Origin of the sequence: Pseudomonas sp. BE134 (genome assembly GCF_031456105.1) — a bacterium.
In the GTDB taxonomy this organism is placed as follows: domain Bacteria; phylum Pseudomonadota; class Gammaproteobacteria; order Pseudomonadales; family Pseudomonadaceae; genus Aquipseudomonas.
Map to the genome: position 1 here is coordinate 57,672 of NZ_JAVDUA010000024.1, position 53,552 is coordinate 111,223.

52 protein-coding genes and 1 pseudogene (1 of these 53 only partly in view) are annotated in these 53,552 nt (G+C 57.0%); 35 read left to right on the top strand and 18 right to left on the bottom strand.

Annotated features, from left to right (window positions below; genetic code table 11):
* From J2Y56_RS19745 to J2Y56_RS19765, 5 genes are all read right to left on the bottom strand, one after another.
* Positions 1-175, bottom strand: partial view of a hypothetical protein gene (locus J2Y56_RS19745; protein WP_007944468.1) — the 5' portion only. It extends 59 nt beyond the left edge of the window; the window shows 175 of its 234 coding nt (coding positions 1-175); it begins with the start codon at positions 173-175; the stop codon falls past the left edge of the window.
* A 147-nt stretch (positions 176-322) separates the two neighbouring features.
* Positions 323-514 carry a PLDc N-terminal domain-containing protein gene (locus tag J2Y56_RS19750; RefSeq protein WP_007944467.1) on the bottom strand — a complete coding sequence of 64 codons (192 nt, stop codon included), beginning with the start codon at positions 512-514 and terminating at the stop codon, positions 323-325.
* Positions 515-592: 78 nt separating this feature from the next.
* A complete protein-coding gene (locus J2Y56_RS19755) occupies positions 593-1,123 on the bottom strand; it encodes a hypothetical protein (RefSeq protein WP_007944466.1) in 531 nt (176 codons plus the stop codon).
* A 116-nt stretch (positions 1,124-1,239) separates the two neighbouring features.
* On the bottom strand, positions 1,240-1,758 hold the full coding sequence (locus tag J2Y56_RS19760; RefSeq protein ID WP_007944465.1) for an ankyrin repeat domain-containing protein: 519 nt from the start codon (positions 1,756-1,758) through the stop codon (positions 1,240-1,242).
* Between the two features lie 96 nt (positions 1,759-1,854).
* Positions 1,855-3,693 carry a long-chain-acyl-CoA synthetase gene (locus J2Y56_RS19765; RefSeq protein WP_007944464.1) on the bottom strand — a complete coding sequence of 613 codons (1,839 nt, stop codon included), beginning with the start codon at positions 3,691-3,693 and terminating at the stop codon, positions 1,855-1,857.
* A gap of 339 nt (positions 3,694-4,032) precedes the next feature.
* Between J2Y56_RS19765 and J2Y56_RS19770 the strand changes: the two genes are divergently transcribed.
* Positions 4,033-4,311, top strand: a complete 279-nt coding sequence (locus J2Y56_RS19770; RefSeq protein ID WP_007944463.1) for a DUF3509 domain-containing protein — start codon at positions 4,033-4,035, stop codon at positions 4,309-4,311.
* 85 nt (positions 4,312-4,396) lie between these two features.
* Here the strand turns inward: J2Y56_RS19770 and J2Y56_RS19775 are convergent, their stop codons facing one another.
* The 3 genes from J2Y56_RS19775 to aroC all read right to left on the bottom strand — a co-directional run bounded on the left by J2Y56_RS19775 (position 4,397) and on the right by aroC (position 7,313).
* Entirely contained in the window at positions 4,397-4,942 is a 546-nt protein-coding gene (locus J2Y56_RS19775) for an acireductone dioxygenase (protein ID WP_310352143.1), read from the bottom strand.
* Positions 4,943-5,041: 99 nt separating this feature from the next.
* A complete protein-coding gene (locus J2Y56_RS19780; RefSeq protein WP_007944461.1) occupies positions 5,042-6,187 on the bottom strand; it encodes an MFS transporter in 1,146 nt (381 codons plus the stop codon).
* 34 nt (positions 6,188-6,221) lie between these two features.
* A complete protein-coding gene (gene aroC / locus J2Y56_RS19785; RefSeq protein ID WP_007944460.1) occupies positions 6,222-7,313 on the bottom strand; it encodes a chorismate synthase in 1,092 nt (363 codons plus the stop codon).
* An 84-nt stretch (positions 7,314-7,397) separates the two neighbouring features.
* Here aroC and J2Y56_RS19790 point away from each other — a divergent pair.
* Both J2Y56_RS19790 and J2Y56_RS19795 read left to right on the top strand, forming a co-directional pair.
* Positions 7,398-8,397, top strand: a pseudogene (locus J2Y56_RS19790) (alpha/beta hydrolase).
* Between the two features lie 95 nt (positions 8,398-8,492).
* Complete coding sequence (locus tag J2Y56_RS19795; protein ID WP_007944457.1) at positions 8,493-9,284, top strand: hypothetical protein; 792 nt, start codon at positions 8,493-8,495, stop codon at positions 9,282-9,284.
* A gap of 138 nt (positions 9,285-9,422) precedes the next feature.
* Here J2Y56_RS19795 and prmB read toward each other — a convergent pair whose 3' ends face one another.
* Entirely contained in the window at positions 9,423-10,331 is a 909-nt protein-coding gene (prmB, locus tag J2Y56_RS19800) for a 50S ribosomal protein L3 N(5)-glutamine methyltransferase (RefSeq protein ID WP_007944456.1), read from the bottom strand.
* A gap of 239 nt (positions 10,332-10,570) precedes the next feature.
* Here prmB and J2Y56_RS19805 point away from each other — a divergent pair, with 239 nt between their 5' ends.
* From J2Y56_RS19805 to J2Y56_RS19845, 9 genes are all read left to right on the top strand, one after another.
* On the top strand, positions 10,571-11,161 hold the full coding sequence (locus tag J2Y56_RS19805) for a cysteine hydrolase family protein (RefSeq protein ID WP_007944455.1): 591 nt from the start codon (positions 10,571-10,573) through the stop codon (positions 11,159-11,161).
* Between the two features lie 131 nt (positions 11,162-11,292).
* Positions 11,293-11,613 carry a hypothetical protein gene (locus tag J2Y56_RS19810; protein ID WP_310352147.1) on the top strand — a complete coding sequence of 107 codons (321 nt, stop codon included), beginning with the start codon at positions 11,293-11,295 and terminating at the stop codon, positions 11,611-11,613.
* Between the two features lie 86 nt (positions 11,614-11,699).
* The gene (locus J2Y56_RS19815) at positions 11,700-12,257 is read left to right on the top strand and encodes a Smr/MutS family protein (RefSeq protein WP_007944452.1); all 558 of its coding nucleotides are present in this window, start codon (positions 11,700-11,702) and stop codon (positions 12,255-12,257) included.
* A 77-nt stretch (positions 12,258-12,334) separates the two neighbouring features.
* On the top strand, positions 12,335-12,880 hold the full coding sequence (folE, locus tag J2Y56_RS19820; RefSeq protein WP_003204506.1) for a GTP cyclohydrolase I FolE: 546 nt from the start codon (positions 12,335-12,337) through the stop codon (positions 12,878-12,880).
* 104 nt (positions 12,881-12,984) lie between these two features.
* A complete protein-coding gene (locus tag J2Y56_RS19825) occupies positions 12,985-13,356 on the top strand; it encodes a glutathione S-transferase N-terminal domain-containing protein (protein ID WP_310337447.1) in 372 nt (123 codons plus the stop codon).
* Between the two features lie 357 nt (positions 13,357-13,713).
* Positions 13,714-15,063, top strand: coding sequence for an NCS2 family permease (locus tag J2Y56_RS19830; protein ID WP_007944450.1), 1,350 nt, complete (start codon positions 13,714-13,716; stop codon positions 15,061-15,063).
* Between the two features lie 79 nt (positions 15,064-15,142).
* Positions 15,143-15,772, top strand: a complete 630-nt coding sequence (locus J2Y56_RS19835) for a LysE family translocator (protein WP_007944449.1) — start codon at positions 15,143-15,145, stop codon at positions 15,770-15,772.
* A gap of 205 nt (positions 15,773-15,977) precedes the next feature.
* Positions 15,978-19,574: a calcium-binding protein gene (locus tag J2Y56_RS19840; RefSeq protein WP_310352153.1), complete on the top strand. Its 3,597-nt coding sequence runs from the start codon at positions 15,978-15,980 to the stop codon at positions 19,572-19,574.
* A 241-nt stretch (positions 19,575-19,815) separates the two neighbouring features.
* Positions 19,816-21,675, top strand: coding sequence for a hypothetical protein (locus tag J2Y56_RS19845; protein WP_310352156.1), 1,860 nt, complete (start codon positions 19,816-19,818; stop codon positions 21,673-21,675).
* 64 nt (positions 21,676-21,739) lie between these two features.
* On the opposite strand, the gene J2Y56_RS19850 is transcribed toward J2Y56_RS19845, so the two are convergent.
* Positions 21,740-21,889 (bottom strand): hypothetical protein, encoded by a 150-nt coding sequence (locus J2Y56_RS19850; RefSeq protein ID WP_157214415.1) that lies wholly within the window; start codon positions 21,887-21,889, stop codon positions 21,740-21,742.
* A gap of 24 nt (positions 21,890-21,913) precedes the next feature.
* Between J2Y56_RS19850 and J2Y56_RS19855 the strand changes: the two genes are divergently transcribed.
* Positions 21,914-23,776, top strand: a complete 1,863-nt coding sequence (locus J2Y56_RS19855; RefSeq protein WP_310352159.1) for a hypothetical protein — start codon at positions 21,914-21,916, stop codon at positions 23,774-23,776.
* A gap of 149 nt (positions 23,777-23,925) precedes the next feature.
* Here J2Y56_RS19855 and uraH read toward each other — a convergent pair whose 3' ends face one another.
* Positions 23,926-24,279 carry a hydroxyisourate hydrolase gene (uraH, locus tag J2Y56_RS19860; protein WP_007944445.1) on the bottom strand — a complete coding sequence of 118 codons (354 nt, stop codon included), beginning with the start codon at positions 24,277-24,279 and terminating at the stop codon, positions 23,926-23,928.
* A gap of 427 nt (positions 24,280-24,706) precedes the next feature.
* Between uraH and puuE the strand changes: the two genes are divergently transcribed.
* The 8 genes from puuE to J2Y56_RS19900 all read left to right on the top strand — a co-directional run bounded on the left by puuE (position 24,707) and on the right by J2Y56_RS19900 (position 32,774).
* A complete protein-coding gene (puuE, locus tag J2Y56_RS19865) occupies positions 24,707-25,633 on the top strand; it encodes an allantoinase PuuE (RefSeq protein WP_310352162.1) in 927 nt (308 codons plus the stop codon).
* A complete protein-coding gene (gene uraD / locus J2Y56_RS19870; protein ID WP_310352164.1) occupies positions 25,630-26,145 on the top strand; it encodes a 2-oxo-4-hydroxy-4-carboxy-5-ureidoimidazoline decarboxylase in 516 nt (171 codons plus the stop codon). The genes puuE and uraD overlap by 4 nt, the downstream gene beginning before the upstream one ends.
* A gap of 99 nt (positions 26,146-26,244) precedes the next feature.
* Positions 26,245-27,240, top strand: coding sequence for an allantoicase (gene alc, locus J2Y56_RS19875; protein ID WP_007944441.1), 996 nt, complete (start codon positions 26,245-26,247; stop codon positions 27,238-27,240).
* Between the two features lie 117 nt (positions 27,241-27,357).
* The gene (locus J2Y56_RS19880) at positions 27,358-27,861 is read left to right on the top strand and encodes an ureidoglycolate lyase (RefSeq protein ID WP_007944440.1); all 504 of its coding nucleotides are present in this window, start codon (positions 27,358-27,360) and stop codon (positions 27,859-27,861) included.
* A 50-nt stretch (positions 27,862-27,911) separates the two neighbouring features.
* The gene (locus J2Y56_RS19885) at positions 27,912-29,213 is read left to right on the top strand and encodes a urate hydroxylase PuuD (RefSeq protein ID WP_007944439.1); all 1,302 of its coding nucleotides are present in this window, start codon (positions 27,912-27,914) and stop codon (positions 29,211-29,213) included.
* A 166-nt stretch (positions 29,214-29,379) separates the two neighbouring features.
* Positions 29,380-30,732 (top strand): nucleobase:cation symporter-2 family protein, encoded by a 1,353-nt coding sequence (locus tag J2Y56_RS19890; RefSeq protein WP_150778641.1) that lies wholly within the window; start codon positions 29,380-29,382, stop codon positions 30,730-30,732.
* A 94-nt stretch (positions 30,733-30,826) separates the two neighbouring features.
* The gene (locus J2Y56_RS19895; protein WP_007944437.1) at positions 30,827-31,612 is read left to right on the top strand and encodes an outer membrane protein OmpK; all 786 of its coding nucleotides are present in this window, start codon (positions 30,827-30,829) and stop codon (positions 31,610-31,612) included.
* 376 nt (positions 31,613-31,988) lie between these two features.
* Positions 31,989-32,774, top strand: coding sequence for an outer membrane protein OmpK (locus J2Y56_RS19900; RefSeq protein WP_007944436.1), 786 nt, complete (start codon positions 31,989-31,991; stop codon positions 32,772-32,774).
* 109 nt (positions 32,775-32,883) lie between these two features.
* Here J2Y56_RS19900 and J2Y56_RS19905 read toward each other — a convergent pair whose 3' ends face one another.
* Together J2Y56_RS19905 and J2Y56_RS19910 are read right to left on the bottom strand one after the other, a co-directional pair.
* Positions 32,884-34,053 carry a patatin-like phospholipase family protein gene (locus J2Y56_RS19905; RefSeq protein ID WP_310352167.1) on the bottom strand — a complete coding sequence of 390 codons (1,170 nt, stop codon included), beginning with the start codon at positions 34,051-34,053 and terminating at the stop codon, positions 32,884-32,886.
* Positions 34,054-34,088: 35 nt separating this feature from the next.
* Positions 34,089-35,021: a lipid A biosynthesis lauroyl acyltransferase gene (locus J2Y56_RS19910; RefSeq protein WP_310352170.1), complete on the bottom strand. Its 933-nt coding sequence runs from the start codon at positions 35,019-35,021 to the stop codon at positions 34,089-34,091.
* A 118-nt stretch (positions 35,022-35,139) separates the two neighbouring features.
* Between J2Y56_RS19910 and minC the strand changes: the two genes are divergently transcribed.
* The 7 genes from minC to J2Y56_RS19945 all read left to right on the top strand — a co-directional run bounded on the left by minC (position 35,140) and on the right by J2Y56_RS19945 (position 41,803).
* Positions 35,140-35,877 carry a septum site-determining protein MinC gene (minC, locus tag J2Y56_RS19915; RefSeq protein ID WP_310337433.1) on the top strand — a complete coding sequence of 246 codons (738 nt, stop codon included), beginning with the start codon at positions 35,140-35,142 and terminating at the stop codon, positions 35,875-35,877.
* A gap of 201 nt (positions 35,878-36,078) precedes the next feature.
* Entirely contained in the window at positions 36,079-36,891 is an 813-nt protein-coding gene (gene minD, locus J2Y56_RS19920) for a septum site-determining protein MinD (protein WP_007944432.1), read from the top strand.
* On the top strand, positions 36,891-37,145 hold the full coding sequence (gene minE / locus J2Y56_RS19925; protein WP_007944431.1) for a cell division topological specificity factor MinE: 255 nt from the start codon (positions 36,891-36,893) through the stop codon (positions 37,143-37,145). Before minD ends, minE begins: the two co-directional genes overlap by 1 nt.
* A 90-nt stretch (positions 37,146-37,235) precedes the next feature.
* Complete coding sequence (locus J2Y56_RS19930; RefSeq protein WP_007944430.1) at positions 37,236-37,871, top strand: RluA family pseudouridine synthase; 636 nt, start codon at positions 37,236-37,238, stop codon at positions 37,869-37,871.
* Positions 37,872-37,926: 55 nt separating this feature from the next.
* Entirely contained in the window at positions 37,927-39,216 is a 1,290-nt protein-coding gene (locus J2Y56_RS19935) for a M18 family aminopeptidase (RefSeq protein ID WP_310352172.1), read from the top strand.
* 176 nt (positions 39,217-39,392) lie between these two features.
* The gene (locus J2Y56_RS19940) at positions 39,393-39,569 is read left to right on the top strand and encodes a hypothetical protein (RefSeq protein WP_007944427.1); all 177 of its coding nucleotides are present in this window, start codon (positions 39,393-39,395) and stop codon (positions 39,567-39,569) included.
* Positions 39,570-39,646: 77 nt separating this feature from the next.
* Entirely contained in the window at positions 39,647-41,803 is a 2,157-nt protein-coding gene (locus tag J2Y56_RS19945) for a mechanosensitive ion channel family protein (RefSeq protein WP_310352174.1), read from the top strand.
* Positions 41,804-41,831: 28 nt separating this feature from the next.
* On the opposite strand, the gene J2Y56_RS19950 is transcribed toward J2Y56_RS19945, so the two are convergent.
* Entirely contained in the window at positions 41,832-42,545 is a 714-nt protein-coding gene (locus J2Y56_RS19950; RefSeq protein ID WP_007944425.1) for a UTRA domain-containing protein, read from the bottom strand.
* Between the two features lie 361 nt (positions 42,546-42,906).
* On the opposite strand from J2Y56_RS19950, the gene J2Y56_RS19955 reads away from it, so the two are divergent.
* The 6 genes from J2Y56_RS19955 (at position 42,907) to J2Y56_RS19980 (ending at position 48,329) form a co-directional block, all read left to right on the top strand.
* Positions 42,907-43,971, top strand: a complete 1,065-nt coding sequence (locus J2Y56_RS19955) for an ABC transporter substrate-binding protein (RefSeq protein WP_007944424.1) — start codon at positions 42,907-42,909, stop codon at positions 43,969-43,971.
* Positions 43,972-44,143: 172 nt separating this feature from the next.
* Positions 44,144-44,950 carry an alkaline phosphatase family protein gene (locus J2Y56_RS19960; RefSeq protein ID WP_007944423.1) on the top strand — a complete coding sequence of 269 codons (807 nt, stop codon included), beginning with the start codon at positions 44,144-44,146 and terminating at the stop codon, positions 44,948-44,950.
* Positions 44,947-45,792, top strand: coding sequence for an ABC transporter permease subunit (locus tag J2Y56_RS19965; protein ID WP_007944422.1), 846 nt, complete (start codon positions 44,947-44,949; stop codon positions 45,790-45,792). Before J2Y56_RS19960 ends, J2Y56_RS19965 begins: the two co-directional genes overlap by 4 nt.
* Positions 45,779-46,579, top strand: a complete 801-nt coding sequence (locus J2Y56_RS19970) for an ABC transporter permease (RefSeq protein WP_310352177.1) — start codon at positions 45,779-45,781, stop codon at positions 46,577-46,579. The genes J2Y56_RS19965 and J2Y56_RS19970 overlap by 14 nt, the downstream gene beginning before the upstream one ends.
* Entirely contained in the window at positions 46,576-47,565 is a 990-nt protein-coding gene (locus J2Y56_RS19975) for an ABC transporter ATP-binding protein (protein ID WP_310352179.1), read from the top strand. The genes J2Y56_RS19970 and J2Y56_RS19975 overlap by 4 nt, the downstream gene beginning before the upstream one ends.
* 110 nt (positions 47,566-47,675) lie before the next feature.
* Complete coding sequence (locus tag J2Y56_RS19980; protein WP_007944419.1) at positions 47,676-48,329, top strand: HAD family phosphatase; 654 nt, start codon at positions 47,676-47,678, stop codon at positions 48,327-48,329.
* A gap of 112 nt (positions 48,330-48,441) precedes the next feature.
* Here J2Y56_RS19980 and J2Y56_RS19985 read toward each other — a convergent pair whose 3' ends face one another.
* Positions 48,442-49,404, bottom strand: a complete 963-nt coding sequence (locus J2Y56_RS19985) for a zinc-binding dehydrogenase (RefSeq protein ID WP_310352180.1) — start codon at positions 49,402-49,404, stop codon at positions 48,442-48,444.
* Positions 49,405-49,543: 139 nt separating this feature from the next.
* Between J2Y56_RS19985 and J2Y56_RS19990 the strand changes: the two genes are divergently transcribed.
* Positions 49,544-51,625 carry a carboxy terminal-processing peptidase gene (locus tag J2Y56_RS19990; RefSeq protein ID WP_310352189.1) on the top strand — a complete coding sequence of 694 codons (2,082 nt, stop codon included), beginning with the start codon at positions 49,544-49,546 and terminating at the stop codon, positions 51,623-51,625.
* Between the two features lie 268 nt (positions 51,626-51,893).
* On the opposite strand, the gene J2Y56_RS19995 is transcribed toward J2Y56_RS19990, so the two are convergent.
* From J2Y56_RS19995 to J2Y56_RS20005, 3 genes are all read right to left on the bottom strand, one after another.
* A complete protein-coding gene (locus tag J2Y56_RS19995; protein WP_310352181.1) occupies positions 51,894-52,217 on the bottom strand; it encodes a hypothetical protein in 324 nt (107 codons plus the stop codon).
* Between the two features lie 339 nt (positions 52,218-52,556).
* Positions 52,557-52,865: a contact-dependent growth inhibition system immunity protein gene (locus tag J2Y56_RS20000; RefSeq protein ID WP_310337421.1), complete on the bottom strand. Its 309-nt coding sequence runs from the start codon at positions 52,863-52,865 to the stop codon at positions 52,557-52,559.
* On the bottom strand, positions 52,862-53,470 hold the full coding sequence (locus J2Y56_RS20005; protein WP_310352185.1) for an RNase A-like domain-containing protein: 609 nt from the start codon (positions 53,468-53,470) through the stop codon (positions 52,862-52,864). Before J2Y56_RS20005 ends, J2Y56_RS20000 begins: the two co-directional genes overlap by 4 nt.
* Between the last annotated feature and the right edge of the window lie 82 nt (positions 53,471-53,552).

Below are 53,552 nucleotides of genomic sequence, written 5' to 3' on the forward strand. Positions count from 1 at the left end.
TCGCATCAGCGGTTCGCCCTTCCAGATCATTCAGATCCAGTTCGGCGGCGACAGGAAGAAGCCGGGCCTTGATGAGTTTGGCTGCTTGCTCGTTGTCCGGGCACTCGTCGCACTCAAAGACTTCATCGATTGTTTCACCGTGATCATCCACGAAAGTGATCTTCCACTTTTGCATCAGTGCCTCCTCGATAAAACCCGTTGATGGGCTTACAAGCATCTGGACTTTTTCGCGGACTGATCGTTCAACGGCATACTGCGTGCGAGTATGAAAAACACGGTCCTTGTGGGAGCGAGCCGGCCAGCTCCCACAGGGAGTTTCGAGTCAGATCCGCGCGTTCCCCCGTGGCCCGGCAATGGCCCAGATGATCAGCCCCAGCACCGGCAAGCACGCGATCAACAGCACCCAGAGGATTTTCATCCCGGTAGTGGCGCTACTTTTAACCACGTTGATGATGGCCCAGATATCCAGAACGAAAATGATCAAGGCAATCAGGCTGTTGAACGTAGAACCCATGGTGACGCTCCCTAAGAGTAATTTGCACTCTTAGGATAGCCGCCTAATGCGAGGGTTCCGATTTTTATAGGATTAACGTCAGATATGGATCGCCACTTTCAAGGCTTCCAGAGATGGCGCAGCGGCGATGCCGACCTCGGCGCACAATTCGAGCACCCGCGGCACGTCGTTGCCGTAGACCAGCACCACTTGCAGTTCGTCGTCGAGCAACTGGCTGAAGTTCATCAGCGTGTAGCCGCCGTTTTCCTTGTTCATGCTGCCCATTTGCACCTGAATGCGATTGAGCGCAGTCAGGGCTTCGGTTTTGGCCAGCTGCTTGGGCTTGATATTGAAATCAACACCCGGGCCGAACGAGGCGACGATCTGGGCGAACAGGTCCATGTAAGTGTCGGCCTGGAACAGCACCGTCTCCGGCAGACTGCCGACAACCACCCATTCGCCCAAGGAGATCGGGAACGTGTCGTCGTAATTGATATCCGGGTTGGCCGTCAGAAAAGTCTCAGGATCGGCGTAGGCCTGAGCCGCTTCGTCAGCGACTTTCAGGATTTCGTCATCGCTCATGCACCCGGAGCTGATTTTGCTGATGAGTTCGACGAGTGCGGCTTTCATGAGGTGGATCCTGTAGCGAATGATTTTTGAGGGCGCGAAGGATAGCGCATTCGGGGGAAGTTACCGAGCAGGGTGAGACCTGTGGTGAGGGAGCTTTTCCCCCTCACCACAAAGGATCAGCCGAGCAGTTTTTCCAGCTGCGCGGTGGTGTCGACGGCGCCCATGGTTTTCGCGGCATCGAGTGCGGACACGCCATTGGCGTCCTTGGCTTTCGGATCGGCACCTTTGCTGATCAGGTAGTCGACGATTTCGACGCGGTTGAACATCGCTGCCATCATCAGCGCGGTACGGCCATCGAACGATGAACCTTCCACTTGCGCCCCGCCATCTACCAGTGCCTTGACCACCGCCAGGTCACCCTTGAACGCGGCACCGGCAATCGGGCTTTGGCCGTTGTCGTTGCGAATTTCCGGGTCGGCTTTGTGTTCGAGCAGCACTTTTACGGTTTCCACATGGCCATGATAGGCGGCCAGCATCAGCAAGGTGTCACCTTTGTGGTTGCGCAGATTAGGCGGCAGGCCTTTGGTCAGCAGGGCAGCCATCATGGCCGCATCGCCCTCGCGCGCTTTGTTGAAGACCTGTTCGGCAAATTCAGCGGCTTCTTCAGGGGTCATCTGGCGGCTTTGGTCTGACATCGGGGGCTCCACGTTGGGTTATTCGCAAAGCCGACAGTTTCCCGAGCAGCCCGCCGGCTGTCACTTGTTTTTTCTCAAGGGCCGTCATAGCCACATTCAATAGCGGTACTTGCCGCCGTGAATATCCGCCAGCACTTGCTCGGTCACTTGCACGTATGTCTGAGTGCCGGGTAGCCAGGCGTAGATCGGGTCATCGCTGGTTTTTCCGGGGTCGAATGCTTCCTCCTTGAGCCGGGTCTTCTGGTATTTGAACGTCCCGGTGGTTTCCATTTTGACTTTTACCCGCAGGAACAGCGGCACCGCATAGGCCGGCATTTGCTGGCGAGCGAAATTCAGCAGCTCGCTGAAATCCAGAGTAGCGAGGGATTCTGCCGGGGTAATCGCAGCCATGCCGGCGCGCCCGTTGGTGTTTCGGACCTCCACACCATACGCCACGGCTTCCGCGATCTGCGGATATTGCAGCAGGATGTTTTCGACTTCCGTTGTCGAGACGTTTTCGCCTTTCCAGCGATAGGTGTCACCCAAACGGTCGACGAATTGCGCATGACCGAATCCAATGTTGCGCAGCAGGTCACCGGTATTGAAGTAACGGTCACCCTTCTTGAACACGTCATGCAGCACGACTTTTGCGGTCTTTTGCGGATCGGTGTAGCCGTCTAGCGGCGCCTTGTCGTCGATTCTCGCCAACAACAGCCCCTGCGCACCTTTCTCCACTTTATTCATGAAACCCTTGGCATTGCGAATCGGCTGACCACTGTCATGGTCGTAGGGCACCAATTCCCAGGCCATCAGCGAAAAACCGATGGTGTGGTCGAAATTCAGAATGTTGCTGAACCCGATGTTGCCGTCGCTGGCCGCATACAGCTCGCAAATGTGCCTGACACCAAAACGGGTCTTGAAGGCGTTCCATGCTCCGGGACGCAAACCGTTGCCGATCATCTTGGTCACGCCGTGCTGGCTGTCCTCGGTACTGGGAGGTTGATCTACCAGATAGCGGCACAGCTCGCCCACGTAGCCGATAGTGGTCGCGTGGTATTTGCGTACGTCACTCCAGAACTGGCTGGCGCTGAACTTGCGGCGGATGGCAAACCCCGAGGCGCCGCTGATGGCCGAGCCCCAGCACACGCAGAGTCCGGTTCCATGATAGAGCGGCAAGGTGCAATAGACGATGTCGTGCGGCTGCATGTCCAGGGCGATCAGGCCAAAACTGGTGGCGCTGCGCATCCAGCGCCCGTGCTTGAAGACGCCGGCCTTGGGCAGTCCGGTGGTGCCCGAGGTGTAGATATAGAAACAAGGATCGTCGAAAAAAACCTGCTGGCTGCTGGCAGGGTTGTCGTCGACCGCATCGGCACTGGCCGCCATCAGGTTGACGAAACCGTCGGGGGCAATGCCCGGATGATTGCAGGCCGCTTGATCGGCGACGAACCAGGTTCGCGCCGAAGCGATGGACACCCGTTCGCGGACCTGCGAAAACGCCGGGACCAACTCGCCTCCGACAACAATCGCCACCGGTGCCACCAGGTTCAGGCTGTGCACAAGGGTATCGCGGGTCTGCGAGGTATTGAGCAACGCGCTGATCGCGCCGACCTTGGCTACCGCCAGAATCGTCACCAGCAGTTCCGGGCGGTTCTCGATGAAGACCGCGACCACGTCACCCTTGCCGATGCCTTGGGCCATCAGATGATGAGCGATGCGGTTGGCCCATTGATTGACCTGCACATAAGTTAGTGCCACGTCGCCCTGCAGTAACGCGGGGCCATCAGGATTGCGCAACGTCGCCTGTTCGAAACACCAGCCCAGGCCACACGGTTGGGTCGGATCCTTGACGTTGGCGACTTTCAGGCCCTTCACCACGCGAGGGATGACCTTGGCGATCGTCGGCAGTTTGCGGAGCATCATGCCCCAGGTAATCGTGTCGTTCGGCGTGCGTTTCATGGGTGTTCCCGCTGATTTTTTTATTGTCGGGCGGTGTTCATTGACCTCGAAAATACGTCAGCGGTTCTTGAACTGTACACGCGGTTTTTGCAATGTTTTGTATCCGCAACCCGGACAAACGAACGATGAACCTCGACCTGGCGTTTGGTTCCATCGAAACAGCGACGATCTTTCAAAATGCAGGATGCACGATGGCCATTCATGCAGATTGCACGAAAGCCAAAATACGCAAAAACATAACTGATTGATTTATAAGGATTTTAAAAACATAAAATACTGGCACAATCGCTGCAACTACCTCTCCATGCTTGCCAATCACTGTGCACGGAGCTGATAGACATGAACCTGATCCAAGAAAAATTTTCCTCCCTGTTCTCCAACTTCGATGTGACCACTCAACCGCGTCCTGACGGCGGCATTCTGCTGACTCTGCGCAGCACCGAAGGCCGGGTGTTCAAGCGTTCGATTTCCTATCAGCAATTACATGCTGGCGATCAGTTGTCGTGGGTAATCAGCGCGATTCGCCGTGACCTGGCCGAACAGGCCAGTGAACTGCCGCAGATCTCGATGCTGCAAAGCCAGCAACGGTTTGCGTTGCCGACTTATCACACGGCGTAGATCGTCCCGTGTTTAAACAAACAGGCCGTGAGAGCTTTCGCTTCACGGCCTGAATTGTTTCCAGCATCGCCCAAACTATCCAGGTTTAGTCCTCAAGACGCGGGAAGCGGCCGGCGATGTCGTCGCCGGTGAGGTTGGCCACCCTGCCGTCAGGATTCTTGAACAGACGGATCGCCACAAAATGTGGATGTTCGCCCATGTCGAACCAGTGTGGCGTACCGGCCGGCACCGAGATCAGGTCGTTCTTTCCGCAGAGCACCGCGTAGACGTAATCGCCGATGTGCAGGGAAAACAAGCCACGGCCAGCAACGAAAAATCTGACGAGGTCTTCGCCAAGACGATGTTCGTCGAGGTACTCGGCGCGCAGTTGGGCTTTTTGCGGATGATCACTGGTCAGGCTGATAACGTCGACGGTGATGTAACCGCGTTCGGTCATCAGCTTGTCGATTTGTTCCTGATACGCGGCAATCACTTCTTCCTGACTGGCGCCGGGCTGGATTTTCGCTGCCGCTTGCCAGCGGTCGAAGCGCACGCCTTGCTCGGCCAGGGTCGAGGCGATGTCTTCGAAATGGGTCAGCACCTTGTTCGGCAGGTCAGGGCTTGAGACGTGGTAAACGGACAGGCTGCTCATCAGGGCAACTCCTTAACGGTTCATGCTTTACGGTTAAAGAGCGCACGCGTCTTCAACTCGCACTCAAAAAATTCTTAGGCCTCGATCTGCCGAAACAGCTCATGGCCTGTCCTCTTTCAGTCGTGTGGCAATGATAACGGCTGCTGCCAGGGCTGCGAGGCTTGCAATACTAAAGGTCAATGGGGCGCCGAGGGCATTCCAGCTATAACCGGCATACAAAGCGCCCAGCGCGCCGCCGGTACCTGCCAATGTGGCGTATAGCGCCTGGCCTTGCCCTTGCTGACGCGCTCCGAAACTACGTTGCACGAACTGGATGGCCGCCGCGTGAAAGCTACCGAACGTAGCCGCGTGCAGCACCTGGGCGAATAGCAATACCCAAAGAAATTCGGCAAACGAGCCGAGCAGCACCCAGCGCAGGGCGGCCAGCAGGAAACTCGCCAGCAGCACCCGGCGCACCGAGAACCGTGCGAGGATTCGGGTCATGGCCAGAAACATCAACACTTCAGCGACCACGCCGACCGCCCAGAGCAGACCGATCACCCCTCGGCTGTAACCGAGCCGTTCCAGGTGCAAAGTCAAAAACGTGTAATAAGGCCCGTGGCTCATCTGCATCAACGCCACGCAGCCATAAAACGCCAGGACGCCGGGGCTGCGCAATTGCCTGAGAAAACCGTCCCCCGACTCTCGAATACCCTGAGCCGGTTGTGCATTGGGCACCCACAGGCTGCTGAGGACGATACCGGCCATGATCAACACCAACGCCATCGGGTAGATGTCGAGGCTCAGCCATTCGAATATTCGGCCAAGCAACACCACGGTGATGATGAAACCGATGGAGCCCCAGAGTCGAATTTGGCTGTAGCGCGAGGTCTGCCCTTTCAGGTGCGCCAGGGTGATGACTTCGAACTGGGGCAATACCGCGTGCCAGAAGAACGCGTGCAGCGCCATGACCATCGCCAGCCAGGCGTAGGTCTTGCTGACGAAAATCAGCGAGAACGTCAGTAACGTACAGAATGCACCGAAGCGCACGATGGCCAGGCGCCGGCCAGTGTAGTCACCCAACCAGCCCCAGATGTTCGGCGCGACGCAGCGCATCAGCATCGGGATCGCCACCAGTTCGCCGATCCGCGCGCTGGAAAACCCCAGGTAATCGAAGTACAGCGCCAGAAACGGCGCCGTCGAACCGAGCAAGGCGAAATAGAACAGATAGAAACTGGAAAGCCGCCAGTACGGGAGCGCCGCCACCGTCGTCAGACTGCAGCGGCGTTGAGATCAGCCATTAAAGCTGACCCAGCACCGGCGTGCTCACACGCACATCGGCGTTCTGCCCACGGTGGCGCAGCAGGTGATCCATCAACACAATGGCCATCATCGCCTCAGCAATCGGCGTGGCACGAATACCGACGCACGGATCGTGACGGCCCTTGGTGATGACTTCCACCGGGTTGCCATGAATGTCGATGGAGCGCCCCGGCGTGGTGATGCTCGACGTCGGCTTCAGCGCCAGGTGCGCAACGATCGGCTGTCCGGACGAGATGCCGCCGAGAATGCCGCCAGCGTTGTTGCTGAGGAAACCTTCGGGGGTCATTTCATCGCGGTGTTCGGTGCCGCGCTGGGCGACGCTGGCGAAGCCGGCGCCGATTTCCACGCCTTTCACTGCGTTGATGCTCATCAGCGCATGGGCCAGTTCGGCATCGAGGCGGTCGAAAATCGGCTCGCCCAAGCCTGGCATCACACCTTCGGCAACAACCGTAATCTTGGCTCCGACCGAATCCTGATCGCGACGCAGCTGATCCATATAGGCTTCGAGCTGCGGGACTTTGTCGGGGTCAGGGCTGAAGAACGCGTTTTCTTCCACCGAATCCCAGGTCTTGAACGGGATTTCAATCGGGCCAAGTTGGCTCATGTAACCGCGAATGATGATGCCTTGCGTCGCCAGGTACTTTTTCGCAATTGCCCCGGCGGCCACGCGCATGGCGGTTTCCCGGGCCGAGCTGCGACCGCCGCCACGGTAATCGCGCTCACCGTATTTATGATGGTAGGTGTAGTCGGCGTGGGCTGGACGGAACAGATCCTTGATCGCCGAGTAGTCCTTGGACTTCTGGTCGGTGTTGCGGATCAGCAGGCCAATGGAGCAGCCGGTAGTGCGACCTTCGAATATGCCGGAAAGGATTTCGACTTCGTCGGCTTCCTGGCGTTGTGTGGTGTGGCGGCTGGTGCCGGGCTTGCGGCGGTCCAGATCACGCTGCAGATCCTCCAGAGAAATCTCCAGCCCCGGCGGGCAGCCGTCGACAATGGCGACCAACGCCGGGCCATGGCTTTCGCCCGCGGTGGTGACAGTGAACAGCTTGCCGTAGGTATTGCCGGACATGCAGGACGCTCCGTGAAATAGAACCTGAATACGTAATGCGCGCCAGTATACGCAGGCTACCCGAGTAGTTCATCCTCGAACCTTATGGGTACCGGCGAGTCCAAACGGCACCTTTGTGAATGATGGCGTGATGATGCTGCGAGTTTTAGCCTTGAGCCTGACCCTGTTTACCGGCTTTGTGCAGGCCACCGTCCTGCAACGACCTATCACCCTGGATACCGGCAGCGGTGAGCTTTTCGGCTCGTTGTTACTGCCCAAGTCCGACACGCCTGTGCCGGTTGTCCTGATCATTTCCGGCTCAGGTCCTACGGATCGTGACGGAAACAACACCGATGGCGGACGCAACGACAGCCTGAAACGGCTGGCCTGGGTGCTGGCCAAACACAACATCGCCAGCGTGCGTTATGACAAACGCGGGGTGGCAGCGAGCCTTGCCGCCACCCCGAATGAACGCAATTTGTCCGTTGAAGCCTATGTAGCCGACGCCGAAGCCTGGGCCAGGAAGCTCAAAAATGATCCGCGTTTTAGCCAGTTGATTTTGCTCGGCCACAGCGAAGGAGCCCTGATTGCCACCCTGGCGGCACCGAGCGTCGATGCCGCGGGGATCATTTCCCTGTCCGGCAGCGCGCGACCGGTCGATCAAGTGTTGCGTCAGCAGTTGAGCAATAACCTGCCACCTGCGCTGATGCAGCGCAGTAATGAACTGCTCGACAGCCTCAAGGCCGGCCACACCGACGACAACGTGCCACCGCCATTGCAGGGGATATTCCGCCCGAGTGTGCAGCCGTACCTGATTTCGCTGTTCCGCCAGGATCCGGCAGCAGCGTTTGCCCGGTTGAAAATGCCGGCGCTGATCATTCAGGGCAGCAACGACATCCAGGTCGGGGTCGGTGACGCCAGGCTGCTCAAAGCTGCTAAACCGGACGCCGAACTGGCGCTGATCGAAGGCATGAACCACGTCCTGCGCATCGTACCCAACGATGTAAAACGGCAATTGGCCTCTTATAAAGATCCACAATTGCCGCTGGCGGCCGAACTTGGCACACGAATCCTCGGGTTTATTGACGGACTTCACAGCCGTTAAGCGCTATTGGCCCTCCAGTCCTGTCAAAAACGGCCGATAAACCTTTGTCGCCAGCGCACTGGCTGGCGGCAGGGCTTGGACAGGATCTCGCCGTTATGACTGAAACCCAGATTTCACCCGACACCACCGCGGAACAAGACGCACCGCCAGCGGTTGAGCTGCCGTGGGCGGACGTCCACGTCGAGCACCACAAGATGCTTCGTCTGGCGCCGCTGAAAACCGACCGCAACACCGGCGGGCGGCCACTGCGCTTTGTCGAATTCGGCTATGCCGAACGCAACGGCAAGGAACAGAGCCTGATGCGCATGAGCATCACCCTGCCCGGCCAGCGTGTGCGCAAAGAACAGAATCATCTGGATGTGTGGGTCGACCACACCACCAGGAGCGTGCATTTCGGACCCGACAGCGGCCTGCAGATTGAACCGATGAACCGTGGCATCGGCCGCTTCATGGCCGCTCAAGGGATCACTTGGGCGAAGAAGCGCTGGTCCGGTTACACCGTCGATGGCATGGACCTGAACAACAAAGACGCACTGAACGAAGACACCCGCCTACGCCGCGATCAATTTCTCAAGGCCCATGGTTTTGAGGTGGTGTATGCCGATGCCCAGCACTTGAAGGGCCGCGTCAAAGACGTCCAGGTCGGCGACTTGTCGGGCGAGTGGAATACTGAAAAGCTGCAACTGGTGGAAATTCTCGAAGCCGCGCAGATGCTTCAGCAGGCCGAACAGAACCTGGCCGAGCAGGAAGTGAAGCTGAAGACGCACGAAGAAAAAGTCAGCAAGTACAGGCGTGAAGACGCCGGGCTGCGCTTTACCATTACCTGCCTGGTGGCGTTTGCGGTGTTTCAGGCGGGGTTGTTGATCTGGATTGCTACGCATCGGTAAAAGGTTGATACCGAGGCGCGGCCATCTCGAGCAGGCTCGCTCCCACAGGTTCTATGTCGTGCTCAAATTATGTGGCACACACAAAACCTGTGGGAGCGGGCTTGGTCCGGGCGGCGATCCGACGATGGCATCCTCAGGTCAGACGCGGGACGCGAACAGCGCCTGATGATCGCGGCACTGCTCAGCCGACAACATGAACACCCCATGCCCGCCGCGCTCGAAATCGAGCCAGGCGAAATCGACTTCCGGGTACAGCGCCTCGACGTGAACCTGGCTGTTGCCCACTTCGACAATCAGCAAACCCTTCTCGGTCAGATGATCCGCGGCTTCAGCGAGCATGCGACGCACCAGGTTCAAGCCATCATCGCCACAGGCCAGTCCCAGCTCCGGCTCGTGCTGATACTCATCCGGCATATCGGCGAAATCTTCCGCATCGACGTAGGGCGGGTTCGACACGATCAGGTCGAAACGTTGACCCGGCAAGCCATCAAACCCATCACCCTGAACGGTGTACACCCGCTCATCGACACCGTGACGCTCTATGTTCTGATTGGCCACTTCCAGCGCTTCGAACGACAGATCGGCCAGCACCACTTCGGCGTTCTGGAACTCGTAGGCGCAGGCGATGCCGATGCAGCCGGAACCGGTGCAAAGGTCGAGAATGCGCGCAGGCTCGGTGCCCAGCCATGGCGTAAAGCGGTTTTCAATCAACTCGCCAATGGGTGAGCGCGGGATCAGCACGCGCTCGTCGACGATGAACGACATGCCGCAAAACCACGCTTCGCCCAGCAAGTAGGCGGTAGGAATACGTTCTTCGATGCGGCGCTTGAGCAGGCGTTGCAGATTGACCAACTCGTCTTCTTCCAGAGCACAGTCGAGGTAGCTGTCAGCGATTTCCCACGGCAAGTGCAAGGCTCCCAACACCAGTTGACGGGCTTCATCCCAGGCGTTGTCGGTCCCATGGCCGAAAAACAGATCCTCCCCATGGAAGCGGCTGACGGCCCAACGGATATGGTCACGCAGGGTACGAAGTCGGGAAGTGATCACGGCGGCAAGCTCCAGAAAAAACGACTGGCGATTCTAACAGCCAAAACGCGCCACGACGACGCAGGAAAAACACCCGATCAAATGTAGGACCTATCCCTTTTTACCGCTCGCTATTGAACAAAACGAGCAAACTGACAAGGCTGCAAGCCAGTAAAGACGACGTCTACAATAGTAGCGATTCACAGAACCGCTCAGCCAGAGGACAATGGCGCAAAAGCCCCACTCCAAGGAGCCCCAGAATGTCCGTTCCAAAAACGATGTTTCAACTCAGCGGCCGCGGTTACGCAGCAGCCAATCTGAGCCATGCGACCCTTGTCATCATCGATGCACAGAAAGAGTACCTCAGCGGTCCGCTGGCCCTGAGCGGCATGGACGCTGCCGTCGCGAACATCAAGCAATTGCTGGCGGCTGCCCGCGCGGCCGGCCGCACGATCGTGCATGTGCGTCACCTCGGCACAGTCGGCGGGCTGTTCGACCCACAAGGCGAGCGCGGTGAGTTCATCCCCGGCCTTGAGCCACTGGCCGACGAAACCATCATCGGCAAATTGCTACCGAGTGCGTTCCATGGCACCGAACTGGCGCAGCGCCTGGAAGACCTCGGTGCCCTTGACCTGATTGTCTGCGGCTTCATGAGTCACTCCAGCGTCAGCACCACGGTGCGCGCCGCGAAGAACCTGGGTTTCCGTTGCACGCTGGTGGAAGACGCCTGCGCCACGCGCGATCTGCCCTACAAGGGCGGCGTGTTGAGTGCCGAGCACGTTCAGCAGACCGAAATGGCGATCATGGCGGACAACTTCGCCACGCTCGCGCTCACTCACGATCTGATTTGATCGACCCTTGATGAGCGGCCTAGACTGCCGCTCATCCGCAAAAGTCTCGCATTTGCCGCAATTGTCTTAGCCTCAGGAACAACCCGGTCAACTCCCGGTCGAAGGGCCGATACCCATTGAGGAAGGTCGGAATGAAGTTATCCGATGGTTTTGACGCTCGCCGTTTGCGGTCCAAAGGCCAACGCAACTGGCGTTTTCGAATTGGCGCCGCGTTTTCCGCGTTGCTGGCAACTTGCGGTGTGTTGCTCGCCATGGCCGCTGCCGCGAGTCTGTTTGGCCACGTACCCGCGCTGGGCGAATTGAACACCAGCCGGATCGGTGCCGCGGTGATTCTGGCGGTTGGCCTGTTCATGCTGTACCTCGGCGTGTGGCTATGGCGTCGCTGCCGGCGCCGTTCGCGCCAGGCGCGCGGGCTGAACATGTCTCCGCACCTGATGAAAAAACACGACTGAACAGAAGGCCTGGTACTGGCCGGGCCTCAATTGTTATGGATCGCGCCTCGACTTGGGTAAACTGGCCGCCCTTCGCGGAGGCTGACATGCAAGACGACGATTTTTCCCTGTTCAAAAGTGCGATCCAAGGCGTCAAGCCGATCAAGCACGATCGCGCCGAAACCGGCAGACCCAAGGCCGACCGCGCGCACATCGCCAAGCTGCGTCAAGCCGCAACCATTCGCACCGATGCCACCACCGTTGACGGGTTGTCCGATCAGTTCGTCATCGATGTCGGCCCGGAAGACGAATTGATGTGGGCCCGTGACGGTGTCCAGGAAAGCCAGATGCGTAAGCTCAAGATCGGTCAGATTCCGTTCGAGGGCAGCCTCGACTTGCACGGCATGAGCGTGGAAAAAGCGCGAGAAACGCTCTGGGCCTTTCTGGCCGAAGCGACAAAATTCGAAATTCGCTGCGTGCGCGTCACTCACGGCAAAGCCGTGCGTCTGGACGGCAAGCGGCCTATGATCAAAAGTCACGTCAACACTTGGCTGCGCCAGCATTCACAGGTACTCGGCTTCACCTCGTGCCAGGCCCGACATGGCGGTGCCGGAGCCGTTTATGTGATGCTCAAACGCACCATGATGGAAGGCCGCGACGAGTAAAGCTGACGCGTCACGCTTGCAGCGCCGTGTTTGCCACCGTACCCTTGCCCTTTGCGAAAATCCCCACAGGTAGTTTCATGTCCCTGGAACAGAATTACACCGCGATTCTCGGCCAACTGGGCGAGGACGTCTCCCGCGAGGGCCTGCTCGACACGCCAAAACGTGCCGCCAAAGCCATGCAGTACCTCTGCCGCGGTTATGAACAGACGCTGGAAGAGGTCACCAATGGTGCCTTGTTCAGCTCCGACAACAGCGAAATGGTGCTGGTCAAGGACATCGAGTTGTACTCGTTGTGCGAACACCACCTGCTGCCGTTCATCGGCAAGGCGCATGTTGCCTACATCCCGAGCGGCAAAGTGCTGGGTCTGTCGAAAGTGGCGCGAATCGTCGACATGTACGCCCGCCGCCTGCAGATCCAGGAAAACCTCAGCCGCCAGATCGCGGATGCGGTCCAGCAGGTCACCGGCGCCCTGGGTGTTGCGGTAGTGATCGAGGCCAAGCACATGTGCATGATGATGCGCGGTGTGGAGAAACAGAATTCGTCGATGATCACCTCGGTGATGCTCGGTGAGTTCCGCGAAAACGCGGCCACCCGCAGCGAGTTTCTCAGCCTGATCAAGTAAATGGCAGTACGAAGAAAACCGGCATTCATCGCCGGTTTTTTTTCGCCTGCGAAAAATCAGGTAAGCTGCGCGCCCTTCTCAATTCGCACCGTGAGGCTTTCAACGTGTTCGTAAAAGCGCTTCGTGTCGGCCTTGGCCAACTCATCATCTTCATCGACTTCCTGACTCGTCCGGGCAAGAAGCAGCGCCCCGCCGAGGCTCAGGCCAAGGTCAACTCCGCTGCCAAGGACCTGTCGTTGTATCAATTCCACGCCTGCCCGTTCTGCGTGAAGACCCGCCGCAGCCTGCGTCGCCTGAATGTACCGGTGGCCCTGCGCGATGCGAAGAACAACGAACAGGATCGCCAGACCCTGCTGGAGCAAGGTGGCAAGATCAAGGTGCCGTGCCTGCGCATCGAAGAGAACGGCCAGACAACCTGGATGTATGAGTCCAAGGTGATCATTGATTATCTGGATAAGCGTTTCGCGGCGGCCTGATGGTTTTGCGGGCTTGCCCGCGATGGCGCCGGTCGAGGCACCACAAACTCCAGTCAAAAATAAACCGGCCCAATGGCCGGTTTATTAGTCTCTGCCCCTCCTTTCAAGGGTGGCCCGGTGGGAGTGAGCCTGCTCGTGATGGCGTCCTTCCTCGCGATATATCCCTATCGACAAATATTCACCCCACAAAATCGAAAACATTATTTGCTTTTTTTGTATACAAAAGCATAATCCACTTCGCGCGAGTTCTTGACCGTACGGTCAATAAATTCGCAAGTGCCTTGCCTCAAAGGGCCGCTGCCACCCTCATGGGTCCGGTCCGGGAAATAACAATAAAACTCTTGAGGAGTACTCGCTGTGGAAAGCCGCAAATCCGAAGCATCGACGCTGGATCTCTCGCCGCCATTACGCAATGGCTTGCTTGAGCGCATCTTCAAACTCAGCTTGCATGGCACCACGGTGAAGACCGAGCTGATTGCCGGTCTGACAACCTTCATCACGATGGCTTACATCATCTTCGTTAACCCCAACATCATGGCCGACGCCGGGATCGATCACGGCGCCGCCTTTGTCGCGACGTGCATCGCGGCCGCGCTGGGCTGCCTGTTGATGGGTCTCTACGCCAACTGGCCGGTCGGCCTGGCGCCGGGCATGGGCTTGAACGCTTTCTTCACCTACACCGTGGTTGGCACCATGGGCTACAACTGGGAAACCGCCCTCGGTGCGGTATTTGTGTCCGGTGTGTTGTTCATGTTCCTGACCTTTTCGCGGATCCGCGAATGGCTACTTAACAGCATTCCAGTGAGCCTGCGCTTCGCCATGGGTGCTGGCGTCGGTTTGTTCCTGGGACTGATCGGTTTGAAAACCGCGGGCATTGTCGTCGATAGCCCGGCGACCCTGATCAAGCTCGGCTCTCTGCGCGAACCCGGCCCGCTGCTCGCCGCCGTTTGCTTCCTGATGATCGCCATCCTCAGCTACCACAAAGTATTCGGCGCAATCCTCATCAGCATCATCACCGTCACCCTGGCCGGCTGGGGCCTGGGTCTGGTGCACTACGAGGGCATCATGTCGGCCCCGCCGAGTCTGGCCCCGACCTGGATGGCGATGAACGTTGCTGGCGTATTCAACGTCAGCATGATCAGCGTGGTCCTGGCCTTCCTCTTCGTGCATATGTTCGACACCGCCGGCACCCTGATGGGCGTGGCCCAGCGCGCCAACCTGGTCGGCGCGGACGGCCGGATCGAAAACCTCTCCCGCGCCATGAAAGCCGACAGTGCCTCCAGCGTCTTTGGTGCGGTGGTGGGTGTTCCACCGGTCACCAGTTACGTTGAAAGTGCCGCAGGCGTTGCCGCGGGTGGTCGGACCGGGCTTACCGCCGTGACCGTGGGCGTGCTATTTATTGCCGCGATGTTTTTCGCGCCATTGGCGGGCATGATCCCCGCGTATGCAACGGCCGGTGCGCTGATTTATGTGGCGATGCTGATGATGGGCGGTATGAAGCACATCGAATGGGACGAAGCGACCGACAGCATTCCGGCAATCGTCACCGCAATCATGATGCCGCTGACCTTCTCGGTCGCCGACGGCATCGCGCTGGGCTTCATCACCTACGTGGCGATGAAGGCCGGTACGGGTAAGTACAAGGAAATCTCCGTCAGCCTGTGGGTGCTTTGCACGATTTTCATCGCCAAGTTCATTTTCTTGTAAGGCGCCTACGTTTCAAAAACAGTGTTTCAAAACAGCCTCACCCCGCCGGGTGGGGCTTTTGCACAAATGGAGGAAAGTGATGAGTCTGGAAACCTGGCTGCTGTTCAGCGGCGCTGCGCTGGTGGTGATCCTGATCCCGGGGCCCCTGTCTTTGCTGATGATCAGCAACAGTCTGAATTACGGTTTGCGCCGATCTTACCCGGCGTTTCTCGGTGGCGTGATCGCTTCGATCTGCTTGCTCAGTGCCTCGGCGCTGGGTTTGGGCGCCTTGCTGCTGGCATCGGAGCAACTGTTCAGTGCGCTGAAAATCGTCGGTGCGTTGTACTTGTTCTATCTCGCCTGGCAGAGCTGGCAGCAATCGCGCCAGCCATCAGTCGGCGCTGAAGTGCCTCAGGCGTCGCCAGTACCGCGTTTTCGTGCGCTGTTCGGTCGTGCGTTTGTACTGGGTGCGAGCAACCCGAAAGACATTCTGTTCTTTGCAGCCTTCCTGCCGCAGTTTCTCAGCGCCCAACAGCCGTTCCTGCCACAGTTGCTAGTGATGATAGCGACATGGACGGTGTTGGATCTGCTGTGCAAATTGGCTTATGGGCTGGGTGCGCATGGCGCGGCTGGATATCTGCGCAGTGGCAAGGGACAGAGCTGGTTTAATCGGATCAGTGCGGGATTGTTCAGCGGCGCCGGGGTTGCCTCTTTATTGAGCAATCATTAACACTATCAACTCATGTCATTATTATTTAGTCGTTAATAATCCATCTGAAATCCTGCCTAACACGTTGTGTCGCCAAGGACGGCATCACAACCAACATGAAATATAACGCAATAGGCGAAGCCAATATTTACTTTCGGGCAACTGCGAAGGTCTACTAATATGGCGCTGCAATTTCGCACACCATTCCAAGACAAGGATGTCTCCTATGGCTATTCCCCCGCAACCATCCGACTCAGATAATTTCAATACCGTCGAGATTACAGATATCGGGTTAAACACAAACGAACGTTCAACTTCGACTATCGATTTTGAAAGTGATGACACACACAAAACTAAAAACCCAAAAAACTACCAAGCTCAGCTAAAAGTGGCAGATGAGCTGTTGGGCCCCATTAAAATAGGTTCGTTCATGATAACGCGACGTGCACTGGATGCACTCGGCGCGACAACAAATGGAGAACTATTGAATGGACACAATACTTTCTTTCGCCACCCTAAACGATCGTTTATCAATTCATTACAGCTAGACCCATTCCTTATTGAAGCGCGCATGCAGTCTACTCATACAGCGGATGACTATATATTACCTTCATTGTTATTCGAGATTGCAACCCAGCGCCCATTAACTGCCCTCCCCCTGTTAAAGAATGTTCCTGTCACGCTGTCCGAACAAAATCACTACCAACACAAATTGGACAAGTTGCTGAAATCGGCACAAACGCTGGATGTACGCCACGCGAACCTTCCTGACAGCACCCCTCAATGGGTAAATCGTATAAAAAGCAGCAGCATGGTGAGTATGGGAGCCGGGCTTCAGGCCTTTGGAATCTACAGCGGCCTTCGTGGATTGCAAGATGCCATTAGCCGAAAAGACGAGGGTGAGGTTGTATTTAACAGCCTCAGTATTACCGGAGAGTTTTCATCGTTAGCTGTCGAACTGGCTGTCACCAAACAAGCAAAATACATGATCGAAGCGGGTCAAAACGCCTACAAGGATTTTGCCAAAACCCGTTTTGGAGTTCGATTGGGTCGGGGGGCAGGCCTGATAGCGAGTGCATTGACTTTGCCCTTCGATATCATCTCTGCGGTTAAATCCTTTAACAGTGCAGCAGGCGCCAGCGGCAAAGAGGCCCTGGACCACTATGTCGCTGCGGGCTTGAGCGTGACCAGTGCAGCTATGACATTGATATTGGGTGCCGCCGCCTTGGCAGGCTTTTCGTTCGCGGGGCCGGTAGGTCTGGCGGCAGGGTTGCTTCTGGTCGCGGGTTCACAGATTTATGCGGCAGTACGCGTGGTGGATGACATTGACGATTATATCGAGCTCACTGCCCACGAGCGCCTCCGCACAGGCTGGTTCGCCTTCTGGGGAGTCAGTCCTGACCAAAGCATTCAAGATCGCCACGCAATCACCAAATCGTCGGTTGAACACGCGAAAATATTACAAAAAACTGCCAGAAAACTACTGAATGGAAAATTAAAGGACAGTACCGAGGTCATCGTAAACGGTAAGTTCAAGGTAGAACTTAAGCCGACACAGGTAAGGCAGTACGATTGGGAAGCACAACAATATATCTATAAGACTGAAACAAAACCCCAGGTTATCGACGGGAATGACATGATTGATGCTCGAGCCGGCGTTACAGTTGACATGCCTGGTGCGGAGTTTGGGACACCCGGAGAGAAAAAAGGGGCGTTGTGGTTTATCGGCGGTGGACAAGATACTGTCCGTGGCGTAGAAAAAAAGCCCAACCGATTCTATTACAGCGCTGGAATCAAAAACCTGACGGGGGGTGAAAAAGACGATGAGTTCATCTTCGAAGGCGCCACTGAACTGCTAAAAAATGGTTCAAAGGATGCCTTGCCGACTACATTGAAGGGCGGCGCGGGCAACGACACGTTAATACTGGACGGATATTATCCAGAGCGTAACAACCTAAGACTTGGCTATCTCATCGACTTGAATGATGGCCGACTGTCCATCATCAGCTACGACAGCGCCAACCAGAACCGCTGGAATTACCGGCACGCTCTGCTAGAGAGCATTGAGAACGTTGAAACCCTGGCGGGCGCGGAAAGTGAAGTCATTGGCACCGACGGCCCGAACGTTATCAAGTCTCGAGGCTTCGATAGCATTCAGGCGGGTAATGGCGATGACCAGATTTACTTGTTCAACAATCACGGCTCGGTTTCCGGAGGAGCCGGCAAGGATCACTACGCTATCGCCCACAAATCCGGTGGTGTTTATATTACCGAGGATGGCATCGATGAAAGTATCATTGCCCTGGATTGGAGAATGGACCTGATAAAAAGCTGGAAAATAGAAAACCAGCAACTGGTCATTACATCGGGGTTCGACCTCGATGACAACAGACAGAGAGATGTTTATATAAAAGATGTTTATAAAAAATCTGGCAACCTGCTACAACTACAAAACAACAAGCTAACGTTCATTACTAAAGACGGATCCCATCTAACCCCTGAATTGCCTGAGACACTAGAGGCTGATCACTCAACGGACATTCAGGCAGTCATCTCCCGACAAGGAGCCCCGCACAACCCAATCATACTCACCCAACCTGAATGCACGATCCCCCACGACAGAAATACGAGCTATTGTGTTTCGCAATTCAATGCGCAAACAACACTGCACGTAAAGCAGTCCAGTCACAATATTCTTACCACCCTCTACCTGGATTACACCAGTGATGAGCTGAGCCGTGTCGAAGCGTATTATTACGCGGACCTCAATAAAGAGCAGAATTTCGACCGCATTATGTTTACGGAGTGTGGGCTGACGTTTCACTTCGGCAGCAAGCGAATAATCATCAAAAATCTGGCTAAATCTTATGCCGGCGGACACGACAGAATCACGAGTCGAATTACTCGCCCCGTCAACTCTTTGAACCACCCTTTTGTATTGACAATGAAGGATGGGGTTTCCTATCGTCTCTCGCAACCCCCATTGCCCGACACTGTATTTAAAAACGAAGCTTTCGAAATAACCGGGCCCATGAAGTGGACAAGCGAGGTTCCGCTGCCTCTAAAAGCCAGGAATGGAACGCATATTTATCGTCAGCCTTTCAACAATGAAGCGCATGAACTGGGCTCAAGGGACAAATGTGTACACATACAAGCTTCCCCAGAGCAGACAGCTATCGAAAATCTGACAGGTGAAGGCTCAAAGTACCTTGTCCACCTCAGCCCCGGCCTTTCATTGCGCATTGCGACCCCCGGTGCACTGGCCGAAGCAGTTCACCGACTACCCTTCGCCTCCAGCTGGGAACTTGACGCAACACAACTAGGCGAAATTACGATCCACTTGGCCAATAACCAATTGGTCCTTGGACATACTGTGATTCACCTCCCAGATTATAGAGACCCCGCAGACCTCATAGACGAAATAAGTGTCATCACTGCGTCTGGCATTATTTACAACGTCGACCTTGTTTTTGAAACCGTTCAAATGGATTCGTTAGATGGTCGGTATTGCAATGATTACTCCGACCTCAGCATATCAATACCCGAAGACTTTAAATCATCCGAAACCAATGAGATTCCCGTTCGAAACATAGCGTTAAAAGACGGCACCGCGGGCACTCTTACTTTCAGCCTGCCGACAAGGAGCTGGACGTTGGATACCGATACATCTCGAACTATCCACTACACAGACCTGATAAAACTCAACCGGTGCCAGCACCAGCTAGAACATTGCCATGCGTTGATGGAGTTCGGCGCCAACCAATCTCCCCCCGTCAGCGCGGCGAACTTAAGAATACTGATGGACGCCTGCAAGGCCTTATAACTTATATGAATTCTCCTTGGCCTCGCAACTCGACCTCGCAGTGAAGTCTTTTGAAGCAAAAACCTCGCCCCCTATAAATATATAGTGCACATCAAACGCTGAATCACCCGAAACTAAGCGCTGTAACAATCAGACGCCACACATTTTTACGCGTGCTGTTACGCCAGTGACACTCTGGTCTTCATTCAGGTGAACTTCCTGAATCAGGCATCCACTTGATAATTTATTGGAACATATAGACATGGCTAAACCCCCCAAGAAAGTGACCAGCACTCATGCGGCCGACTCGTCGTCGACACCGCCAAGAACATCGTCAAGGGAGGACGTACTCAGAGGCGATCAACCTGTCCAGCCTGGCGTGCGCCTGCCGACGGGAGAACCAGAGCCCGACTCGCGCATCTCAACTAACCCGACAAGAGATACTCCTCATCATCATCAGCCAGTGGTCGTCACCGAGATGCCCGGCGGGGAAACAATCACACGTCTTGCCAACCTGGTTTCCTGGCCCCGGGACCAGATCGATCAACTTATTCGGATCGGCGACTCAGGGCTCTTTATGAGTAAAGCGCAAAAGATGTATGCCGATGTTGAAAACGCGGGGCTCGGCCGAGTAGAACTGAATTCGAAAGGAGACTATCAGGTTCATTTTCCGTTTGCGCCGGACTATCCAGGCCCGGTTCTGAAAAAAATCGCAGGCAAGGCACAGTGGCAATTTATAGAGCCCTGGGCTGCTCCCCAAGCCGGCGGCTCGAACACTAACATTCCCGCTACCGATGCTCCTGTCATCTTCATTAATCCGGCTGCGGTGAAGAAACTACCAGCAGCCAATGAACTTGGAATACGCTGGCACAACCTCAGAAGCTATGTCGATCTGATCAACGAGGGCACTGTGCTGGTTGGCAAGGGCGCCAATGGAGACTATCAGGCGACCATTCCGCAGGAATGGACGCCGTCCGGTCCGGCAGTGGAAAGAATCGGAGTGACACGATTCTGGAGACGCAAGTCGACAAGTTCCAGCTCTGTGGAAAAACTAAACATCTCTGAACATTCCTCCTCTTCTGAAGATTCCGGGCCAGGCCCTGCCAAGCGTTATCGAACTGACGAAAGCCGTGATAAATCTGCCAATATCTCCATCACATCAGATTTCAATCCGTACCTATGGGCGTCATGGGGAACAATAGCGAAACCCGAGACCGTTGAATCCGTTCAGATAGGCCAGCTTCATTATCAAATTGTGCCCCATGGACAACTTCCCTATCCACTCGTGACCTACCTACAGCACCCCGATTTCCCTCCCTCGCGCTTCGAAGTTTTCGAAAAAATGCTCGCTGAGTCCCCAGGATTACAACCCGTTGCAGCCATCCGCAATAGCACGAGCAGCCCATGGAACGTACAAGGCAACGCTCGACAATTCGATAGACCTATAACACAGACCGTCATGGATTCATTCCAGGACTTTTCGGTTTATACCGCGCGAGCCATCGCCAAGCGCCTGTTTGAACATTCGAGTCGCTCCGAGATCATCCTCCAGGATGGATTGTCAGTTACAGCGGTGACCCTTCGTCACTGGAAGGACAAATCTCCGTTGTTTGTTCCTGAATTCGAAAACCCGGTGGATTTGTTGCCTGTTGCTTCACGCACCGGACCTTCGAAGACCTTCATTTCCACACGACCACCCACACCGCGTGACCCGCTGCAACGGCTGGACTTCACTCTTCAGCGCTATCAAGTTGAGTGGACTCGCTACATGGAGCAGCAATCTTACTACAACCTGAAACATCTAATGAATACCCTGCTCAGCAACAACGGGTATGAAGTGTTTCCCTTTATAGATACACCATGGAACCCTGCATTGATATTCAGGCGTGCAAACCATGACAAGATTTACTTTCTCAAGTTGGGTCTTGCCGAGGGGGATTATATAGAGCTAAAGGCAACCCCCCCGGAGTTATCCGATCCAACACTGGCCAATAATATCGGCAACAACGCTTATCAGGCTCTGATGACCGCTAACGAGCAAAATAATATCGTATGGCTCGCGGGTGGCGCTCAAACAACTGCTTCTGGATGGCAATCAGCTTTTATTATGAGAGAGCGCTAACAGTCACCTATCGATCTAACATCATCATGCCTAGGTAGTGACATCCAGGTACTCAGTTTTGATATCAGTTTTTAGGGTATACATTCGCTTTACCGGATTCAAAGCACACACCCATTAAACCGGCATACGATTTTATAAGCTCAACACAGGCTTTATTTTCGCGCGCCATTAATTTTTGCTTGTTTAAAGCGATATCGATTTGATCAAGCGGCACTTATATATCAATTGGAGTATGACCATGGCCAAACGACCAAAAACCAGAAACTCAAAAACAGAAGATTCCTCCACACATCTAGAATCAACACGTCAAACCAGCTCGGTCACGGGTGATCATTCCGGCCTGTCTGGCAGATCTGCCCTGGACCTGGATCAAATGCCGGACACTGGCGCCTCGACTGTTTTGTCGGATACTGCCTCTCGCCAGACGATTGTCGTGACTGACATACCTGTAAGCGGGGCCAGCGCAATTGAAGTGACCTCCAACGTTATTTCCTGGCCTCGTCACCAGATCGATCAATTATTTCCAATCGACGATACGGGGCTCTTCATGAGTGCCGAGCAAAAACTCTACGCTGATACTGGAGAAGAAAGACTATTAAGAATCGAACCCAATGCGAAAGGCAAGTACCAGGTTCCCTCGCGCTCTACCCCTGATCAGCCCGGCCCGATCCTGTCAAAAATTCCTGGCGAGCCGCGGTGGCGTATCGAACGACAGGGATTGGATACATCGGCAAATGGCAAGACTGTATTCATGCAGCCTTCGGATGCATCTGCGAAGCAAACGCTACAGGTCATTCTACCGGTACTTGCCGAAAAGCTGACCAAGGCCGACGCGAAGGGTCTGCGTTACGACAAGCTGAAGAGAACTTATGTTGATGTCGTGGAAGAAGGCACCGTACTGGTCCGTAAAAATGTGGAGGGTGAGTATCAGGCGAGCACCGCTAGCGAGTTGACTCCGTCGGGGCCCGTGCTTGAAAGCATCGCAGAGATGACCCTTTGGCAGCGAAAGCCGCAGCGTACAGCGTCACCTAAACGTCCTCCAGTTACACAAGACGCAAGGCCAGGCCCAAGCAAACGTCCTCGTCTCGACGACGAAATCGAAACTGGCGGTACAGAAGCGAACATTGCCCCTGTTACCGCCACAACAACACCGAACCCTTATCTTTGGGCATCTTGGGGGAAAATAACAAAACCCGATGCCGTGGAATCCATTCAGATAGGCCAACTCCACTACCCTATCGTGCCCCAAGGTCCGATGGCCGATAAACTCCCGCTCGCTTTCATTCAGCACCCTCAATTTGCACCCTCGCGCTTTGAAGCATTCGAACGCATGTTGCACGAAGCACCGGAATTGCAGCCGGTACTCGCTTATCGAAGTGGCCAGGCTCCGCAGAAAGTGCTCGGGACGAGGCACGTCTTTGAAAAACCGTTGACACAGTATGTGGCCGATTCATTCAAAGGTTTTACGGATCAAACATCGCGGGTCGTCGCCAAGCGATTATTCGAACTTTCCAGTGACGCTGAGGAGATCAATGGCAGCGGGCTCGCGCGCATGATGCAGACCTTTCGCCACTGGGAGGGCAAATCGATGCGGGGATTGCCTGGAGCTGGAGACCCGTTGGATATGTTGCCCGTCACTCCAAGCAGTGACGTTTCCCGGCGCATCGTCTCTTTGCTCCCTGCAGAATCGGTGAAGATATTGCAGCAACTGAACTTCAACCCCTCTTATCACGGGATGATTTATGCAAACGACCAGACGGCGACGAACCTGAAGAAGCTGTTCGTCAACATCCTCAACGACAGCGGTTACGACACACTGACTCCCGAGGCTGTCACCCATCGCAACACGGTGGTGTTCAAGCGCCCCAACCACCCCAAGGTTTACTTTATGAAACTGGGACGAACGGTCACTGATGACATCGAAATCAGGACGCCGTTAATACCAGAACTTGAAGACCCTCTTTTGATAAAGCAGATGAGTGCCAATACGCACCAGACGCTGGTGGCCGCCAATGCCCGAAACGACGTGGTCTGGCTGATAGGGGGTATTCAACATTTGCCGGAAAGGAGTCCTTCCATTTTTATCATTAGAGACCGCTGATTTCAGGCTGCCGCACCTCGCCAGAGCGCTGGCGGGGTGCAGCAATCACACTTTTCCGTCTGGTAAAAAAAGCCCGCAGTGTGAGCGGGCGAAAGACCAAAGAAGCTATATGCGCAGTCGCTTCCAGGTTGCGGCAGCTGCTTGGGGGATCAGCTGCCGCGGTAGGTGGAATAGCTATACGGCGAAATCAGCAGCGGCACATGGTAGTGATCCTGTTCCGCAGAGATGCCGAAACGCAGCACCACCACATCCAGAAATGCAGGTTCCGGCAGTTGAACGCCACGGGCGCGGTAGTAGTCGCCCGCATGAAACTGAACCTGATAGACCCCGGTACGGTAGTCATCGCCTTGCAGCAGCGGTGCATCGACACGGCCATCGCTATTGGTTGTCGCGCTGGCGACCAATTCCAGGTGCGATCCTTCAACGCGGTATAGCTCGACCTTGATCGAGCTGCCCGGGCAACCGTGTGCAGCGTCTAAAACGTGTGTAGTCAAACGTCCCATTGATTCTGCGCGCCTGCCTGCGTACAGCAGTCAGGCTTCGCGCCTCCCGAAGTCAGTTAAAAGGAGACCGCACCGATTCGGAGCACGAATCACTGCGGCGAGCGATTGATTAAGACACTTTCCATAAAAATTGTACACAATAAAAACGACCTATTTGCCTCGATGTCCGCCAGCCGGGATTTTTCATCGAATTTAAGCCCGCGCCATAAGATCAGAGGACCTTCTATCCTTTAGCTGACCACTCAGGCAGGTTTCTTGCAGTATCATGAATTCATGACGGTTCGAGAAAAATGCAAAAAAACGGGCTTACAAATTGAATATAAAGTTGTATACAATCACTCCATCGCAGTGACGCCAGCCTGATACCTCATCGCAAGGCCGCCACATAACCTTGAACACGTCGACACGAATAAGAAGGAAGACTGCAGTGAGCGCTGACTACCCACGCGACCTGAAAGGTTACGGCAGTAACCCTCCTCACCCACACTGGCCGGGCAATGCCCGCATCGCCTTGTCGTTCGTACTCAATTACGAAGAAGGCGGCGAGCGCAATATCCTGCACGGCGATAAAGAGTCCGAAGCCTTCCTCTCCGAAATGGTTTCCGCCCAGCCGCTGCAAGGCGAGCGCAACATGAGCATGGAATCCCTTTACGAGTATGGCAGTCGTGCCGGCGTGTGGCGGATTCTGAAACTGTTCAAGGAATTCGATATTCCGTTGACCATCTTCGCCGTCGCCATGGCCGCCCAGCGCCACCCGGACGTAATTCGCGCGATGGTCGATGCCGGCCACGAGATCTGCAGCCACGGCTATCGCTGGATCGACTACCAGTACATGGACGAAGCGCAGGAACGCGAGCACATGCTCGAAGCGATCCGCATCCTCACCGAAATCACCGGTGAACGCCCACTGGGCTGGTACACCGGTCGCACCGGCCCGAACACTCGTCGCTTGGTGATGGAAGAAGGCGGTTTCCTGTACGACTGCGACACCTACGACGACGACCTGCCCTACTGGGAACCGAACAACCCGACCGGCAAGCCGCACCTGGTGATCCCGTACACCCTGGACACCAATGACATGCGCTTCACCCAGGTCCAGGGTTTCAACAAGGGCGACGACTTTTTTGAGTACCTCAAGGACGCCTTCGACGTGCTTTATGCTGAAGGCGCCGAAGCACCGAAGATGCTTTCGATCGGTCTGCACTGCCGTCTGATTGGCCGCCCGGCGCGTCTGGCTTCGCTCAAACGCTTTATCGAATACGCTAAAAGTCATGAACAGGTGTGGTTCAGCCGCCGTGTCGACATCGCGCGCCACTGGCAGCAAACCCACCCATTCCAAGGGGCCGCGAAATGAGCCGCTTTCAAACCGTCAAACCTTCAAGCTTGAGCCGCGATGCATTTGTCGCAGCCTTCGCCGACATCTACGAACATTCGCCATGGGTGGCCGAAAAGGCCTTCGATCTGGGCCAGGACGCGTCGATCGACGAGATCGAAACCCTGCACCAGCGCATGAGCGACATCCTGTTGAGCGCCGATCACGCCAGTCAACTGGCGCTGATCAACGCTCACCCGGACCTGGCCGGCAAAGCCGCCGTCCAGGGCCAGCTTACCGCAGCCAGCACTGAAGAACAGTCTGGCGCGGGTATTCACCAATGCACGGCCGAAGAGTTCCAGCGCTTCACCGAGCTGAACGACGCCTACAAAGCCAAGTTCAAGTTTCCCTTCATCATGGCGGTAAAAGGCAGCAACCGGCATCAGATCCTCGCGGCGTTCGAAACGCGCATTCACAACTCGGTCGACACCGAATTCAAATGCGCGCTGGCGGAGATCAACAAGATCGCCCTGTTCCGTTTACTGACCCTATAGCGAACTGCCCTTGTGAAAAGCCTCCGAGCGTAAAAAACGCGGAAAACGCACAGGGCCAGCAAGCATCCCAAGCCAACTTATTAAAGGCAGACAAGAAGAATGAAAGCTTACGCCGTACCTTTCGAGAAGTTCGTCAACCTGGCCGACGCCCGCCTGGGCACCAAAATCATCTCGGTCACCGATGACTGGTTCGCTGATGCCAACCGCCTGTTCCAGCCGACTCCGGCTGTGTGGAAAGAAGGCGTGTTCGATGACAACGGCAAGTGGATGGACGGCTGGGAATCGCGCCGCAAGCGCTTCGAAGGCTACGACAGTGCGGTGATCCGCCTTGGTGTACCGGGCTCGATCAAAGGCGTCGATATCGACACTTCATTCTTCACCGGCAACTTCCCGCCGTCGGCCTCCCTGGAAGCCTGTTTCCTGGCTGAAGGCGAACCGACTGAAAACACCCAGTGGGTTGAAGTGCTGTCGGCTGTCGAGCTGCAGGGCAACAGCCACCACTTCCACGAAATCAACAACGACCAGCCGTTCAGCCACCTGCGCTTCAACATCTACCCGGATGGTGGCGTAGCCCGTCTGCGTGTGTATGGCGTTCCGCACCGTGACTGGTCGGCCGTCGGCGACAACGAGCAAATCGACCTGGCCGCAGCCCTCAACGGTGGCCGCGCCCTCGCCTGCTCCGACGAACACTTCGGCCGCATGAGCAACATCCTCAACCCGGGCCGTGGCATCAACATGGGCGACGGCTGGGAAACCGCACGTCGCCGTACCCCGGGCAATGACTGGGTGATCGTCGCGCTGGGTCATGCCGGTGAAGTCGAGAAAGTCATCGTCGACACCCTGCACTTCAAGGGCAACTACCCGGACACGTGCTCGATCCAGGGCGCGTTCGTGAAGGGCGGTACCGACAGCCAGATCGAAACCCAATCGCTGTTCTGGCGCGAACTGCTGCCGGCGCAGAAACTGGAAATGCACGCCGAACACACCTTCGCCGAGCAGATCAAGGCGCTGGGCCCGATCACCCACATCCGCCTGAACGTGTTCCCGGATGGTGGTGTGAGCCGCCTGCGCGTATTGGGCAAGGTCGCTAAATAAGCGCCGAACCCAATCGCCAGCAGGCTGGCTCCCACAGGGGAATGCATTCCAAATGTGGGAGCTAGCCTGCTAGCGATGACGATAGAACCAACAACACAGAATTCGGATAAGAACAGCATGCGCACACTAACGATTGAACCGCTGACCAAAGAAGCCTTCGCCCCTTTCGGTGACGTGATCGAAACCGATGGCAGCGATCACTTCATGATCAACAACGGTTCGACCATGCGCTTCCATAAACTGGCGACGGTGCAAACCGCCACGCCAGAGGACAACGCGATCATCAGCATTTTCCGCGCCGACGCGCAGGACATGCCGCTGACCGTCAGCATGCTGGAGCGTCACCCGTTGGGCAGTCAGGCGTTTATTCCGCTGCTCGGCAACCCTTTTCTGATCGTGGTCGCGCCACTTGGCGATGAACCTGTATCAGGTTTGGTCCGCGCCTTCGTCACCAACGGCAGGCAGGGCATTAATTACCATCGCGGCGTCTGGCACCACCCGGTGCTGACGATCGAAAAGCGGGATGACTTCCTGGTGGTTGATCGCAGTGGCACAGGCAACAACTGCGATGAGCATTTTTTCAAAGAGGATGAGCGTTTGGTCCTCGCCCCCCACCAATAAGAGAAGGTCTGATCACTCGACAACAGAGTGACAGGCGAGAGGTAAAGACTGTGGAAGCACATCTGTTCGAATGGCTGAACCTGAGCGTACGCTGGGTTCACATGATTACTGGCGTGGCCTGGATCGGCGCGTCGTTCTATTTCGTCTGGCTGGAAAACAACCTTAATCGGGTCAACCCGAAAAGCGGGCTGGCGGGCGATTTGTGGGCAATCCATGGTGGCGGTATCTACCACCTGGAAAAATATAAACTGGCTCCACCGACCATGCCGGACAACCTGCACTGGTTCAAATGGGAAGCCTATTTCACCTGGATGTCGGGGGTCGCGCTGCTGTGCGTGGTGTTCTACTCCAACCCGACGCTGTACCTGCTGGCACCGGGCAGCAGCCTGACGGGCCCTGAAGGCGTTCTGTTGGGTATCGGTTCGCTGTTCGTCGGCTGGTTCGTCTACTCCTTCCTGTGCGACTCGGCCCTGGGCAAACGTCCTGCCCTGCTAGGCGGAATCCTGTTCGTGCTGATCATTGGCGCCGCTTACGGCTTCAGCAAAGTGTTCAGCGGTCGTGGTGCGTACCTGCACGTCGGCGCGATCATCGGCACCATCATGGTCGGCAACGTGTTCCGTATCATCATGCCGGCGCAACGCGCACTGGTTGCGGCGATCGCCGAGAACCGCACGCCCGATCCGGCGCTGCCGGCCAAAGGCCTGCTGCGTTCGCGTCACAACAACTACTTCACCTTGCCGGTGCTGTTCATCATGATCAGCAACCACTTCCCGAGCACTTACGGCAGCCAATACAACTGGCTGATCCTGGCCGGGATTGCGGTACTGGCGGTGTTGGTGCGTCACTATTTCAACACCCGTCATGACAGCCACAAGTTTGCCTGGACCCTGCCAGTGGCAGCGGTAGGCATGATCTGCCTGGCTTACGTCACCGGCCCTGCGCCGATGACCAGCCCGGAAGTGGCCAAGGCTCCTGCGAAGATCGAGTACCAACCGCTGCCGGAAACCGCAATAGGCGGTGGCTTGAAACCGGTTGAAGCAGCACCGGCGGCAGCGCCCGCAGCCGCACCGGCTCAAGCGTCCAACGCCGGTCCGGGCTTCGACAAGGTGCACAGCGTGATTCAGGAGCGTTGCGCGGTTTGCCACTCGGCCAAACCGACCAGCCCACTGTTCAGCGCGGCCCCTGGCGGTGTGATGTTCGACACCCCCGAGCAGATCCGCCAGAACGCCCCGCGCATCCAGGCTCAGGCCGTTACCAGCCAGATCATGCCACTGGGCAACATCACGCAGATGACCCAGCAGGAACGTGACCTGATTGGTGCCTGGATTGTTCAGGGAGCTCAGACCAATTAAGCAGTAAAAGCATCGCGAGCAGGCTCGCTCCCACAGGTTTTGCATTGCCTGCGTGGGAGCTGGCTTGCCTGCGATTGGCCGCACATTGCGGCCACCTGATTCGAAAACAGCTGCCAGCAGCACGGCAGCTGTACATCACAAGAATAAAAAAGATCCGAGGTGTTGCATGTCCGAGCTATCCGAAGCGCGCATCCCCGACGCACCCGCCATTCAGCGTTTGCCCCTTTTGCAACTGATCCTGGTCGGTCTGCAACATGTTTTGCTGATGTACGGCGGCGCCATCGCGGTCCCGCTGATCATCGGACAGGCCGCTGGCCTGAGTCGTGAAGAAATCGCCTTTCTGATTAACGCGGACCTGCTGGTCGCCGGCATCGCCACCATCGTTCAATCGCTGGGCATCGGCCCGATGGGCATTCGTATGCCGGTGATGATGGGCGCCAGTTTCGCCGCGGTCGGCAGCATGGTCGCCATGGCCGGCATGCCGGGTATCGGTCTGCAAGGGATCTTTGGCGCGACCATCGCCGCCGGGTTCTTCGGCATGCTCATCGCCCCGTTCATGTCCAAAGTTGTTCGCTTCTTCCCGCCTCTGGTGACCGGCACGGTCATCACCTCGATCGGTTTGTCGTTGTTCCCCGTGGCCGTGAACTGGGCCGGCGGTGGTGCCGGCGCCACCGAATTCGGTTCACCGATTTACCTGACCATTGCTGCGCTGGTATTGGGCACCATTTTGCTGGTGCACCGCTTCATGCGTGGCTTCTGGGTCAATATTTCAGTGCTGATCGGGATGTGCCTGGGCTACGTGCTCTGCGGCCTGATCGGTATGGTCGACCTCAGCGGAATGGCGCAAGCGCCGTGGTTGCAATTCGTCACTCCGCTGCATTTTGGCATGCCCAAGTTTGAACTCGCGCCGATCCTTTCGATGTGCCTGGTGGTGGTGATCATCTTCGTCGAGTCCACCGGGATGTTCCTCGCCTTGGGCAAAATCACCGGCCAGGACGTCTGCCCACGGATGCTGCGTCGCGGCTTGCTGTGTGATGCCGGCGCCTCGTTTTTCGCCGGGTTCTTCAACACCTTCACCCACTCTTCCTTTGCGCAAAACATCGGCCTGGTGCAAATGACAGGGGTGCGTTGCCGCTCGGTCACCATCGTTGCCGGTGGCTTATTGATCGTATTGAGCCTGCTGCCGAAAGCCGCATTCCTGGTGGCCTCGATTCCGCCAGCGGTACTGGGCGGTGCGGCGATTGCGATGTTCGGCATGGTCGCCGCCACCGGGATCAAGATTCTTCAGGAAGCCGACATCGGTGACCGTCGCAACCAGTTGCTGGTGGCGGTGAGCATCGGCATGGGCCTGATTCCGGTGGTGCGGCCGGAGTTCTTCGCCCACCTGCCGGTGTGGATGAGCCCGATTACCCATAGCGGTATCGCCATGGCCACCTTGAGCGCCCTGTCGTTGAACCTGCTGTTCAACATCCTTGGCGGCAAAGAACGCGCCGCAGCCAACGACTGCCACGCCCACTGACACAGAAGGACATAAGACCTGTGGGAGCCAGCCCGCCCCCACAGGTCAGCGGTTGCCTGCGCCTCACACAATAAAAACCAAGAGGGAGCAACAGATGATTCGGACACAAACCAACGTGCTGTTGAGTGCTGGCCTGTTGGCCGCGAGTCAAGCCATGGCCGGCGATTTACTGCTGTGGCAGACCAACAGCCTGAGCTATTTGTACGGCAAGGACTTCGCGGTCAACCCGCCGATTCAGCAGACGATAACCTTCGAACACGCCGACGGATGGAAGTACGGCGACAACTTCCTGTTCGTCGACAGCACCTACTACAACGGCGAGAAAGACCGGAACAAAGGCGTTCACGCTTATTACGGCGAATTCAGTCCGCGCCTGTCCTTCGGCAAGATCCTCGATCGCCGTTTCGAATTCGGCCCGATCAAGGACGTGCTGCTGGCCATGACCTACGAAAATGGCGAAGACGACACCGAGGCCTACCTGATAGGCCCTGGTTTCAACCTCGCGGTACCGGGCTTCAATTTTTTCACCTTGAACTTCTATTACCGCCAGACCGAAGGCGCGCGCCCCGGCGACGATGTCTGGCAGGTCACCCCGGCCTGGTCCTACACCCTGCCATTGGGCAATTCCAACCTGCTGATCGACGGCTACATCGATTGGGTGGTGGATAACGACCAGAACTCACACGGCACCTATCACGCCAACCTGCACTTCAACCCGCAGATCAAATATGACTTGGGCAAAGCCCTGGGCTGGCGGGAGAAACAGGTGTACGTCGGCGCCGAATACAGCTACTGGAAAGACAAATACGGCATCGAGAACACCTCCAGCTTCGACACCAATGAAAACACCACCAGCCTGCTGGTGAAGGTGCATTTCTAAGATGACCCGCAACCGTGCGCCAAACCTGTCGTCGGTGCGCTGTTACGGGGCACTTGAGACCTGGCCGAGTAGTCAGTATTCTCCGCGGCCGCCTGAATCCACGCTAAAAAAAAGCCCGGATTTAATTTCTGACCATAAAGCCAGCTTTTTCCGGCGCTGGGCAGTAGCAAGGCACTCCATATCCCCACTCAATCGACTGTTTTTGAGCAGCCGAGCGGGCGTTTATTTGTTTTTTGAAAACCTTGGCTCAGCTCTTGCTAAGAGCATTAAAGCTGACCGACTGGATGATTTTTTACCGCTACAGATAGAGGCGCCAAACCAGAGCGCCGACCTTAAAAAAATAACGTGGAATCACCTACTTTTTGGGAGCAACCGAATGAAACGTACGTGCACTAGCCTGATGCTGGCGGGATCAATGCTGGCTGGGGGGCAGGCCATGGCCGGCGACTTGCTGCAATGGCAGACCAATAGTCTGACCTACCTGTACGGTAAGGACTTCCAGGTCAACCCGCGCATTCAGCAGACGGTGACCTTCGAACACGCCGATGGCTGGAAATACGGTGACAACTTCTTCTTCATCGACAAGATCTTCTACAACGGCAAGGAAGACGCCTTCGCTGGGGACAACACCCACTACGGCGAAATCAGCCCGCGCCTGTCGTTCAACAAGATTTTTGATCAGAAGCTGGAATTCGGCCCGATCAAAGACGTCCTGCTGGCCATGACCTATGAGTTTGGCGAGGACGACACCGAGTCGTACCTGATCGGTCCGGGGTTCGATCTGGCTATCCCTGGCTTCGACTACTTCCAGCTGAACTTCTACAACCGTCACACCGAAGGCGGCCGACCGGGTGATGATATCTGGCAGGTCTCTCCAGTCTGGTCCTACACCATCCCGGCGGGCAGCTCGGATGTAGTGATTGACGGCTTCATGGACTGGGTGGTCGACAACGACGTGAACGACGAAGGCGAATACCACGCCAACCTGCACTTCAACCCTCAGGTCAAATACGACTTGGGTAAAGCACTGAAGCTGGGCGACAAACAACTGTACGTCGGTGTCGAGTATGACTACTGGAAAGACAAGTACGGCATCAAAGACACCGATGGCTTCAAGACGGATCAGAGCGTGACCAGCTTCCTGGTCAAGGTTCACTTCTGATCCGGCGGCGTCTGTAAGGAAGTCTTCGCGAGCAGGCTCGCTCCCACATTGGAATGCATTTCAACTGTGGGAGCGAGCCTGCTCGCGAATGGCCGCAACACAAAAAATCTCAAGCTGTAACCAAAGGCTCCACCAGCCCAAGAAACCGGCACAGTTCCTTACGCTTGGCCAACGCATCCCGCCGCCCCAGATCAATCAATTCGCTGCAATACCCCGCCTCGAACAACAGATAACTCAACACCCCCGCCCCACTGGTCTTGGTCGCCCCCGGCCCGCGCAGGAACAGACGCAGCGCCGCCGGCAATTCCTGACGATGCCGCGCCGCAATCTCATCGATCGGCTGACTCGGCGAAATCACCAGCACCTCCACCGGTGCCACGCCCAGCGCACGGGTCGGCGTACCACTGGGCATCAAGTGACTGAACTGATTCAGACGCTGCAACAACTCGATGTCGCTTTCCAGACTATCAATGAAGGTACTGTTGAGCATGTGCCCGCCAATCTGCGCCAGCGTTGGCTGTTGCCCGGTATAGGCTCGTTGTAGCTGTTGCGGGTCGACGCCTCGCGGGTTGCCACTGACGCCCACCACCAGCACCCGACTGGCACCCAGGTGCAGGGCCGGGCTGATCGGGGCAGATTGGCGCACGGCACCGTCACCGAAGTATTCCTCACCGATTTTCACCGGGGCGAACAGCAACGGAATGGCGGAACTGGCCAGCAAATGCTCGACACTCAATTGAGTCGGAACGCCGATGCGCCGATGGCGTAGCCACGATTCGATGGTGCCGCCACCCTGATAGAACGTGACAGCCTGACCGGACTCGTAGCCGAACGCCGTCACCGCCACCGCCTGCAGCTGCTTCTGGGCAATGGCTTCGTCGATGCCCGCCATGTTCAGTTTGTCGTTGAGCAAACCGCGCAGCGGCGAACTGTTCAGCAACGCCACCGGTACCTGCGCGCCGATGCCCAACAGGCTGTGACTGACAAAGCGGCTGGCCTGGCTGATCACGCCGGGCCAGTCGCTGCGCAACACCAGATGGCTGCGAAAGCCCTGCCAGAATGCGGTCAGCCGTTCGATCGCGCCGCGAAAATCCATCGCCCCACTGGCGAGGCTTACCGCGTTGATCGCCCCGGCCGAGGTGCCGACGATCACCGGAAACGGGTTGCTTGCGCCCACCGGCAACAGCTCGGCAATCGCCGCCAATACACCCACTTGATACGCCGCCCGAGCCCCGCCGCCGGAAAGAATCAACCCTGTAACCGGTTCAGCAGGACTCATCGCAACACTCCATGGCGCTTAAAGGGATCGGTCACTCAACCGCGTTTTTTGTACAGCTTCGGCTCGCCCGGCGGGCGACTCTTGAAGCGGCGGTGAGCCCAGAGGTATTGCTCCGGGCATTCACGCAAGGTGCTTTCGACCCACTGATTGATGCGGATGCAATCGGCCTCTTCCGTTTCACCGGGAAAACCTTCGAGCGGCGCATGGATCATCAGTCGATAACCGCTGCCATCGGCCAGGCGCTCTTGAGTGAACGGCACCACCAATGCCTTGCCCAGCCGCGCAAACTTGCTGGTGGCGGTCACGGTGGCCGCCTGAATGCCAAACAGCGGTACAAAAATGCTTTGCTTGGCGCCGTAGTCCTGATCCGGTGCATACCAGATCGCTCGACCCGCGCGCAGCAACTTGAGCATGCCGCGCACGTCATCGCGCTCCACCGCCAGCGAATCGAGGTTGTGCCGCTCGCGACCACGACGCTGGACGTAATCGAACAGCGGATTCTTGTGCTCGCGATACATGCCGTCGATGGTGTGTTGCTGCCCCAACAGCGCCGCGCCGATTTCCAGCGTGGTGAAATGCACCGCCATCAGGATCACGCCCTTGCCGTCCTGCTGAGCCTTTTTCAGGTGCTCCAGGCCTTCGACATGGGCCAGTTTGGCCAGACGCTGACGCGACCACCACCAGCTCATGGCCATTTCGAAGAAGGCGATGCCGGTCGAGGCAAAGTTTTCCTTGAGCAGGCGCTTGCGCTCGGCGGCGGACTTTTCAGGGAAACACAGTTCAAGGTTGCGCTTGGCAATGCGCCGTCGGTCGCCGGCCAGCCGATACATCAGGGCACCGAGCAGGCGACCCATAAACAGCAACGCCGGATATGGCAGCTGAACAATCAGCCACAACAACCCCAAGCCGCACCACAGCGGCCAGAAACGCGGCATAAGAAATGTTTTTCGAAAACGCGGGCGATCCATTAAAGGTTCCGGAAAGACAATGGCCGCGCATTCTACATCGTTCGACCCGGCTTGCGGCTTGCGGGCGTTCTCGTTATAAGTCTCGGCACTTTTAGTGACAAGCCGTTGTATGCCGACCATGAGCCAAACCGAACCGCAAGACCAGGATCCCGTGTTCCAGTTGAAGGGCAGCATGCTCGCCATTACGGTGCTGGAACTGGCCCGCAACGACCTCGATAACCTTGATCGGCAACTGGCCGCCAAGGTCGCTCAGGCGCCTAATTTTTTCAGCAATGCGCCGCTGGTGCTGGCCCTGGACAAGCTTCCAGCGGGTGAAGGCGCGGTGGATTTGCCGGGCCTGATGCGCGTCTGTCGCCAGCATGGCTTGCGCACGCTGGCCATCCGCGCCAGTCGCATTGAAGACATCGCTGCCGCCATTGCCGTCGATCTGCCCGTACTGCCGCCATCCGGTGCCCGTGAGCGTGCGCTTGACCCGCTCGAAGGTCAGGTGAAGAAAAAACCGGAAAAACCGCCGGAACCGACCATCAAACCGACGAAAATCATCACTTCGCCAGTACGTGGGGGCCAGCAGATTTATGCCCAGGGTTGCGATTTGGTGGTGATTTCATCAGTCAGCCCGGGGGCGGAACTTCTCGCCGATGGCAATATCCATGTATACGGTCCGATGCGTGGTCGTGTGTTGGCCGGCGTCAAAGGCGACACGAAAGCCAGGATTTTTTGTCAGCAAATGAGCGCTGAACTGGTGTCCATCGCAGGCCACTACAAGGTCTCCGAGGATCTGCGTCGCGATCCCTTGTGGGGCGCGGGCGTACAGGTCAGCCTGTCCGGCGACGTGTTGAACATCATTCGGCTTTAACGGATACTGCCGCATTTTCCAAGCATCTCTAAAACGTAGCGAAAACGGCTCAAACGAAGTAGGAAAACGGCTACAAGCAGTGTTTACCGGAGGTAAGCCCCGCCCAAAACCGTATTCCAGCCAAGGCTGTCCGACTGCAGTAGTTTTTCAAGAGATGTTTTTCAGGGGCTAAATGTCCTTTTTCCTTAGGGGTGAAACACCTTGGCCAAGATTCTCGTGGTTACATCCGGCAAGGGTGGTGTGGGTAAGACCACCACCAGCGCCGCTATCGGTACCGGCCTCGCTCTGCGTGGTCACAAAACAGTCATCGTCGACTTCGACGTCGGCTTGCGTAACCTCGACCTGATCATGGGTTGCGAGCGTCGCGTGGTGTATGACTTCGTCAACGTGGTCAACGGCGAAGCCAACCTGCAGCAAGCCCTGATCAAAGACAAGCGCCTGGAAAACCTCTACGTCCTGGCCGCCAGTCAAACCCGCGACAAAGACGCGCTGACTCAGGAAGGCGTTGAAAAAGTCCTGATGGCGCTGAAAGAAGACTTCGAATTCGTGGTCTGCGACTCCCCGGCGGGCATCGAAAAAGGCGCCCACCTGGCCATGTACTTCGCTGATGAAGCGATTATCGTGACCAACCCGGAAGTGTCCTCGGTTCGTGACTCGGACCGTATGCTGGGCCTGCTGGCCAGCAAATCGCGCCGCGCTGAAAAAGGCGAAGAGCCGATCAAGGAACACTTGCTGCTGACCCGCTACAACCCGCAACGCGTCAGCGATGGCGAAATGCTCGGCGTCGAAGACGTCAAAGAGATTCTGGCTGTCGCCCTGCTGGGTGTGATTCCGGAATCGCAAGCGGTGCTCAAGGCCTCCAACTCGGGCGTGCCAGTCATTCTCGACGACCAGAGCGACGCCGGTCAGGCGTATAGCGATGCCGTCGATCGCCTGCTGGGCAAAACCGTGGAACATCGTTTTCTCGATGTCACGAAGAAGGGATTCTTCGAGCGCCTGTTTGGAGGTAGATAATGAACATTTTTGACTTCTTTCGTGCCAACAAGAAGCCAAGTACCGCATCGGTAGCGAAAGAGCGTCTACAGATCATCGTGGCGCATGAACGCGGCCAACGCAGTACCCCGGACTACCTGCCAGCCTTGCAGAAGGAACTGGTGGAAGTGATCCGCAAGTACGTCAATATCGGGTCCGATGACGTGCACGTCGCTCTGGAAAACCAGGGCAGCTGCTCGATTCTGGAACTCAATATCACCCTGCCAGATCGTTAATCGATCCGGTCGGAGCCACGGCGGCTCAGGGCCCTTCTGCCACTGGAAGGGGCCTGAGCCGCCGTTGGCGTTTGTTACGAGGCTGTTTTAATGCCGTTGTCCAATGTCCACATCATCCATCAGGACGCCGCCGTACTGGTGGTGAACAAACCGACCCTGTTGCTCTCCGTCCCTGGCCGGGCTGACGACAACAAGGATTGCCTGATTACCCGCCTGCAAGAAAACGGCTACCCGGAAGCACGAATCGTCCATCGCCTGGACTGGGAAACCTCCGGCATTATTCTTCTGGCCCGTGACCCGGACACTCATCGCGAGCTGTCTCGGCAATTTCACGACCGCGAAACCGAAAAAGCCTATACGGCATTGTGCTGGGGTCAGCCGGAACTGGACAGCGGCAGCATCGACTTGCCCTTGCGCTATGATCCGCCGACCAAACCACGCCATGTGGTCGACCACGAATTCGGCAAGCACGCCCTGACCTTCTGGCGCGTGCTGGAACGCTGTGGCGACTGGTGCCGCGTCGAACTGACGCCGATCACCGGCCGCTCGCACCAATTGCGCGTGCACATGCTCTCCATCGGCCACCCGCTGCTGGGTGACGGGCTCTATGCCCACGAACAAGCCCTGGCCGCCTGGCCGCGCCTGTGTCTGCACGCCAGTATGCTCAGCTTCACCCACCCTCAAACCGGTGAACGCTTGCGTTTCGAGTGCCCGGCACCGTTCTGACGCCCGATGAGCTTTCAATACGTTAAACTGGCGCCACTGCTGTCTGGAGCTTCTTATGCGCGAAGAGTTGAACCAAGGCCTGATCGACTTCCTCAAGGCCTCCCCTACCCCATTCCATGCCACTGCCAGCCTCGTTCAACGCCTGGAAGCGGCGGGCTTTGTACGCCTTGACGAGCGCGAGCCCTGGACCACCGAAGCCAACGGTCGTTACTACGTCACCCGTAACGACTCCTCCATCGTCGCGATCAAGATGGGTCGGCATTCACCGTTGCATGGCGGAATTCGCCTGGTCGGCGCCCACACCGACAGCCCGTGCCTGAGGGTCAAGCCACAGCCTGAGCTGCAGCGTCAGGGTTTCTGGCAATTGGGTGTCGAAGTCTATGGTGGTGCGTTGCTCGCGCCCTGGTTTGACCGTGACCTGTCCCTCGCCGGCCGCGTGACCTTCCGCCGCGACGGCAAGGTCGAGAGCCAGTTGATCGACTTCAAGGCGCCCATCGCCACCATTCCGAATCTGGCGATTCACCTTAACCGTGAAGCCAACATGGGCTGGGCGATCAACGCGCAGACCGAATTGCCGCCGATCCTCGCGCAATTCGCCGGTGACGAGCGCGTGGACTTCCGCGCCGTGCTCACCAACCAACTGGCACTGGAACATGGCTTGAACGCCGACGTGGTGCTGGATTACGAGTTGAGTTTCTACGACACGCAAAGCGCTGCGGTCATCGGCCTGCATGGTGACTTCATCGCCGGCGCGCGCCTGGATAACCTGTTGTCGTGCTACGCCGGCCTGCAAGCATTGCTCACTGCCGAAACCGACGAAACCTGTGTGCTGGTCTGCAACGATCACGAAGAAGTCGGTTCCTGTTCGGCGTGCGGCGCTGATGGTCCGATGCTTGAGCAGACGTTGCGTCGTCTGCTGCCTGAAGGTGACGAGTTCGTGCGCACCATTCAGAAATCCCTGCTGGTTTCGGCCGACAACGCCCACGGCGTGCACCCCAACTACGCCGACAAACACGACGCCAACCACGGCCCGAAACTCAACGCCGGCCCGGTGATCAAGGTCAACAGCAACCAGCGATACGCCACCAACAGCGAAACCGCCGGCTTCTTCCGCCACCTGTGCATGGCCGAGGAAGTACCGGTGCAAAGCTTTGTGGTGCGCAGCGACATGGGCTGTGGCTCGACCATCGGCCCGATCACCGCCAGCCACCTGGGCGTGCGCACCGTGGACATCGGCCTGCCGACGTTCGCCATGCACTCGATCCGCGAACTGTGCGGCAGCCACGACCTGGCGCACCTGGTCAAAGTGCTGAGCGCGTTCTACGCCTGCCAGGAATTGCCGTAACCCCTAAAAGCATCGCGAGCCGCTTAGCTCCCACAGTTGAATTGCATTCCAATGTGGGAGTGAGCCTGCTCGCGATGACGGCGGCACTGCCACCACAGCATGTTGCTTTACACACCTGACAATCAGCCACCCAAAAGCCACCTAGACTTAAATTAACCACTGACAAGGCCGTCTCCATGATCTCGCTGTCTTCGTTTCACGCCATGCTGGTCCCGATCCTCGCCGGGATGCTCATGCTGGCAATCGGCTTCAACTTTCGCGACAAAAACGCCGGTGTATTTGCCATGTGGGTTGGGATGCTGACCATTTTCGGCACCGTGATTTTCAAGATCCTCGCCAAACTCAACGAATAAACCCTCCCCCTGACTCGCATTGATTTAGAGGGGCTCGTACACTCGGACGATCCGTTCATCCCGAGGTTGACCGCCTAGTGCTTGCCCGTCTTTTCGCCCTGCCGTGTTTCTTCCTTGTCTGCCTCATGACGTTGCTGCCGATGGCGCCAGCCCAGGCGGTCGGTTTGCCGGGCCTGCTCGGCAGTTCGACCAAAGCCCAGCCAGAGGCGCAAGAACCGTTGGGCCAATCGCTGGACGAAGTCATCAAGTCGCTGGAAAACGATCAGCAGCGCAGCAAACTGCTGGCCGACCTGAAGAAACTGCGCGATGCCACCAAAAAGGCGCAACCCGCCGCCGAAGAAGGCGTACTGGGCTTGATCGGCGGCACGCTGGCCACGTTCGAAAAACAATTCTCCGGGGCCGACAGCCCGCTCACACGCTGGACTGAAGAACTCGATCAGGCCAGGGACGAACTGACAGCATTGTTGTTGCCGGCCAGTGAGTGGCTGCCGATCATCTTCGCGTTCGCCATGATCCTGATGGTCTGGAGCCTGTTGGCGGCGGCCCTGATCTGGATCAGTCACCGGGTGCGCACGCGCTTCGGCCTGACCGAGGAACTGCCGCAACACCCCAAGGCGCTGGACATGTTGCGCTTCGCCTTGCGCAAGATTGGGCCATGGATGGTCGCCCTGGTGATCACCGTCTACATGAGCTACGCCCTGCCCTCCTCACTGGGCAAAAGCCTGGCCATGGTGCTGGCTTACGCGTTGGTGGTTGGCACCTGTTTCTCGGCGATCTGTGTGATCGCGTTCTCCCTGCTCGATGGTCCGCACCGCCACCGCGCCTTGTATATCCTGCGGCACCAGGCATTTCGGCCATTGTGGCTGATCGGCAGTTTCGCCGCGTTTGGTGAGGCGCTGAACGATCCGCGACTGATCGCCGGTCTCGGCAGCCATCTGGCGCACACGGCGGCGACGGCGGCCAACGTACTGGCCGCGATTTCGACCGGGCTGTTCATCTTGCGGTTTCGCCGGCCGATTGCGCATTTGATCCGCAACCAGCCACTGTCCCGGCGCCTGACCCGTCGCGCCCTGAGCGATACCATCGAGATTCTCGGTACCTTCTGGTACGTCCCGGCACTGGTGCTGGTGGGCGTCTCGCTGTTCGCCACGTTTATCTCGGCGGGCGACACCAGCACCGCATTGCGCCAGTCGCTGATCTGCACCGTGTTGCTGGTGTTGAGCATGGTCATCAATGGACTGGTGCGGCGCCACGCCCTTAAACCGCAACGCGGTGTAAAGCGCCATGCGCTGTATTCGGAACGCCTGAAAAACTTTTTCTACACCCTCGTTCACTTGCTCGTGTGGTTGGCGTTCATCGAGCTCGGCCTGCGGGTTTGGGGCATGTCGCTGATCACGTTCACTGAAGGTGAAGGCCATGAAGTCAGCGTCAAACTGTTCAGCCTCGCCGGCACGCTGATTTTCGCCTGGCTGATCTGGATTCTCAGCGACACGGCCGTGCACCTCGCCCTCACCCGATCCCGCAAAGGCCTGGCCAATACCCGCGCACAGACGATGATGCCGTTGATTCGCAACGTGCTGTTCGTGGCGATCTTTATTATTGCGCTGATCGTCGCGCTGGCGAACATGGGCATGAACGTCACGCCATTACTGGCCGGTGCCGGCGTGATCGGTCTGGCCATCGGTTTCGGTGCGCAGTCGCTGGTCGCGGACTTGATCACCGGGCTGTTCATCATCATCGAAGACTCCCTGGCCATCGACGACTATGTGGACGTCGGCGGCCACCTGGGCACCGTGGAAGGGCTGACCATCCGCACGGTGCGCCTGCGAGACATCGACGGCATCGTCCACACCATTCCCTTCAGCGAAATCAAAAGCATCAAGAACTACTCCCGGGAATTCGGCTACGCGATTTTCCGGGTAGCGGTGCCGTCCGACATGGACATAGATAGCGCGATAAAACTGATGCGCGAAGTCGGTCAGAAAATGCGCACCGACCCACTGCAACGTCGCAACATCTGGTCGCCACTGGAAATCCAGGGGGTCGAGAGTTTCGAGTCTGGCAATGCGATCCTTCGCGCCCGGTTCAAAACCGCGCCGATCAAACAGTGGGAGGTTTCACGGGCATTCAACCTGTCGCTCAAGCGGCATCTGGATGAGGCGGGCCTGGACCTGGCGACGCCGCGCATGAGTGTTCAGGTTGTTACGGCGACGGGTGAAGCGCAGAAGGAATAGCGATGGCGGCGACTCGGTTTTCTGCGAACTAAACCACATCCACCCCGACATGAATCGCATCATGGCGCCAGAACTCCAGGTCACAGTCGATCAACCGCTCATGCTGATCGTAGTTGACCCGCGCAATGCGCAAACCCGGGCTGCCCACCGAAACGCGTAACGCGGCGGCCGCATCCACCGAGAGCGATGTCGGGACTATTTCGAAACGCACCCGCCCGTAGTGCAAGTCGTAATGCCGTGCGTACAACTCGGTGATCGACTGATTCAAATCGAATTCAAGAATTCCCGGAAAATACAGCGGATTCAAATAGTGCTCCACGTACAACACCAGCCGCCCATCAATACGTCGCGCGCGGCAAATCTGGATCACGCTCGACAGCGCCGGCAACTGCAACCACGCGCACACCGCTGCCGAGGCCGGTTGCAACCGCGCCGAAATCACTTCGGTGGACGGCACACGACCCTGCGCGCTGACCATCGCGTGAAAGTGACTGCGTTGCATCAGGTTATAGGCCAGACGCGGCGGTGAAACGAACCAGCCACGGCGCTCTTCGCGATAAATCTGGCCCTGCGCTTCCAGTTGCAACAACGCCTCGCGCACGGTAATCCGTGTGGTCCCGAACAACTCACTGAGCTTGCGCTCGGCCGGAAGCTTGCTGCCGGGCGCCAACAAACCGTGGTCGAGCTGCTCCTGCAAGACCTGACCAATGGCCGTCACCGCTTTCGTTGCCTCATCACGCATCAAAGTTACCTATCTGGACTAGACCAGCGCTGTTACAGAGCAAAACCGCGTTGTCAAACCGGTTCATCGACATGCTGCAAGCGTAGGCAATGCAGATGACTGATCGATGACAAAGCCACCCAACGGTCATTCCCACGGCTGCCGAAAACCCTGCAATACATCCGCCAAGTCCCTTGCTCACGGGGTCTTTACCCATGGTCTACGCTTACCGTGCACCTGCCAATACCGGGCAAATAACTGTGCTGCCGGGCGACGACCGACATGAAAGTGTCATCGAGCCCGCCTAAATTGGCTCAGGTATTGCTGACCTAGACCAACACAACCGCAATCGCAGCGTTGAAAACGCCCAAAGGAGCTTCGGATGAAAAAGCTTTTCCTGGCATCACTGTTAGGCTCGACCATAGCCATGTGCACCGCCGCCATGGCGGCTGATGATTTGAAAACCCTCGAAGCCGCTGCGAAAGCGGAAGGCGCCGTCAACAGCGTCGGCATGCCCGATGACTGGGCCAACTGGAAAGGCACCTGGGAAGACCTGGCCAAAACCTACGGCCTCAAACACATCGACACCGACATGAGCTCGGCCCAGGAAATTGCCAAGTTCGCCGCTGAAAAAGACAACGCCAGCGCTGACATCGGCGACGTGGGTGCAGCCTTCGGCCCGATCGCGGTCAAGCAAGGCGTGGTGCAACCGTACAAGCCGACGACCTGGGATCAGGTTCCGCCCTGGGCCAAGGACAAGGACGGTAACTGGGCACTGGCCTATACCGGCTCCATCGCGTTTATCATCAACAAAAAACTGCTGCACGGTTCCGAAGTGCCGACCAAGTGGGCTGACCTCAAAACTGGCAAGTACAAAGTTTCCATTGGTGACGTAAGCACCGCGGCCCAGGCTGCAAACGGCGTTCTGTCGGCGGCACTGGCCAACGGCGGCGACGAGAAAAACCTCAAGCCTGCGCTGCTGCTATTCGCCGATCTCGCCAAGCAGGGTCGCCTGTCGATGTCCAACCCGGTCATTGGCGCCATGGAAAAAGGCGAGATCGAAGTCGGCGTGGTCTGGGACTTCAACGGCCTGAGCTACAAGGCCAAGATGGCTAACCCGGATGATTACGTGGTGCTGATCCCGTCCGATGGTTCAGTGATCTCCGGCTACACCACCATCATCAACAAGTACGCGAAAAACCCGAACGCCGCCAAGCTGACCCGCGAATACATTTTCAGCGACGCCGGCCAGATCAACCTGGCAAAAGGCAACGCACGTCCGATCCGTGCCGAGCACATCACACTGCCAGACGACGTGAAGTCCAAGCTGCTGCCTAACGAGCAGTACAAGAACGTGAAGCCGATCAAAGACGCCGACGCATGGGAAAAGACCTCCAAAGCCCTTCCTCAGATGTGGAACGAAGAAGTCATCGTAGAAATGAAGTGATGTCGTAAATCCCTGTGGGAGCGAGCCTGCTCGCGAAAGCGGTTTTACATTCAACATTTAGGTTGACTGGCACACCGCTTTCGCAAGCAAGTCGAATCGTCGCACCGCCGCTCCCACATTGGATCGAGTGAAGCCTGAGTTTCTGAATTTTTGTATTGCGGAGTTTCAGCCCATGAAGCACAACGTCATCCTTGTCGTGCTCGACGGTCTCAACCACGACGTCGCACGCCACACCATGGGGCACTTGCAGGCGTACGTCGGCGCTGGGCGCGCCGCGCTCTACAAGCTGGAGTGCGAACTGCCGTCCCTGTCCCGCCCACTCTATGAATGCATTCTCACGGGTGTCCCGCCCATCGAGAGCGGCATCGTTCACAACAATGTCTCGCGCCTGTCCAACCAGCGCAGCATCTATCACTACGCCACGGACGCCGGTCTGATAACTGCCGCAGCGGCGTATCACTGGGTCAGCGAGCTGTATAACCGTTCGCCGTTTGTGGCTGCACGGGATCGTCACACCGATGATGAATTCCTGCCTATCCAGCACGGTCACTTCTACTGGAACGACCACTACCCGGACTCTCACCTGTTCGCCGACGCCGAAAGCCTGCGCCTGCGTCATGCGCCGAATTTTCTCTTGATCCACCCGATGAACATCGACGACGCCGGGCACAAACACGGTCTCGACACCCCGCAATACCGCAACAGCGCGCGCACGGCCGACATTATTCTGGCTGACTACCTGCGCACCTGGCTCGACGCCGGTTATCAAGTGCTGGTGACCGCCGACCACGGCATGAACAACGACCGCTCCCACAACGGCCTGTTGCCGGAAGAGCGCGAAGTGCCGCTGTTTGTCCTCGGTGACGCGTTCAGTCTCAACCCCGACGCCACGCCGAAACAGACCGAAATCTGCGGCACGATTTGCAAATTGCTGGGCGTGGCCCACGACAAACCGGTGTGCCAGGAGTTGCTCAAGTGAATGCCAATACCCGTAGCAAGTGGTTGGCAGCCTTGTGTCTTGTACCTTTCGCCCTGTTTTTTATCGTGTTTGAAATCGCCCCGCTGGTCTGGGTAATGATCAACAGTCTGGAGTCGGAAGAATTCGGCTGGGGACTGGCCAACTTCACCAAGATTTTCAGCTCAAAGTTCTACTTGCAGGCGATCCAGTACAGCCTCGAGATCAGTTTCTGGTCCAGCGTATTCGGGATCATTATCGCGGTGCTGGGTGCCTACTCCCTGCGCCGGGTCGACTCGAAACTGCGTAATTTCGTCAACGCTTTCGCCAACATGACCAGCAACTTCGCCGGCGTGCCCCTGGCCTTCGCGTTCATCATCCTGCTGGGCTTCAACGGCAGCTTCACCATCATGCTCAAGCAGGCCGGGATCATTCAGGATTTCAACCTGTACTCGAAAACCGGGCTGATTATTCTCTACACCTATTTCCAGATTCCGCTCGGCGTGTTGCTGCTCTACCCGGCTTTCGATGCCTTGCGCGAAGACTGGCGCGAGTCCGCCGAATTGCTCGGCGCAAATGGCTGGCAGTTCTGGCGGCATATCGGCTTACCGGTACTGACGCCGGCGTTGCTCGGTACGTTCGTGATCCTGCTGGCCAATGCCCTCGGCGCCTACGCGACGGTTTACGCGCTGACCACCGGCAACTTCAACGTGATGACCATCCGCATCGCGGCGATGGTCTCCGGTGATATTTCCCTGGACCCGAACCTCGCCAGTGCCCTGGCGGTGGTGCTGGTGGCATTGATGACCCTGGTGACCCTCGTGCATCAGCTGCTGTTGAAGAGGAGCTACCATGTCTCGCGTTGAACTGGGCCCCGTCGGTGTCTATCACCGCATCGTGGTGTACCTGCTGTTTGCCATTCTGTTGTTGCCGCTGATCGGGACGCTGATCTACTCGATCTCCAGCAGTTGGTCGGCGACCATTCTGCCCAGCGGTTTTACCTTCAAGTGGTACCTCCAGCTGTGGAGCGACCCGCGCTTCCTCGGTGCGTTCGGTCAGTCACTGCTGGTCTGCGTCGGCTCGTTGCTGTTGTCGGTGGTACTGATTCTGCCATTGCTGTTTGTGGTGCATTACCACTTCCCGAAACTCGACGCCCTGATGAACATTCTGATCCTGCTGCCCTTCGCGGTGCCGCCAGTGGTGTCGTCGGTGGGGCTGTTGCAGCTCTACGGTTCTGGACCGTTCGCGATGGTGGGTACACCGTGGATTCTGATTGGCTGCTATTTCACGATTGCGCTGCCGTTCATGTACCGGGCGATCACCAACAACCTGCAAGCCATCAACCTGCGCGACCTGATGGACGCCGCACAGCTGCTCGGCGCCAGCACCTGGCAAGCGGCGTTCCTGGTGGTGCTGCCAAACCTGCGCAAGGGCTTGATGGTGGCGCTGCTGCTGTCGTTCTCGTTCCTGTTCGGGGAATTCGTGTTCGCCAACATCCTCGTCGGCACCCGCTACGAAACCCTGCAGGTCTACCTCAACAACATGCGCAACAGCAGCGGCCACTTCACCAGTGCACTGGTGATTTCCTATTTCTTCTTTGTGCTGGTTCTGACCTGGGCGGCCAATATCTTGAACAAGGACAAAAGCGAATGAGCTATGTCAGCGTCCAACATCTTCAAAAAAACTACTCGGGCACCACGGTATTCAGCGACATCAACTGCGAGATCCAGAAGGGTGAGTTCGTCACCCTGCTCGGCCCGTCAGGTTGCGGTAAATCGACACTGTTGCGTTGCATCGCCGGCCTGACCTCGGTCGATGGCGGCAAGATTTTGCTGGAGGGTCAGGACCTCGTTCCATTGAGCCCGCAGAAACGCGGGATCGGCATGGTCTTTCAGAGTTATGCACTGTTCCCGAACATGACCGTGGAACAAAACATCGCTTTCGGACTGCGAATGCAGAAGGTCAACACCGACGACAGTCAAAGGCGCGTTGCCGAAGTGCTCAAGCTGGTGGAACTGAACGACTTCGCCGCGCGGTTCCCTCATCAACTGTCTGGTGGTCAGTGCCAGCGTGTGGCCCTCGCCCGCTCGCTGGTTACGCGACCACGCCTGTTGCTGCTGGATGAACCGCTGTCGGCCCTTGACGCACGGATTCGCAAGCACTTGCGCGAACAGATCCGTCAGATCCAGCGCGAACTGGGCCTGACCACGATTTTCGTCACACACGATCAGGAAGAAGCGCTGACCATGTCTGACCGGATTTTCCTGATGAATCAGGGAAAGATCGTACAAAGCGGAGACGCCGAAACCCTGTACACCGCGCCTGTGGATGTGTTTGCCGCCGGATTTATCGGCAATTACAACTTGCTGGACGCCGACAGTGCTACAAGGTTGCTGCAACGGCCGATCAACCACCGCATAGCGATTCGCCCGGAAGCCATCGAACTGAGTCTGAACGGTCAACTGGACGCCCAGGTGCACAGCCACAGCTTGCTCGGCAACGTGATTCGTTACCGGGTCGAAGCCCGCGGCGTGGAATTGGTGGTGGATGTTCTGAACCGCTCGGCGGCCGACCTGCATCCCGATGGTCAGCGTCTGGCGCTTTCCATCGATCCAGCGGCGCTCTGTGAGGTAGCTTGAAAGCAGTTGCAAGCTTCAAGCTGTAAGCTGCAAGTAAACGACTGATTACCTCTATCCACCTTGCAGCTTGAAGCTTGCCGCTTGAAGCTGTTCTCAGGGAGAACCCACTGATGGCCCTGGCAATTTTTGATCTGGACGAAACCCTGATCCACGGCGACTGCGCCACCCTCTGGAGCGAGCAAATGGGCCGCTTGGGTTGGGTCGACCCTGAGTCGTTCATGCGGCAGAACAATGAGCTGATGGACGCTTACAGCCACGGCAAGTTGCGTATGGAAGAGTACATGGAGTTCAGCCTTGAGCCGATGATCGGCCGGACGCCTGAAGAGGTCGATCACCTGGTCGGGCCATGGGTTGAAGATTTCATCGAGCCGATCATCTTCAGCGACGCTACTAAAGCGATTGCCGCCCATCGCAAGGCTGGCGACCGGATTCTGGTGATATCCGCGTCTGGCACGCACCTGGTGCGGCCGATTGCAGATCGCCTGGGCATCGACGAGATTCTCGGCATTGAACTGGAAGTCGCGCATGGGGTGTACAGCGGCCACACCGTTGGCACGCTGACCTACCGCGAAGGCAAAATCACCCGTCTGCTGGAATGGCTGGATGCGGAAGAGGAAAACCTCGAAGGCGCGAGCTTTTATTCCGACTCACGTAACGATTTGCCGCTGCTTTTGAAGGTGGATTTCCCACACGTGGTGAACCCGGATCCGGTCCTGCTTGAGCACGCCGAAAAAGCCGGCTGGCCGATCCATATCTGGAAGTAACGCAAATCCCCTGTGGGAGCTAGCCTGCTGGCGATGAACGATGACGCGGTTCAGCTGGAAAACCGCGCCATCGTTCATCGCCAGCAGGCTAGTTCTCACAGGTTTTGTGTTGTCAGGTCAGGCTTTCGTCGATCACCAGCACCAGTTTCCCCGCCACAGTATTGCTCGCCAACTCCGCAAACGCCGCTTCGGCATCCTTGATCGGGAATGTCCTGGCCAGTTGCGGGCTCAAACGCCCCTCTGCAAACAATGGCCAGACATGCTGGCTCAGATCACTGAACAAGTCCGCCTTGAACTGCTCGTCGCGGTTGCGCAACGTCGAGCCCAGCAGTTGCACACGCTTGGCCAGCACCTGCGCCAGATCCAGTTGTGCCTCACGCCCACCCATCAGGCCGATCAGCACCCAACGTCCATCGCGGGCCAGCAGCTTCAGATTCAGCGCGGCGTAGTTGCCGCCCACTGGATCCAGGATCACATCGAACGGCCCCAGATCATTCAAACTGTCCAGGCCACCCTGGCGCACCACCCCACCCTGCGCCCCCAGTGCTTCACAGTAAGCCAAACGCTCGGCGGAACCGACGCTGACCCAGCACGGATTACCAAACGCCTTGCAGAGCTGAATGGCAGCTGAACCAATTCCACTTGCTCCGGCGTGCAGAAGAACTTTCTCACCCGGTTTGAGCGCAGCCAGCTGAAACAAATTCAGCCAAACGGTCGCATATACTTCTGGCAAGGCGGCCGCCTCGACCAGGGACAGTCCTTCGGGAACCGGCAACACATGCCGCCCGTCGACAACTACTTCTTCGGCCATTCCACCCCCGGCCAGCAAGGCGCAAACCCGATCACCGACCTGCCAGGAAGACCCCGCGCCCACCTCGCTGATCACCCCTGAACACTCAAGACCCAGTACTTGACTGGCTCCCGGCGGGGGTGGATAGAGGCCCGCTTTCTGCAACAAATCGGCACGATTAAGCCCCGCTGCCGCCACTCGGATACGAACTTGTCCTACATCGCATGTAGGACTGGGCTCTTCAAGCCACTCCACTTGACCTTCAACGCCTTGCAATGCTTTCACAGTGCCTCCATAGTGAGTCTGGACTGAGCCCGTAGCTGTAGCGCCGGGCTTTCTTGCATTATGCGACCGGTTCTCGTGGATCCGGCGACTTCAAAGACGGCCTAATATGCGTGATCAATTGTCCCCGCGTCGAATCAGCATGAAGCATTTTTTCTCTGGCTCCGCCCTTGCCCTCTGCATCGGTATCGGCCTGTTGCCGCTGTCGACCAATACGTTTGCCGCCAATAGCTGGGACAAGCTTCAGCCTGATCGTGACGAAGTAATCGCCAGTCTGAACGTAGTCGAATTGCTCAAGCGCCATCACTACAGCAAACCGCCGCTCGATGACGCGCGTTCCGTGATCATCTACGACAGTTATCTCAAGCTGCTGGACCCGTCGCGCAGCTACTTCATGGCCAGCGACATTGCCGAATTCGACAAGTGGAAAACCCAGTTTGACGATTTCCTCAAAAGCGGCGACCTGAACGCCGGGTTCACCATTTACAAGCGCTACCTGGACCGCGTCAAGGCGCGTCTGGACTTCGCCCTTGCCGAGTTGAACAAAGGCGTCGACAAGATCGACTTCACCGCCAAGGAAACCTTGCTGATCGACCGCAAGGACGCACCTTGGCTCAAATCCACTGCCGAACTCAACGACCTGTGGCGCAAACGCGTCAAGGACGAAGTGCTGCGGCAGAAGATTGCGGGCAAGGACTCCAAGCAGATTCAGGAAACCTTGATCAAGCGCTACAAGAACCAGTTGGCGCGCCTGGACCAGACCCGTGCGGAAGACATCTTCCAGGCGTACATCAACACCTTCGCCATGTCCTACGACCCGCACACCAACTATCTGTCACCGGATAATGCGGAAAACTTCGACATCAACATGAGTCTGTCCCTGGAGGGCATCGGCGCCGTGTTGCAGAGCGACAACGACCAGGTAAAGGTCGTGCGTCTGGTGCCTGCCGGCCCGGCCGACAAGACCAAAATGGTTGCCCCTGCCGACAAGATCATCGGTGTTGCCCAAGGCAATAAAGAGATGGTCGACGTGGTCGGCTGGCGCCTGGACGAAGTGGTCAAACTGATCCGCGGTCCGAAAGGCACCGTCGTGCGCCTGGAAGTCATTCCGGCCAGCAATGCGCCCAACGACCAGACCAGCAAAATCGTGCCGATCACCCGCGAAGCGGTGAAGCTTGAAGATCAGGCGGTGAAGAAGTCGGTCCTCAACCTGAAACAGGATGGCAAGGACTACAAGCTCGGCGTCATCGAGATTCCGGCTTTCTACCTCGACTTCAAAGCTTTCCGTGCTGGCGATCCGGACTACAAGAGCACCACACGCGACGTCAAGAAACTGCTGACCGAGTTGCAGAAAGACAAGGTCGACGGCGTAGTTATCGACCTGCGCAACAACGGCGGCGGTTCCTTGCAGGAAGCCACCGAGCTGACCAGTCTGTTCATCGACAAGGGGCCTACGGTTCTGGTGCGTAACGCCGATGGCCGGGTCGATGTGCTGGAAGATGAAAACCCGGGCGCCTTCTACAAGGGCCCGATGGTGTTGTTGGTCAACCGCTTGTCCGCCTCGGCATCGGAAATTTTTGCCGGCGCCATGCAGGATTACCACCGCGCGCTGATCATCGGTGGCCAGACCTTCGGCAAAGGCACCGTGCAGACCATTCAGCCGCTGAACCATGGCGAGCTGAAACTGACCCTGGCCAAGTTCTACCGGGTTTCCGGCCAGAGCACCCAGCATCAGGGCGTCCTGCCAGACATCGATTACCCGTCCCTCATCGACACCAAGGAAATCGGTGAAAGCGCCCTGCCGGAAGCCATGCCGTGGGACACCATCAAGCCGGCCATCAAGCCTGCGGTTGATCCATACAAGCCGTACATCACACAGCTCAAGTCCGAGCATGACGCACGCTCGGCCAAAGACGCGGAGTTCGTGTTCATCCGCGACAAGCTGGCCCTGGCGCAGAAGCTGATGGATGAGAAAACCGTCAGCCTCAACGAAGTCGAACGTCGGGCGCAGCACACCGACATCGAAGCCAAACAGTTGGCGATGGAAAACATCCGTCGCAAGGCCAAAGGCGAAGAACCGCTCAAAGAGCTGAAGAAAGAAGACGAAGACGCCATCGCGGCCGAGCCGGACAAGACCAAGCCAGAAGACGACGCTTACCTGAGCGAGGCTGGTCGAATTCTGCTGGACTACCTGAAACTCAATACTGCGGTTGCCAAGCACTAAGACGATGGCGATTTAATGCTGGCGCTCCCCGGAGCGTCATCACTCTGTCGTGAAATAAGGGACTGGGAGCACCTCTTCAACAAGAGTTTGCTCCCAGTCCTTTTTTATTGCCTAGATATTGTGATCGTTCCCACGCTCCGCGTGGGAATGCCTCCAGGGACGCTCCGCGTTCCAGCTACAGCGCCGGCATCGCGCCGGGCACCCCTGTGACGCAGAGCGTCACGGGCTGCATTCCCACGCGGAGCGTGGGAACGATCTTTCAGCGGCGTTACTCCGAAGCCTGAGCCCGCAACCGCCGCCCGAGCACATCCAGCACATCACACCCATCGCGCAACGGAATGGTGCACAGCAACGCAAAATCACTAAGAATGAACGACTCACACTCAACCGAACCGCGCATCGACATGTTCTCCAGCACCTGCGTGACGGCGCGAATTCGATAGTTGGCGGCGTCGTATAAAACATCGAGCGGCGCGTGGGTATCGACGAACAGCGTGGGCATGTCGGTGCAGTTGCTGGTGAGAGCCATGAAACGGTTTTTGGGGTGAGGGATTGGTTTTTCGTAGGGGGGATCGGGGTGAAGGGTATTCATCAATTTGAGTCCTAACGTATGGATTGAAGCCGCCAGAAATCACTTCCACGCGAATAGGTGGCGGCTGTACGCAGGTGTGGAAGACCGGGACGTTAGGCACCCGGCGCACTCGAAAGCGCCCCGCGCACAGCCACCATAAAATACAGACGATAAAAAGCGCCGAACTGGTGGCGCTTGATGCGCCTAACGATAGAAGGGCTTCCACACCCTGTCACTGAATTTGCAGCGACAGGTGAAAGACTATCGATGTGATCCGAGTTGCACCAGTTCATGGAAACCGCTAGGAGTTGAAGGAAATTTCCGATGAGTTTGCCCAGAAATTTCGCTGCCTTCCACTCATCAAAAACGTTCAAGTCGTTTGGCCAACCTGCTCGCAATATGACGCAACCAAGCTTGCCCTGACTCCCACTCCTTCCAATAGCAGTAGTAACAACTCAGCTCTTTCAACAGATACTCTCGCAGCACCAACTCATCTTTTTCCTGATCAAGCAGTGCGTTGAGTTCTTTTCGGACCACCATTAAATCGTCGATATGAGACTCGGTTAAAAAGGAATCGAGCACCTGCTCCGCAGTATCGTGCTCAACCAACCAGTCTTGATGAAAGTACGCACCAAAAAAATCGTGCAACTCGGGAAACTCTCTGTTCATAGCTCTGGAAATCCTGTCAGCAAGAAATATCCCTCATGACGTCGGGCATCCTTTATCAATACCAACAGCACCTTCGAGGCAGGTATATATTCAGTACCACCGTTGGGCAAACTTATGCCTACAGGATGATCGAATTTATGCGTGATAGTCGTCTTACCCTTCGTACTTTTCAGAAATTTGTCTACACGCTTTTTATTTTCAGCTAACACCCTAGCGACAACCGATTCCGCGCTAGTTCTATCCGGAAATGTTGAAGCTGCGGGAATAGTTGGCTCTGCCTCTAGTCTTTGAGCTAACTGCAAATTCGTTCTCCCAATATGCTTGGCAATAAGATGTCCCCCCTGCGCCTCATGCGCAGCCAAACCTCCACCTGGAACAATTTCGCTGTACGGTCCATCAGCATCCATATCTCCGGGACACTGGTTGCATGCCAACCCCAACGGATCAACCCACCCCGTCGGATTCGGCGTGTACTGGTACAGATTCAACCCACCCGCCAACTTGATCGGATCAGGTGTCAGGTACCGGCCAACCTGCGGATCATAGTACCGATGCCGGTTGTAGTGCAGACCGCTCTCGGTGTCGAAGTATTGTATGCGATCCATAAACCCCACCTTCTAAGAAGTGGGCTTTATGTTTACCGTGGCATCTCTGGCGAGCAGTTCCATGGCAGCAAGGCTTCGTAGT

Coding starts and splice junctions, on each gene's coding strand:
- J2Y56_RS19750 (WP_007944467.1), bottom strand. CDS start 514: ATGGGTTCTACGTTCAACAGCCTGATTGCCTTGATCATTTTCGTTCTG.
- J2Y56_RS19755 (WP_007944466.1), bottom strand. CDS start 1,123: ATGAAAGCCGCACTCGTCGAACTCATCAGCAAAATCAGCTCCGGGTGC.
- J2Y56_RS19760 (WP_007944465.1), bottom strand. CDS start 1,758: ATGTCAGACCAAAGCCGCCAGATGACCCCTGAAGAAGCCGCTGAATTT.
- J2Y56_RS19765 (WP_007944464.1), bottom strand. CDS start 3,693: ATGAAACGCACGCCGAACGACACGATTACCTGGGGCATGATGCTCCGC.
- J2Y56_RS19770 (WP_007944463.1), top strand. CDS start 4,033: ATGAACCTGATCCAAGAAAAATTTTCCTCCCTGTTCTCCAACTTCGAT.
- J2Y56_RS19775 (WP_310352143.1), bottom strand. CDS start 4,942: ATGAGCAGCCTGTCCGTTTACCACGTCTCAAGCCCTGACCTGCCGAAC.
- aroC (WP_007944460.1), bottom strand. CDS start 7,313: ATGTCCGGCAATACCTACGGCAAGCTGTTCACTGTCACCACCGCGGGC.
- J2Y56_RS19795 (WP_007944457.1), top strand. CDS start 8,493: ATGACTGAAACCCAGATTTCACCCGACACCACCGCGGAACAAGACGCA.
- J2Y56_RS19805 (WP_007944455.1), top strand. CDS start 10,571: ATGTCCGTTCCAAAAACGATGTTTCAACTCAGCGGCCGCGGTTACGCA.
- J2Y56_RS19810 (WP_310352147.1), top strand. CDS start 11,293: ATGAAGTTATCCGATGGTTTTGACGCTCGCCGTTTGCGGTCCAAAGGC.
- J2Y56_RS19815 (WP_007944452.1), top strand. CDS start 11,700: ATGCAAGACGACGATTTTTCCCTGTTCAAAAGTGCGATCCAAGGCGTC.
- folE (WP_003204506.1), top strand. CDS start 12,335: ATGTCCCTGGAACAGAATTACACCGCGATTCTCGGCCAACTGGGCGAG.
- J2Y56_RS19835 (WP_007944449.1), top strand. CDS start 15,143: ATGAGTCTGGAAACCTGGCTGCTGTTCAGCGGCGCTGCGCTGGTGGTG.
- J2Y56_RS19840 (WP_310352153.1), top strand. CDS start 15,978: ATGGCTATTCCCCCGCAACCATCCGACTCAGATAATTTCAATACCGTC.
- J2Y56_RS19845 (WP_310352156.1), top strand. CDS start 19,816: ATGGCTAAACCCCCCAAGAAAGTGACCAGCACTCATGCGGCCGACTCG.
- J2Y56_RS19855 (WP_310352159.1), top strand. CDS start 21,914: ATGGCCAAACGACCAAAAACCAGAAACTCAAAAACAGAAGATTCCTCC.
- uraH (WP_007944445.1), bottom strand. CDS start 24,279: ATGGGACGTTTGACTACACACGTTTTAGACGCTGCACACGGTTGCCCG.
- uraD (WP_310352164.1), top strand. CDS start 25,630: ATGAGCCGCTTTCAAACCGTCAAACCTTCAAGCTTGAGCCGCGATGCA.
- alc (WP_007944441.1), top strand. CDS start 26,245: ATGAAAGCTTACGCCGTACCTTTCGAGAAGTTCGTCAACCTGGCCGAC.
- J2Y56_RS19880 (WP_007944440.1), top strand. CDS start 27,358: ATGCGCACACTAACGATTGAACCGCTGACCAAAGAAGCCTTCGCCCCT.
- J2Y56_RS19890 (WP_150778641.1), top strand. CDS start 29,380: ATGTCCGAGCTATCCGAAGCGCGCATCCCCGACGCACCCGCCATTCAG.
- J2Y56_RS19895 (WP_007944437.1), top strand. CDS start 30,827: ATGATTCGGACACAAACCAACGTGCTGTTGAGTGCTGGCCTGTTGGCC.
- J2Y56_RS19900 (WP_007944436.1), top strand. CDS start 31,989: ATGAAACGTACGTGCACTAGCCTGATGCTGGCGGGATCAATGCTGGCT.
- J2Y56_RS19905 (WP_310352167.1), bottom strand. CDS start 34,053: ATGAGTCCTGCTGAACCGGTTACAGGGTTGATTCTTTCCGGCGGCGGG.
- J2Y56_RS19910 (WP_310352170.1), bottom strand. CDS start 35,021: ATGGATCGCCCGCGTTTTCGAAAAACATTTCTTATGCCGCGTTTCTGG.
- minC (WP_310337433.1), top strand. CDS start 35,140: ATGAGCCAAACCGAACCGCAAGACCAGGATCCCGTGTTCCAGTTGAAG.
- minE (WP_007944431.1), top strand. CDS start 36,891: ATGAACATTTTTGACTTCTTTCGTGCCAACAAGAAGCCAAGTACCGCA.
- J2Y56_RS19930 (WP_007944430.1), top strand. CDS start 37,236: ATGCCGTTGTCCAATGTCCACATCATCCATCAGGACGCCGCCGTACTG.
- J2Y56_RS19935 (WP_310352172.1), top strand. CDS start 37,927: ATGCGCGAAGAGTTGAACCAAGGCCTGATCGACTTCCTCAAGGCCTCC.
- J2Y56_RS19940 (WP_007944427.1), top strand. CDS start 39,393: ATGATCTCGCTGTCTTCGTTTCACGCCATGCTGGTCCCGATCCTCGCC.
- J2Y56_RS19950 (WP_007944425.1), bottom strand. CDS start 42,545: ATGCGTGATGAGGCAACGAAAGCGGTGACGGCCATTGGTCAGGTCTTG.
- J2Y56_RS19955 (WP_007944424.1), top strand. CDS start 42,907: ATGAAAAAGCTTTTCCTGGCATCACTGTTAGGCTCGACCATAGCCATG.
- J2Y56_RS19960 (WP_007944423.1), top strand. CDS start 44,144: ATGAAGCACAACGTCATCCTTGTCGTGCTCGACGGTCTCAACCACGAC.
- J2Y56_RS19970 (WP_310352177.1), top strand. CDS start 45,779: ATGTCTCGCGTTGAACTGGGCCCCGTCGGTGTCTATCACCGCATCGTG.
- J2Y56_RS19975 (WP_310352179.1), top strand. CDS start 46,576: ATGAGCTATGTCAGCGTCCAACATCTTCAAAAAAACTACTCGGGCACC.
- J2Y56_RS19980 (WP_007944419.1), top strand. CDS start 47,676: ATGGCCCTGGCAATTTTTGATCTGGACGAAACCCTGATCCACGGCGAC.
- J2Y56_RS19990 (WP_310352189.1), top strand. CDS start 49,544: ATGAAGCATTTTTTCTCTGGCTCCGCCCTTGCCCTCTGCATCGGTATC.
- J2Y56_RS19995 (WP_310352181.1), bottom strand. CDS start 52,217: ATGAATACCCTTCACCCCGATCCCCCCTACGAAAAACCAATCCCTCAC.
- J2Y56_RS20000 (WP_310337421.1), bottom strand. CDS start 52,865: ATGAACAGAGAGTTTCCCGAGTTGCACGATTTTTTTGGTGCGTACTTT.
- J2Y56_RS20005 (WP_310352185.1), bottom strand. CDS start 53,470: ATGGATCGCATACAATACTTCGACACCGAGAGCGGTCTGCACTACAAC.